Here is a 56,591-nt window from a genome sequence, read left to right as displayed (position 1 = left end):
CGCCATCCAGCGCACCCCCGGCACCCCGCCGGGCGCGATCGGCCGGGCCGCCCCCGACGACGACCTCGCCGTCGTCGACCCGGACAGCGGTGAGGAACGGGCCCCGGCCCGCTTCGGCCCGGGCGGGCGGCTGCTCAACGGGGACGATGCCATCGGCGAGCTGGTCAACCGGGGCCCGACGCCCTTCGAGGGCTACTGGCGCAACCCGGAGGCCGACGCCGAGCGGGCCCGCCGCGGCTGGTACTGGACCGGGGACCTCTTCTACCGGGACGCCGACGGCTTCCTCTACTTCGCCGGCCGCACCCACGACCGGCTCCGCGTCGACAGCGAGAACCTGGCCGCCGCGATGATCGAGCACATCCTGGCCCGCTGGGAGGAGGCGGCCGCCACCGCCGTCTACGCGCTCCCGGACCCGGTCACCGGCGACCAGGTGATGGCCGCCCTTGCACTCCGGGCGGGCGCGGTCTTCGACCCGGCGGCCTTCGCCGCTTTCCTGCGTGCCCAGCCGGACCTGGGGACGAAGATGGCTCCCCGGTTCGTCCGCATCCTCGACCGGATGCCGGTCACCGCGACGAACAAGATCCACCGGGTGGCGCTCCGCCGGGAGGGCTTCCGCTGCCCCGACCCGGTCTGGTGGGACCCGGCCGGCGACGGCTCGTACGCGCCGCTCGACGCCGAGCGCCTGGGGGCCCTGCTCGCCCGCTACGCCGAGCACGGCAGACCGCTCTGACCAGGGAGAAAGCACAGTGGGCGGCCTCCGTGAAGGAGACCGCCCACTGCGTGTCGTGCGCCGTCAGGGACTCGAACCCCGGACCCGCTGATTAAGAGTCAGCTGCTCTAACCAACTGAGCTAACGGCGCCTGCTGACTCGAAAATAATACCTGGTCCGGATGAGTGCTGATGACACCCCTCGTCGCCCCGCCTTCCGAGGCCCCGGGAGAGGCCGCCGCCCCGCGCCCCCTACGCCGTCCCGCGGCCAGCTACCGCGTCCGGGACCAGCGGACCGATCCAGGCGGCGAAGGCGTCCCCCAGCTCGGCCCCGGCCGCACGGACGATCTCGTTCGGGTCCTCGGCGGCCTCCAGGCCGAAGCGCTCGCGCAGCCAGGCCCGGAACGCGGGGTTCCGCGGGCAGGGGTCGTACCCGTCCTCCTCGCCCCCGCCCTCCTCCTCGCGCTCGTCGTAGTAGTCCACGTCGTCCCAGCCGTACATCGGGGACCAGCCGGAGGCGGTGACGCTACCGCCCGTGAGTCCCGGCCCCCGGCCGCTACGAGCACCGGTCCGGCCGCTACAGCGCGAGCGACAGCAGAACGGGCGCCGCCCGGCGGCTGAGGGTGTCGGCCGCCGCCCGCAGCCGGTGCGCGTCCTCGATCGGCAGCGACAGGGCGAGGCAGCCCGCGGCGGAGCCGGCCGTCAGCGGCACGGCCGCGCAGACGGTGCCCACCGCGTACTCCTGGAGATCCAGCATGGGGACCGTGGCGGCCTGGGCGTCCAGCTGGGAGAAGAGGATCTTCTCGTTGGTGATCGTCCGGGAGGTGAGCCGGGCCGTCCGGTGCCGGGAGATGTGGTCGCGCCGCCCGTCGTGGTCGAGCTGGGCCAGCAGGCACTTGCCGACCGCGCTGGCGTGCGCGGAGGAGCGGAAGTCCACCCACTCGTTGACCGCCGGTGTCAGCGGCCCGTCCGCGACCTGCTCCACGCTGATCTCGCCGTCGACATAGCGGCTGAGATAGACCGCCGCGCCGACGGAGTCGCGCAGCTCGGCCAGGGCGTGCTGGAGGCGGTCCTCCAGTGCCTGGCGGCGGGCCGCCCCGGAGCCGAGCAGCAGCAGCGAGGCGCCGATGACGTACGCGCCGTCGCTGATCTGCTCCACGTACCCCTCGCGGCGCAGGGTGAGGAGCAGGGAGGCGAGGTGGCCGGTCGGCAGCCCCGTCTCGCGGGAGATCTGGGCATCGGTCACGCCGTTGCCGTGCTGGGAAACCGTTTCGAGCACGCGCAGGGCGTACTGCACCGAGTGGAATGGCGCGGTCGGCTCGGGCTTCAACGCCACGGTGTCCCCCTACCAGGTTGTGACCGCAAGCTTTCGCCCCACGATAGCCGCCGAAACCCCCGCACGGGGCGGCAGTTGACGAGCCAGTGGGCGCGCCCCGGAGCTGTCAACTGGGGCGCACCCGTCTGGCATATGCCAACGTCATGGGCGGAACCGCAACTGCGAGGTCACAGCACCGCGTTGAGGAACTCGCGCGTACGTTCGTGTGACGGATCGGAGAAGATTTTTTCCGGGGATCCGGCCTCCACGACCCGCCCCGCGTCGAACATCAGCACCTTCTCCGAGACATCCCGGGCGAAGTTCATCTCGTGGGTCACGCAGAGCATGGTGATGTCGGTGTTCCGGGCGATGTCCCCCAGCAGCTCCAGCACGCCCGCCACCAGCTCCGGGTCGAGCGCCGACGTCACCTCGTCCAGGAGCAGGATCTCCGGCTCCATGGCCAGGGCTCGGGCGATGGCGACCCGCTGCTGCTGGCCGCCGGAGAGCTGCGAGGGATGGGCGTCGACCTTGGCGGAGAGGCCGACCAGGTCCAGCAGTTCCCGGGCCCGCACCTCGGCCTCCTCGCGGCTCTTGCCGAGCACGCTGACCGGGGCCTCGGTGATGTTCTCGATCACCTTCATGTTCGGGAAGAGGTTGAACTGCTGGAAGACCATCCCGATCTTCTTCCGGGACTCGCGCAGCTGCTTCTCGCCCGCGGGCTTCAGCGAACCGTCCGGGGCCCGTACGTGGGTCAGCGGTGAGCCGTTGACCCAGATCACCCCGTCGCTGACCTTCTCCAGCGTCATCAGCAGCCGCAGGATCGTGGTCTTGCCCGAGCCGCTGGGCCCGATCAGGGTGACGTGCTCGCCGCGGTCCACGGTGAAGTCCAGCTCGTCCAGGACCACATGGTCGCCGTAGCGCTTCACCACCTTGTCGAACCGCACCAGCGGCTCGCCCGTGCGCGCGGCGGCCGGGGCGGCGTCCTCGGGAGCTGCGGCCGGCCCCGGCGACTCCGTCTTCTTCAGGGGGAGGGGTTCAGTGGCCAAGGCGCTTCTCCAGCTTTCTCATCAACAGCGACGTGGGGTAGCTCGCGACCAGGAAGATCAGGCCGGCGAGGGTGAACACCTCGGTGTACGCGAACTGCTCGGCCCCGTACTTCCGGGCCTCGAAGACCATCTCCTGCACCGTGATCACGGCGAGGAACGGCGTCTCCTTGAACATCGAGATCGCGTAGTTCCCGAGCGCGGGCAGCACGTTGCGCACCGCCTGCGGCAGGATCACGGCCTGCCAGGTGCGCCGGGGCGACAGCGACAGCGCGCGGCACGCCTCCCACTGGCCCTTCGGCACCCCGTCGATCCCGGCCCGGTAGACCTCGGAGGTGTACGCGGCGTAGTGGACGCCCAGCACGGTGATGCCGATGTACAGCGGCTCCACCGTGTTGAACAGGGCGGCTGCTCCCACCAGTTGGACCAGCAGCGGGGTGGAGCGGACGAACTCCGTGACGAGCCGCACCGGGACCGTCACGAACCTGCTGGGCGCGCGCCCGGCCATCGCGACGACCAGTCCCAGCACGGCCGCCACGAGGGTGCCGAGCACCGTGGCGAGCAGGGTGACCTTGAACCCCTCCAGGAGGAGCGGCAGGGACTCCCCGACGGCGTTCCAGTCGAAGCCGTTCACCGGGTACCTCCCACGGCGGTCGTGGCCGCGCTGCGGCTCCTGAACAGGCTCTTCGCGCCGGTGTCCAGGCCGAGCCGCCGCTTGGCGCTCCGCTCCAGCAGATTCATCAGCATCGTCAGCGCGTACGCCAGGACGAAGTAGGCGGCCAGCAGGGTCAGATAGGCGGTGAGGGTCTCACCGGTACGGTCGCGCAGCTGCTGGATCACCGTCATCAGATCGGCGGCGGAGATCAGCCACAGCAGCGGGGTCGCCTTCAGCAGCTGGATCAGCAGATTGGTGAAGCTCGGGATCATCTGCACCCAGGCCTGCGGCAGGATCACCTTCCACAGCCGCCTGGACGGGCTCAGGTTGAGCGCGATCGCCGCCTCGTACTGCCCGCGCGGTACGGAGTTGATCGCGCCCCGCACCACTTCTGCCCCGTAGGCACCGAAGTTGAGGCCGAACGCGACCACGCCGCAGACGACCGGGGTCAGTTCGTAGCCGGTCAGCAGCGGCATCGCGTAGTAGAGCCAGAACAGCTGGATGTAGAGGGAGGTGCCCCGGAAGAACTCCACGACCACCCGGGAGACCCCGCGGGCCAGGAGCAGCCGGCTGCCCGCCATCAGCCCGAGTGCGAAGGCCAGCACCCCTGCCAGCAGCGCGCCCAGGACCGTGGCCTGGAGCGTCACCCACAGGCCCGAGCGGACCCGGGGGAACTCCTCGACGAGGAGGGAGAAGAAGTCAGTCATGCGTGCGCGTCCGCCCCGTCAGCCCTTGCACAGATCCGCGGTCTTCAGGTCGGCGGGCGGGATCTCCGTCTCCCCGAACCCGTACGGCTCCAGCAGCTGCACATAGCGGGAGCGGTCCGACACGATCTTCTTCAGTTCGCGGTTGAAGGAGTCCCGCAGGTCCTCGTTGCCCTTGCGGAAGACCGCCCCGCCGGGGGAGAACTGCTCCTTGCCGTCCAGCTGCGGCACGAACGCCTCGGTGACCTCGGTGTCCGGGTTGGTCTTCGCCAGCCAGCGGAGCGAGATGCCGGTGAGCAGGAAGGCGTCGACCCGGCCGCCCTTGACGGCGTCGGCCCCGTCCTGCGGCTTCTGCAGCGTCTTGATCTTGTCCTCGGCTATGCCGGCGCCCTTGGCGTAACTGCCCTCGACCGCACCCGACATCACGCCGACGGTGATCCCCGCCTCCTTCGCGGAGGCCAGATCGGTGATCTTCTTCGGGTTGCCCTTCTTCACCATCAGCGCGGTCGGCGAGATGAACTCCGGCTCGGAGAAGATGGCGTTGCCGCAGCGCTCCGGGGTGATGGCCATGCCCGCGCTGACCACGTCGTACTTCCCGGCCTGGAGTCCGGGGATCAGCCCGTCCCACTCGGAGAGCGTCGGCTTCAGCTCGTCCACCCCGAGCGCCTTGAAGATCTCCCGGTGCAGTGTCGGGGCCTCGCCCTTGAGCTCCTTGCCCTCCAGATACCCGTACGGGGCCTCGTTCGCGTAGGCCACCCGTACGAAGCCCTGCTTGCGGAGCTTGTCCAGGGCGCCCTCGCCGGTCGCGGATCCGGAGTCGGTCTTGCTGCATGCGGTGAGGAGGCCGGGAACGACGAGGAGGCCGCCCACGGCCGCCGATCCGTTGAGGAAACCCCGGCGGGACAGGTTCGGGAATTCAGCCATGGTTCGCAATCTCCTGGAGGTCGAACAGTCCGGACAGAGTGACCCCCTGCCCGATCCCGTACGTCTATGCGGGAAGCCGGAGGCATGTAACCCAACAGTGGCCGGAAGGTGACCTTCCCGTGCCCGAAGGAGGCGGAGTGCGACCGGGAGTGTGCGGGGCGTGTTCCCCGGTGGCGAAGGCTTCATGACAGTGAGTCAGTGAGAAGCCGGTCACTCCGTGCGGCGCGTCAGTGTGCGGGGCCGTCCTCGGGGAGGTCGGTCGACGGAACGTAACCGAGGGCCTTGTCGACCGTGTTCGGCAACGGCAGGCCGCGCGACCACTGTTCGTACATCGCCACGAAACGCTCGCCCAACCGGTCGCGCCAGCCCGCGGTGTTCCCGCCCAGGGCCGGTGTCAGGACGAGCCCCGGGACGTCCCACAACGGGCTCCCGGGGGCCGGTGTCTCCTCCTGGAAGGTGCTGAGCGCCGCCCCCGCGAGCCAGCGGCGGTTCAGCGCGTCCACCAGATCGGCCTCGACCACCGTCGCCGCGCGCCCCGCGCCGATGAACCGTGCCGACGGCTGGAGCAGCCCGAAGAACCGGCTGTCGAACATCCCGCGCGTCGACTCCGTGAGCGGGACGGCCGCGATCACCCAGTCCGCCCGCGCGGCCAGCCGGTCCAGAGCCGCCACCCCGTGGATCGTGCGCCGGGCCGTCCGCCCCACCAGCGCCACGGTGAGCCCCAGGCCGTGCAGCAGCCGGGTGATCTCCCGGCCGATCGGTCCCGCGCCCACGACCAGCGCCCGCGAACCGGCGACCCGCTGCCCCTCCCGGTCGTGCGGACGCCGCTGCCGCCGGCACTCCAGGACGCCGGGGAGATCCGTGGCGAAGGCCAGCACCAGACCCGCCGCGCACTCCGCGACCGACCGCTCGAAAACGCCCCGCGCGTTGGTGAGGACGGTGTCGGACGCGACCAGCTCCGGGCAGAGCAGCCGGTCCACGCCCGCGCTCGCCGTGTGCACCCAGCGAGGCCGGGCCCCCGGTCCGGGCCAGGCGTTCCGTACCGCGTCGGACGCGAGGTCCCACACGAGCAGGACGTCGGCGGCCGGGAGCAGCCCGGCGAGCGAGGAGGCGTCCGCGTACCGCACGTCCACCCGGCCGGTCAGCCGGCCGAGCCGCGGGGAGGGCGCGGCGTCGAGGACGAGCAGGACGGGACCCGGCATCGCTGGTCAGCCCTCCGTGACGGAACGGACGTACGGATCCGCCCACGCTCGCAGCAGGCTCCCCCTCCGTCAACGAGGCCCGGCCGCGCGCCCCGGTGCCCGCTCGGGGGAATACTGGGAACAAGTCGGGGCAAGAGTGACCGGTCGCGCGGTCACGGCCGCCGGAGCGTCCGGACGGCCCGCAGCGACCCGTAGCGGGGTCGCCCACCGTGCGGCGAGCCGTCGACGCACAGGAAGGGTGGACATGACGACCGTAGGACTTCTCTACCCGGGCCACGCCGCCGAGGACGACTTCCCACGGACCGAGATCCTGCTCGACACCGACATCCGGCTGCCCCTGTTCTCGACCGAGACGGGAGAGGACGCCTACCGCGCCGACGCGCTGCGCGAGCAGGGCGCCCCCGCCCGGATCGCCGAGGGCGTCGAGGAACTGCGTCTCGCCGGGGCCGAGGCGCTGCTGTGGGCCTCCAGCGGCGGCAGCTTCGGGCAGGGCTGGAAGGGCGCCCACGAGCAGGTCGCCACGCTCGCCCGGAGCGCGGGCCTGCCCGCCTCCAGCACCTCGATCGGCTTCGTCCACGCGCTGGGGGAGCTGGGCGCCGGCCGGGTCGCCGTCGCCGCCCCCTACCCCGAGGGCGTCACCGGACTCTTCGTGGAGTTCCTGGCGTCGGCGGGCGTCGAGGTGGTGGCCGCCGCGTCCGGCGGGGCCGCCTCCTCGGCCGAGGCCGGGTCCTGGGTCCCGGAGCGGGTGAAGGGGCTGGCGCGGGAGGCCGACCACCCGGACGCCGAGGTGGTGCTGATCCCGGACACCTCCCTGCACACCGCCGCGTACGTCCCCGAGCTGGAGGAACTGCTCGGCAAGCCCGTCCTCACGGCGAACCAGGTCACGGTGTGGGAGGGGCTGCGCCTCGCCGACCGCCGGACGTGGGCGCCCCTGCTGGGCACCTTGTTCGCCACCCGTGAGCCGGTCCTGAGGTCGCTGGAGCCGAAAGGCATCGAGGTACGGGAGTAGCCTCGGCATCCGGCCTTGGGGACTCGGCGCCCGGGTGATGTGCGGGAATAAGCGGAGCCATCCTCCTGTTGCACCCTTCCGATACGCAGCCGTACGACAGCAGCACCGGGAGAGGCCGACACGTGGACGAGATCCGAGGCGACGAGACCCGCAGCGACACGAGGGGTGACGTGACCGGGGGCGCGAGCGGCGGCCCGGCCGACGCCGACGGAATCCGGGGCGTCGCAGCCGGAACGGCCGCCGTTCCGCTGTCCGTCCTCGATCTGGTCACCGTCGGGCAGGGCCGCACCGCGACCCAGGCCCTGCGCACCAGCGTGGACATCGCGAAGCTCACCGAGAGCCGAGGCTTCCACCGCTTCTGGGTCGCCGAACACCACTCCATGCCCGGGGTCGCCTCGTCCTCCCCGGCCGTGATCCTGGCGCACATCGCCGCCCACACCGAGCGCATCCGGCTCGGCTCCGGCGGGGTCATGCTGCCCAACCACGCGCCGCTGGTGATCGCCGAGCAGTTCGGCACCCTGGAGGCGATGGCCCCGGGCCGGGTCGACCTGGGCCTGGGCCGGGCCCCGGGCACCGACGGCGCGACGGCGGCGGCTCTGCGCCGCAGCGACCGGCTCAACGAAGGGGCCGAAGACTTCCCGCAGCAGCTCATGGAGCTGATCCGGTTCCTGGACGACGACTTCCCCGACGGGCACCCGTACGCCCGGATCCACGCCGTGCCGGGCCCGGTCCAGGCGACCGCCCCCGGCGGCGTGCAGTCCGCGCACCGGCCGCCCGTCTGGCTGCTGGGCTCCTCCGGCTTCAGCGCGCGGCTGGCCGGCACGCTGGGGCTGCCGTTCGCCTTCGCGCACCACTTCTCCGCGCAGAACACCATCCCCGCGCTCGACCTGTACCGCGAGTCCTTCCGGCCCTCCGCCGTGCTGGACGCCCCGTACGCCGTGATCGGGGTCTCGGCGCTGGCCGCCGACGACGAGCGCGAGGCCCGCCGCCAGGTGCTGACCGGCGCCCTGTCCATGGTCCGGCTGCGCACCGGCCGACCGGGGCTGATTCCCAGCCCCGAGGAGGCGGCGGCGTACGACTTCTCCCCGATGGAGCGGGAGTTCGTCGACGGCTGGCTCGCCAACGTGATCCACGGCACCGCCGACGAGGTCCGCGGCGGCCTCGACGACCTGGCCAAGCGGACCGGCGCCGACGAGCTGATGATCACCGCCAACGCGCACGGCGGCGAGGCCCGGCTGCGCAGCTACGACCTGATCGCGGACGCGTACGGCCTGCCCGCGGCCCCGTAGCGGCGCCCGGGGTCCCGGCCGGGGGCGTCCGCCCTCCAGTGGCCGGGATCCGACCGGTCACGCTCAGCCCTCCAGCGGCCGGGACCCGATCAGCCCGGCGATCTGCTCCGGCGCCACGGCCCGCGAGTACAGCCACCCCTGCCCGGTGTCGCAGCCGATCCGCCGCAGCCGCTCCGCCTGTCCGGCCGTCTCCACGCACTCCGCGGTGACGGTCAGGCCCAGGCGGTGCGCCAGCTGCACCATGGCCTCCACGATCGTCTCGTCGGCCGGGCTCGGATGCGTACCGTCCTCGTACCGGAAGCCCTTCACGAAGGCCCCGTCCAGCTTCAGCACGGAGACGGGCAGCCTGCTGAGGTAGGCGAGGTTCGAATAGCCGGTCCCGAAGTCGTCGATGGCGATCCGTACGCCCATGTCGCTCAGCGCCTGGAGCGCCCGCAGCGGGCGGCCGCCCGAACCCATCACCGCCGACTCGGTCAGCTCCAGCTGGAGCAGCCCCGGGGCCAGCCCGGTCTCGGCCAGGATCCGGTCCACGTCGGCGACCAGGTCGGAGTCCCAGACCTGCCGTACGGCGACGTTGACGCTGATGAACAGCGGCGGCTCGTCCGGGTGGTCCAGCTGCCAGCGCCGCGCCTGCCGGCACGCGGTGCGCAGCACCCACCGGCCGAGCTGGACGATCGAACCGTCCTCCTCGGCGATCTGGACGAACCGATTCGGCGGCAGCACGCCGAACTGCGGATGGTTCCAGCGCACCAGCGCCTCGACGCCGCGCAGCACCCCGTCCGCCATCCCGACCAGCGGCTGGTACTCCAGCGTGAACTCGCCCCGCTCCACGGCGGGCCGGAGCGTGGAGGAGAGGGACTGCCGGGTCATGCGGTGGGCGTTGCGCTCGGGGTCGAACAGGGTCCAGCGGGCCTTGCCGTCCGCCTTCGCCCAGTACAGCGTGGTGTCGGCGGCCTGCATCAGACCGGTGGGCGAGGTGCCGGCCGCCGCCCTTTCGACCACCCCGATCGACGCGGAGACCGAAAGTCGCTGTCCGGCGAGGTCGAACGGCTGCTGGAGCGCGGCGAGGACCGAGCGGGCCAGCTCGGCGAGTTCCTCCGTGCCCGCCGAGTCCTCGACCAGGATCGCGAACTCGTCGCCGCCCAGGCGCGCCACCAGCCGGCTGCCGCCGGGGTTGCGGGAGGCGTCGTTCTCGGCGCAGTCGGTGAGCCGCGCGGCGACGGCGGCCAGCAGCCGGTCCCCGGTCCGGTGCCCCAGGGTGTCGTTGATCGCCTTGAAGCCGTCCAGATCCAGGTAGCAGAGCCCGATCCGGGCGTGCTGCCGCGGCGGCATGGAGTCGTCCTGGTACGGCGGGGTCTCCAGGGCCGAGGCGAGGCGCTCGAAGAACAGCGTCCGGTTGGGCAGCCGGGTCACCGGGTCGTGCATCTGGAGGTGGCGCAGCCGCTCCTGGAGCTCCCGCCGGTCGCTGACGTCCGCGACCGTCAGCAGGACCCGGGCCGGCTCCGCCGCCGACGCTCCGGTCATCGGCACGACGGTGATCTCGGCCCACAGGGAGCGCCCGTCGGGGTGCTTGAGGCGGCGGGTGCAGCGGAACCGGGAGCGGCGGCCCAGCAGGACCTCGCGATAGGCGTGCCAGGTGCGGTCGTCGGACGCGAGGTCGAGCAGCTCGCTCGCCTGCCGCCCGGCGAGGACCGCCGCCGCGGTGCCCAGGAGCCCGCCGAGCGCCTCGTTGGCCCGTACGACGTGGCCCCGGCCGTCGACGACGCCCATGGGGAGCGTGGCGGCGTTGAAGGCGGCCCGGTAGTCGCGCAGTTCGGAGGCGGTGGGACCGCCGTCGGCGGGGGGCGGGGCCGCGGAGCCCGGGTCCCCGGGCGCCGGGCCCGTGACCGCTGGGTTCGTGGTCGGTGGGCCCGTGACCGTTGGTTCCGTGACCGTTGGTTCCGGGACCGCCGGGCCCGTGACCGCCGGGCCCGTGACCGGTGGTTCCGTGACCGTTGGGTTCGTGGTCGGTGGGTCCAGGACCGTTGGGTCCATGACCGTGGGGTCCATCGCCGTCGTATGACGCTCCGTGACCGGCGCGGGGGGCACGCCGGAGGCCGTGCCTGCCGGGGCGCTCGGCCCTTCGGAGGTTCCGCTCACCGCTCGCTCCCGCTGTGAAGGTCGTCGTGAACTGGTGGGGTCGGACTGGCCACCGGGTGGCGGTCCCGTGAACGGGCCCATTCCACGCGGGAAAGCGTGGTGAAGCATAGAGGGTGCCGCGTCGGCCGTTCCAGCTCACCGTCCGGTCCGGGCCATCGCGCGGGTCCGCGAGGTGACGGGAGTAGTCGTTCCGCTTTGCCCGATCCTGATCATTTCTGTGCGGATCTGTTTCATCGGATGGCCTAGATGGTCGACGGTGACGTTCCGTGAAGGTGTGGGCGGCGCTTTTGGTCGCTGACCCGTGTGGGGCAGCACAACAGGGCGTGGCGTGGTGAAGCGGCACAGGGTGGACGGGATGGACCGTGTTTCCCCACCCGGAGGTCGATGTGCCGTGCCGTCGCGGACCCGGGGGAGCGGAACGGCCGCCGCTGCGCAGTCTGGCCGCCGCCGCCACCTCCCTCCTGGCGCTCGCCGCCACGTCCCTCGTCGCGGGCCCCGCCGCGGCCGCCATGGAGGACGCCACCCCCTGCGCCCTGCCCCGGACGGCGGCGCACCACTCGCTCGGCCTGAACACCTGGAACGCGGCGTACCCGCGCCCCGACCGGGGGCTCGACGCGGTCATGATCTTCCTGTCCTTCCCGGACTCCCGGCCCGCGCTCACCCCCGAGGCGCTCACCGCCGACCACTTCCCCGCCACGACCCGCTTCTTCGAGCGCGCCAGTTATGGCCGGTTCACCCTGCGCCCCCATCCGCAGCGGACCTGGACGCAGATGCCGCGCGACTCCACCTGGTACGGCATAGAGCGTGACTGGAACGCCGAGCGGCGGACCGCCTACCTGCGCGACGCCATCGACGCCGCCGACCCGGACGTGGACTTCTCCCGGTACGACGTCGTCTATCTGGTTGCCGACCCGGACGCCCCCGGCGTCGACTCCGACGCCACCAAGGTCGTCAACTTCGACCGGCCGCTGCGCGCCGACGACAGCGACATCCGGCGCGTCGTCACCGTCTTCGAACAGCACCCGCCCGACCGCAACGTCCTCGCCCACGAGACCGGACACGTCTTCGACCTCGCGGACCTCTACCACCGGCCCACCGACGGCAAGGGCGACTGGGACACGCATGTCGGCGACTGGGACGTCATGGGCAGCCAGTTCGGCCTCGCCCCGGACCTGTTCGGCTGGCACAAGTGGAAGCTCGGCTGGCTCGGCGGACGCCAGGTCGTCTGTGTCCAGGGCTCGGCCGACCTCACCCTCGAACCGGTCGCCGCCGCCCCGGTCCCCGGCGGGTCGATCGGGACCCGGCTCGCCGTCGTCCGCACCGGTGCCGGCAGTGTCCTGGCCATCGAGGCCCGCAGCGCCACCGGGAACGACCGGGACACCTGCGCCGAGGGCATCCTGATCTACCGCGTCCGCAGCGAGACGGCCTCGGGCGGCGGGCCCGTCGAGGTGGTCGACACCCACCCGGACACCGGGGCCTGCTGGGACCGCTCGGTCTACCCGCCGCTGGCCGACGCCCCGCTCGCCGTCGGGGAGACCTTCACCGTGCCGGGCGACGACACCCGCGTCGAGGTCGCCGACCGCACCCCGTCCGGTTCCTGGACCGTCCGGATCACCACCGGCGTCCGGAACAGCCCCGCGGAGAGCCCCGGGGAGGAGCTCGCCGCACACGGGTGAACGAAGAAGCCCCCCGCTTCCGCGGGGGGCTTCTTCCGTCTGTGCGCCGTCAGGGACTCGAACCCCGGACCCGCTGATTAAGAGTCAGCTGCTCTAACCAACTGAGCTAACGGCGCCTGGTGACGTCGTAGACATTAGCACCCTGATCCGCCCGAGGAAAAATCGAATGTGCGGCACCCGGGGACGCCGCGGACCGGCTCACCCGCACACACGCCCAGAGCAGCACATCGGGGCCCGGGAGCCAGGGATTACGGGTGTCGGGGGCGACCACCCAACGCGGCCCACTCTCGGACGACGCGCAGGTCAGCGGCGGTACGGTCACGGCGTCTCCGGTGCCGTGACAGAGCAGGGGCGGCACCGTGCCGCGCTGCTTCCCGGAGTCTCCGGCGCCTCCGGAACCGCTGGTTCCCCACTCCTCCCAGGCGAGCAGCGAGGGCAGCCGCTGGGCCGTTCCGGGGGCGGCGAACAGCAGCATCCGGCCCCGGTGCGTGGCGACCGGGCCGGAGCCGGGCCCCTCGGCCCAGAGCTGCTCCAGCATCCGCCGCCCGAACAGCGCCGGCACGTTCACGACGTCGAAAGCGGAACCGCAGGGGAGTACTCCGGGGGCCTTGGGGCGCTCCTCCCAGTGGGCGAGCGTGCTGCGCGGATAGGGGGCGGCCCCCGCCAGCCAGGCGGCGCCGGCCGCCGTGACCTGTGCGGCCTGGGGGCCGGACTGGTCCCGCAGCAGGGCGAAGATGTCGACGCCGTGGTGCGGGGCGGCACCGGCTTGCAGGGTCGTTTCGTCTTTCAGCCATGCGCTCATGCAGCAAGGTCTACCGGGAGTGACGGAAAGGATTCCGAGAGTTGCCGGAAACCGGGACAGGCCGGGAGGGGGAGGGGTATCTTGCCCGCCGGAATATGCCACGGGACCTGACCCCCGGCCTGGCGCACCGGCATCCGCCCCATCCGTCCCACCAGCCCCGCCCGCCTCACCGGCCCTGTCCGCCCCACAGGTCACATCGGCACCACAGGTCCCACCGCCACCAGCGGCCTTGTGGGCCCCATGGGGCACGGGGTATGAGTGATGAGCCTCGGGCCACGGGCGCACGGGTAACGGGCCTCCGGCCATGGGCCACGTGGGTCAGGCTCTGGGCGCGTCCAGCAGGGAGCGGCCGAACTCGATCATCTTCTTCGCGTAGTCCTCGGTCCACTCCGCGCGCTCCGCGACGTCCGCCGCGGTCAGCCGGTCGAACCGGCGCGGGTCGGCGAGCTGGGCCGCCGCCATCGCCTGGAACTCCACCGACCGGTCCGTCGCCGCCCGGAAGGCCTGCGTCAGCTCGGTCGCACGGGCCAGCAGCTCACGGGGGTCCTCCACCGACTCCAGGTCGAAGAAGTGCTCCGGATCCGCCGTGGCCTGAGACGGCTCGAAAAGCAGCGGCGCGGGGCGCAGCCGCTGCCGTTCGTTCCGCTCGGACTGTGTCATGTGGTGTTCCTCCCTCGGACGACCTGATGACCGGAAGATCCGGACGGCCACCCTCCATTGTCCAACCCCGCGCAAGGGTGCCGGGGCGTGCGGCGGGGGCGCGGGGGTGCGCCTCCCACGCGGAGCGGCACGCGTCCCCGGCTCAGGGCCGCCACCGGACCCGGCGTTCCGAGAGGTGGGCCAGCACCGCGTGGTTCGCCTCCCAGCCGTCGGGGAACTTCACCGTGACGCCCAGCTGGACCGGCTCCGTGGACGGGTGCTCGTCCAACAGGTCCGCCACCCCCTCCCGGCACACCACGATGCAGGCGTGCCGGTGCCGCGAGGCCAGCACGCACAGGCGGCCCGTCTCCAGGTGGAACGCGGTCGCGTCGGGCCGCCCCGACAGCGGGTGCAGCACCACCGTGACGTCGAATTCGCGGCCCTGGAGGCGGTTGGCCGTGTCCACCGCCACCCCCGTGACGCCCAGCTCCGTGAGGGCCGCCCGCACCGCCGCCGCCTGGTCCCGGTGGGCCGTGCCGACCGCCACCCGGTCCGCCGTCACCGGCACCGGCTCCTCGGCCCGCTCGCTCGTCGCGACCCCGCCCCGGTCCAGCAGCCGCCGGACCACCAGTGCCACCGCCCGTACTGCCTCGGGATCGGTGCGCGGGGTGTGCCGGGCGGGCAGCTCCAGCAGGCCCCACCCGGACTCCGCCGCCTCGTCCAGCACCCGGTCGGGCCCCGAACCGTCCGACGCCACCCCGAAGGAGAGCTTCCGGTCCCCGTGGTCCGTACCGCTGCGGAAGGGCGTGTACGGGTAGAACGCGTCCGACACCAGCGGGGCCGCCGACGCCGGGAGCCGCCACGACACCGGCAGCCGGTGCTGCGGCAGCTCCGGATTGTGCGCGAGCAGCGTGGACACCGCGCTCGCGGACGGGTCGTAGCTCAGTCCCGCCCACTGGTCGGCGCCGACGATCGAGAACGGGTCCAGCTGGCCCGGGTCCCCGACGAACAACGCCCGCTCGAACAGCCCGGCCACGGCCAGCAGCGCGTCCGAGCGCATCTGGTACGCCTCGTCGACGATCGCGTGCCCCCACGGCTCCACGTTCTTCACGTGCGCCCACTTGGCGGCCGTCGAGATCACCACGTCGAGCCCGGCCAGATCCGCGGCCTTCGCCGACTTCGTGACGTTGGCGAGCCCGTCCAGGACCTTGTCGTACGGGTCGGAGTCGCTGCTGTGGAGCCGGCCGACCGGCAGCTCCGGGTCCTTCTCCGCGAGCCGCACCACCAGGTCGTCGACCTGGGCGTTGGTCTGCGCGATCACCATCAGCGGATGCCCGGCGGCGGCCAGCTCCAGGGCCGCCCGGACCACCAGCGTCGACTTCCCGGCGCCGGGGGGCGAGTCCACGACGATGCCCCGGGCGCTGCCGCGGAGGGTGTCGTCGAGGATCGCGCCGGTCGCGCGCGCCGCCTCCGCGCCCGGGTCGAAGACGGTCCTCACAGCAGGTCCTCCGGGGTCACGGGGTCGGGATGCTCCGCGCGGGTCGCGGCGTCCGCGCCCGGCGGGCCGCCGTGGGTCCACGGCGTCTCCTCCGGGTCCGGAAGCTTCGGGCCGCCCCGCTGGTCGTGCTCGAACAGGGTCCAGGCGATCCGCTCCCCGGGCTCCGGCACCGAACCGGGCGCGGGCTCCTTGCCCCGGCCCATCCGGTCCAGGACCCGCAGCACCAGCGGAACCTCACCGTCGTCGGCCGGGGGCCCGTCCGCGTACCGCACGAACTCCGCCGTCTGCGGCTTGCCCTCCAGCGAGCGGTAGACCTTCGTCCGCTCGCCCAGGTGCGGACGCTCGTCCGTGCGGACGGTGACCAGCGGGCGCGGGGAGGGCAGCTTGGACTCGGTGTACGCCATCTCCACCTCGGACACCGTGGCGAGGAACGCCTCGCCCGCCAGCCGCCGCCCCGCCAGCACCAGCGGATCGTCCAGCGCCTCCTGCGCCTCCAGCTGGGCCTGGGCGGTCTCCCGGGAGGCCAGCTTCTGGGCCGCCGTCACCGCGTCGTCGCGGCGCGGCTGCGGCGGCTCGCCCGAGCGCACCCGGTCCCGGTGCGCGGTGAACGACCACCGGTCCCGGGTCCAGCGGTCCTCGGCCCGGGACCCCTCGGGCAGCTCCCGCAGCAGGTCGAGACCCCGCCAGACCGCGTCCCAGGTCGGCAGCATGACCCGCGCCAGCAGCGAGCGGATCTCCCGCTCGGCGGCGCTCAGCTCACCGAGGCGGGCATCGGCGGCGAGCCCGTCCTCGGCAGACGCGAGCGCCGTGCGCGCCCGGTCGTACCGCTCGATCGCCGGGGCGAGGAGGCGGTTGTCGAAGTCCGGGTCGGTGGCCGGACCCGCCGGCGGACACAGCAACTGGCCGTCCCCGTCCCGGGCCAGCTCGGCCCGGAGCGCGGCCTCGGCCCCCGAGGAGCCGGCCGGCGGGTCGATCCAGGCCAGCAGCGCGCCCAGGTGCTGGTCCTCCAGACTGCTCTGCCCGGTCGCCCAGTGCCGGTTCAGCAGATCCGTGACGGCGGGCAGCAGCGAGGAGCCGGGCACCCGGGCCCGCTCCCCGTAGTGCGTCAGCCAGCGGCCGAGCAGCGGTACCCGCGCCGGGGCCGGATACGGGGTGTCCGGATCGTCCTCGGCGGTGCGCCGGAACCGCATGGACCGGCCCAGCAGCCGGACGAACTCGACGCCCGCCCGGCTCGGCACGATCAGCTGCGCGGCGTCCGTGCACAGCTCGACCTCGACCTTGGTCTTCTTGCCGGTCGCCGGGTCCGTCTCCTTGCGCTCGGCGGGCTCGACGACGTCCGCGTACGCCTCGATGTGCGGGAGGACCGCCTCCGCCAGCTCGGCCAGGAACGTGAACCGCAGGTCCCGGTCGCGGGGCTGGGCGACGGCCAGCAGCCTGGGCGCCTCCCGGTCCGTGCCCACCAGCGCCCCGAGCGGGGCCCCGGCCTCACCGGCGGTGGTCAGCGGCACCAGCACGAGCGGCCGGTCGGTGAGATGACGGTGCCGGACGGTCGCCAGCGGCTGGGCGCGGCCGGTGTCGACGGCCTCCAGCCGGGCCAGGGTGGTGATCAGCGACATGCGGCCGCACCCTCCGGCGCGACGGCCCCGGCGCGTGCGGCGGAGGCGCTCTCCAGCGCCTCGGCGCGCAGGGCGGCGGCCCGGCGCAGCGCGGCGACCGTCGGATCGGCGGGATCGCCCTCCTTGCCCGCGGCGGCGGCCAGCACCCCGGCCACCGTGGTCAGCCCGCCCAGCTCACCGCGCACACTGCGGCCCAGCGTCTCCACGGCCCCCTCGGCCCGGGACCTGGCCCGGCAGTGGAAGGCCAGCTCGCAGGCGGCCAGGCACTCCGGGGCGTAGGCCGGGGGCACCGCCGCCACGGCGGCGTCCAGCTCCTCGGGCGGGCACGCCGGATCGAACGTCGTCCCCTCCGGCAGCCCCGCCGCGATGTCCTCGACACGCGTCAGCCGGGTCAGCTGGCGGCGGGTCACGGCGCGCTGCTTGCGTACGTCCACGACGGAGGCGGTCGGCAGGTTCGAGAAGTCCTTGGGGCAGACCAGCAGCACCCGGTGCCCGACCTCCGCGCCCTCGGTGACCGCCGCGACCCGCTCCAGCGCCAGCACGTACACCGCGGCCTGCCGGGCGGCGGCGCCGACCTTCGACGGGTCGGCCGACGCGTCGATCATGGGAAACGACTTGATCTCGACCACCGTCCACCGGCCGTCGGGGTGCACCACGACCGCGTCGGGCTCCAGATAGGCGGGGGAGCCCGCCACCTCCAGGGCCAGCATCGGGTGGTCCAGCAGCGCCCAGCCGCCCGCCGCCGTGGCCTCGCGCAGCGCGAGTGCGGTGCGCGCGGCACGGCCCTCGGGACCGGCGGCGCTCAGATCGGGCGTGGCGGCGTCCCCGGCCGGTGGCCGCGCGCCGCCGCCGAGCCGCTCGTACAGCAGGCGCAGCAGCTCCGCCCCGCCGTCGGCCTTGACCTTCGCCTCGAACGCGTTGCCCCGCATGAAGGCGAACTGGGACTGCCCGAAGGGGGCGGGGGAGCCGAGCGCGGTGGCCAGCACGCCCTTGTCCACCCCGGCGCCGTCGAGCAGGGCCCGCCGCTTGCAGCCGGGATTGGCGGCGAGGGCGGCCAGGGCTCTCGCGTCGAGCGGGTGCGGTTGGACGGACGGGCCGCGCAGCTCAGCGAGCCGCTGCCGGAGCGTCGTCGCTCGCGGCCGCGTCGGCGTCGTCGCCGGCTGTTGTGCCGCTGACTGCCGTGCCGGGGGGATCTGCGGAGGTGGTCCGCTGGCCGGGGATTCGCTCACCCGGGGAAGTCTTGCATCCGGTACTGACATTCGGGGGCCCGCCCGCGGATACGGATCCGGCGACGGTGCTCCGGCCGCCCTCGCCGCGGCCTGCGAACACGACGGCGGCCGGCCCGGTGAACCGCGCCGCGCCCCACGCCTTGAACCGGTCGGCGACCCGTATGACGGGCCTGACCAGCAGGGCTCCGACGCCCATCACCGCGGCGCCCGCGACGGCGTCCAGGAAGTAGTGGTTGGCGGTGCCCATCACGATGATCGTGGTGATCAGCGGATAGGCGATGCCCGCCGCCCGTACGAGGGGGTGCCGGCCGTGCCGCCACAGCAGGATCCCGCACCAGAGGGACCACCCGACGTGCAGGCTGGGCATCGCCGCGTACTGGTTGGTCATCCCGCTCAGCCCGCGCGGGGCGCTCGCCCCCTCGCCCCACCAGCCGTACGCGCTGTACTGCGCCATCGTGTCGACGAAGCCGTGGCTCGCGTCCAGCAACCGGGGCGGACAGGTCGGCATCAGCGTGAAGCCGACCAGCCCCAGCAGCGTGGAGTTCATCAGCCAGACCCGGGCCGCCCGGTACGCGGCCGACCTGCGCCGGAACATCCATATGAGGACGGCCGGGGTGACCATGTAGTGCAGGGACGCGTAAGCGAAGTCGGCGGGTATCCCGAGCGCCGGGGTGCTGGTGAAGAGACGGTTCAGCGGGTGCTCGGCGTTGAGGTACAGCGCCTGTTCCAGCCGCAGGATCGCCAGGCCGTGGTCGACCGCCGTCGACACGTCGCCCCGCACCAGGAGCCGGCCCACCGAATACAGCGCGTACACCACCGCGATCAGTGGCAGCTCCGTCCACCAGCGGGGCCGATGACCGGTCGCGGGCGGCGCGGTGGCGTGCGGCATCCGGTAGCTCTCCCCATGTTCATGCGGCCGACGACGAACGTTCAACCGTACGGCGGCACCATGCCGCCGTCTCCCCCGGGGGTCCCCTGCCGGACATCCCGTACGCAGCGGTCCCCGCCCTGGTCCGAACTCTCGGCCGGGGCGCTGCTCAGGGTGGGACGCCCGCACGGCCCGGGAGGTTGCCTGCCGGGCCGGTACGGGATGATGGAAGGGCCCAACAGCACCAACGTTCCAGGGAGAGCCTTCATGGCATCGCGCATCCTGCTCGCCCGGCACGGCCAGACCCAGTGGTCGGTCCGGGGCAACCACACCGGCAGGACGGACATCCCGCTCCTGGACGACGGGCGCGAGGGCGCGAAGCTCCTCGGCGAGCGGCTGCACCGGGCGCCGTGGGCGGGGCTGCCCGGCGTCGAGGTCCGCACCAGTCCGCTCGTCCGGGCCGCCGAGACCTGCCGGCTCTCCGGGTTCGGGGAGCGGGCCGAGCCGTGGGACGCGCTGATGGAATGGGACTACGGGGCGTACGAGGGCCTGACCCCGGCCCAGATCAAGGCGGACCGACCCGACTGGCTGATCTGGCGGGACGGGGTCCCGGACGGGGAGTCCGTCGCCGACGTCACCGCCCGCGCGGACGAGATCGTCGCCTGGGCCCGCTCGGCGGACCGGGACGTCCTGGTCTTCGCCCACGGCCACATCCTGCGGGCGCTGGGCGCGCGATGGCTGGGCGAGGACCTGTCCTTCGGCGCCCGAGTCCGCCTGGACCCGACGTCGCTGTCGGTCCTGGGCTGGGCGTACGGACTGCCGGCCGTGGAACGCTGGAACGACACGGGCCACCTGGACCGCTAGCGCCCCACCCGAGCCCACTCAAGCCTGCCCGGCACTCGCTGCCGAAGCCCGGGCCCACTCGGCCCTGTCCAGGGCTTGGGGCCGAAGCAGTGCCCACCCAGCCCGTCCGGCGATTGAGGACGGAGCCTCTGCTCGGGTTGGGCGGGCTCTTTGCGGGACCCGGCCCACCCCCAAGCCCGTCCGGCGTTTGAGGACGGAACCCTGCGTCCGGTGGGCGGGCTCTTCACGGATCCCGTGGCGAGGGAGGCCCTGATCAGCCCCCCGGGACCGGCTGATCGGTTCCGTCCTCAAGCGCCGGACGGGCTGGGTTTCTGCCCCCCGGAACGTGCTTGCCGGTTCCGTCCTCAAGCGCCGGACGGGCTGGGTTTTCGCCCCCCGGGACCTGCTTGCCGGTTCCGTCCTCAAGCGCCGGACGGGCTGGGTTTTCGGTTTTCGCCCCCGGGACCTGCTGATCGGTTCCGTCCTCAAATGCCGGACGGGCTGGGTTTTCGGTTTTCGCCCCCCGGGACCTGCTTGCCGGTTCCGTCCTCAAGCGCCGGACGGGCTGGGGTGCCCCCCGACGGGCCAAGCGTCGCCCTACCGGCCGCCCGGGCCGGGCAGGACGGCGGGCGGGGCCGGGGGTGACTCCTGGTGGCGGGTCAGGAAGGCGGCCACCGGGCCCGCCCCGGCCCGCGGCTCCAGCACCCGCGCCGCCCCCGCCAACATCCCCCGGATCCGCGAGGACTGGACCCGGGTCAGCAGGTCCAGCACCTGGTGCCCCGTCGCCGCCGCCTCCTCCACCCGCCCCGCCCGGGCCAGGTCACCCGTGAGCTGGGCCCGGTACAGCGCCAGGTTCCGGGTGAAGTGCGCGTCCTGGAGCGCCGCCGCCCGCCGCCCGTGCCGCGCGGCACGGGACCAGTCGCCCAGCGCCGACCAGCACTGCGCCTCCAGCAGCTCCAGCTCCGCCTCCCGGAAGAAGCTCATCCACTCCGGATCACCCGCCGCCGTGCCCCGGTCGAACGCCGCACGGGCCCGCCCGATCGCCCGGTCGCACCCCGTCCGGTCCCCGAGCCCCGCCCTGCCCCCCGCCTCCCGCAGCGCGAGCAGCGCCAGCAGCCGGGGCGACCCCAGCGTGCGGGCGGCCCGCTGGCCGGCCTCCGCCGCCCGTACCGCCTCCCGGGGCCGCCCCGCGTCCCGGGCCAGGAACGACGTGTTGCAGAACGCGTGCGCCTCAAGCCCCGTGTCCCCGGCCAGCCGCGCCGTGGCCAGCGCCTCCGCGTAGTGGGAGCGGGCGTCGTCGAAGCGGCCGGAGTCGTGGGCCAGCCAGCCCACCGAGATGGCCAGCTCGCCCGCGCCCGCGTGCAGCCGGTCCGAGGTGGCGCCCCGTGCGGTGGTTCCGGCGTCCAGCAGTTCGTACGCCGCGCGCAGCGGCTGCGCGGCCCGCCGGTAGAGCCCATCCGCGCCGTGCCGGTCGTCCAGCAGCCGGATCTGCCGTACGGCCTTCTCGACGGCGTTCACCTCCGCCTCGCCGACCCGGCGCTGCGCGGGCAGAGAGACCCGGGCGGCGGAGGCGGGCGCCCCGCCGAGACCCAGGGAAGCGGCCGCCACCGTGGTGGTGCCGCTCGTCATGAACACGCGACGCAGCACGTCGCTCTCCTCGGGGATGTCGTCGGTTTCGGTGTCGCGGTGGAGAAGGGGGCCCCGGCCGGGGCGGGAGTCGTGGTGAGGACGGGAGTCGTGGCGGAGACCGGTGCCGTGGTGGAGACCGGGAGCGCGGAGGGTCGAGGACGATGCGGCGGCGGCCGGGACCGAAGCCGCCGCCCCCGTCGCGGGCGGCGGTTCGGACACGACCCGGGCGCCCCGCCCCCGTACGCTCTCGCGGGCCGAGAACCCCAGGTCGGCCAGGGACGCCCCCGGGAACATGTGCAGGAACACGCGTTCGTAGGCGTAGTTGGGGCAGCGGATCTCCCCGGACTCCACGCGCCCGATGTAGCGGGCGTCGCACGCGACCTGCTCCCCGATCTCCCGCGCCGCTCTGCGGACGGCCGCCGCGAACTCCCCGGCGGAACGCTGTCCGCGCAGCTGACGGAAGGCGAGGTTGGGAACTGCCGCTGTCGCCACCATGGCCGGCCCCTCTCTGGTGCGGCCGGGGCCCGTGGATCCCGGTGCCCCGGCGGAGCAAGAACGTACCTGCTGTGACGGGGCGCACACACAGCGTTTCGTTGCGAAAGGGGCATACCGCCCTCGATCTGCCATGAACTGCCACCCTTTGCGGCGGTGTGGGCCCGTAGCCCTTGACGCGCCAGGGGCGTTGGTCCATGTGGAGACGGAGCGTGGCTCCGTTCGGCGATGAGAGGAGGGGTTCCCTTGTTGCATCTCGGCAGGGAGACCGGCTCACGGACGACCGCGACGAATCCGATGGCCCCGGCGCAGGGGGACCAGTCCTGCGACCTCGTCACGGTCCCCGCCCGGCAGGGGTTGGAGGCCGTCGACATCCTCCGCCGCGGACGGGACCAGGAGCCCGTCGGCCCGGTCCTGCACGACGGCGCCTGCGACACCCTCGGATTCCTCGTGCCGCCGGGCACCGCCGACGCCTGGGACGTACCGGGCAGCGCCTGTACGCGGACCGACGGCCGGGGGCTGCGCATCCCCGCCGAGTCGCCCGGCTCCGGCTGGCTGCTCCCGCCCGCCGAGCACGCCCCGGTCACCGATCCGGCCGTGCTCCGCGCCGCCCTCGACCAGGCCGCCCGGCTGATCGAGGCGGCCGACAACTGCTGCTGAGCCCATAATGGCCGGGCGGGCGGAACACCTCCGTGCGGCCGGCGACCCGGGCCCCCACCAGCAAGGACCAGCGAACGTGGCACGTCGAGGAGCACCGGCCCAAGGCAAGGACAAAGCCGCGGGCAAGGGCAAGGCAGACGGCCGGAACAAGGCCGCGGGCAAGGGCGCAGCCGACGGCGCGAAGGGGCGTCCACGCGGCGGCCGGGGATCCGGCCGGGCCGAGCGGGAGCCGGTCTCCCAGCAGGTCGGCGGCGGACTCGCCGAGCTCATACCCGACCGGGAACGCCCGGGCGGCTGGACGCTCCTGATCGACGGCGCTCCGCAGTCCCACGTGGACCTCGACGACCCCGGGCACCTCTCGTTCGCCTACCAGCGCCGCCTCGGCCACGTCATCGACCTCGCCGCTCCCCCGCTCCAGCCGCTGCACGTCCTGCATCTGGGCGGCGGCGCCTTCACCCTCGCCCGCTACACCGCCGCGACCCGCCCCCGCTCCACCCAGCAGATCGTCGAGCTCGACGCGCCCCTCGTCCAGCTCGTCCGCGACCGCCTCCCGCTCGACCCCCAGGCCCGGGTCCGGGTCCGGGCCGCCGACGCCCGCGAGGGGCTCGGCAGGTTCCCGGACGGCTGGGCCGACCTGATCATCGCGGACGTGTTCAGCGGCGCCCGTACCCCCGCCCACCTGACCTCCGCCGAATTCCTCGCTGAGGTGCGCCGGGTCCTGAAGCCCGAAGGGCGGTACGCCGCCAACCTCGCCGACGGCCCCCCGCTCGCCCACCTGCGCGGCCAGGTCGCCACCGCCGCCGCCGTCTTCCCCGAACTGGCACTGGCCGCCGACCCGGTGGTGTGGCGGGGCCGCCGCTTCGGCAACGCGGTCCTGCTCGCCTCGGCCCTGCCCCTCCCGGTCGCGGAGTTCACCCGGCGGGTGGCGAGCGACCCGCACCCAGGCCGCGTCGAACACGGCCGCGCGCTCACCGACTTCACCGGCGGCGCGGCCGTCGTCACCGACGCGGCGGCCAAACCGTCGCCCGCACCGCCGCCGTCCGTCTTCGAGAACCCGTGACGCCCCCCGGTGTGCCCCTGATCACGGTTCGACGACCTGCACCGTCGGCGGCGTCCCGTTCCAGGTGCAGAACACCGAGTACGTCTTCCCGCGCTCCCCGCCCCCGTCGCTGAAGTCCACCCGGATCCAGGCGTCGTTCGTCCACACCTGCATCGACCAGCCCGGCTCCGGCGTCGCCGAGACGAGCTTCGCCGAGCGCCTGCCGAGCTCGAACACCACCCGGCCGCCGTCGGTGCGATAGCTCTTCACCTCGCCCGAGGTCGCGGGCGCGGGCGGTTTCGCCGGGGTGGCCGATGGCGTACGGGAGGGGCGCGGGGCCGACGGCGATGGGCTCGCCCCGCGGGTGCGCGACGAGGGGGAGGCGGAGGGGGAGGGGGAGGTCCGGTGCGTCGAGGAGACGAGCGGCTCCCCGGTGCTCTGCCCGATGCGCTGAGGAGGCCCGGAACCCACCGAGACCGGCACGGCCCGGGGCGGATCGTAGGCCGTCCCCGTCATGACCGTGTGCACACCCCACCACGAGAGCGTGACCGCCGCGCCGGTGGCGAGCGTCCACGCCAGCGCGTGTACGAGTCCTCGTTGCATCGGCACATCCTGCACCACCCGGCCCGCCCCGCTCCCCCCGCCGGCCCCCGGAGGTCGTGAACAAGCGCCCTTCTCCGGCCTTTACGGAGGTTTCCGACGGGACCGGGACCCGGCCCACCGGCATGGCGTACGGTGCCGCCCATGGCAAGTGTGCTCGTGGTCGAGGACGACCAGTTCGTACGTTCCGCCCTCATCCGGCACCTCAGTGAGGCCTCCCACACGGTACGGAGCGTGGGCACCGCGCTCGAAGCGCTGCGCGAGGTCGCGCACTTCCGCTTCGACGTGGTCATCCTCGACCTCGGGCTGCCCGACCTGGACGGCGCCGAGGCGCTGAAGATGCTGCGGTCCATCACCGATGTGCCCGTGATCATCGCCACCGCCCGGGACGACGAGAGCGAGATCGTCCGGCTGCTCAACGACGGCGCCGACGACTACCTGACGAAGCCGTTCTCCGTCGAGCACCTCTCCGCCCGGATGGCCGCCGTGCTGCGCCGCTCGCGCGCCGCCGGCGGTGAGGCGCCGCCGCCCAGGGTCATCCGCGTCGGCGGGCTCTCCATCGACCCACTGCGCCGCACCGCCGAGCTGGACGGGGCCGAACTCGACCTGACGCGCCGCGAATTCGACCTGCTCACCTTCCTGGCCGGACGGCCCGGTGTGGTCGTCGCCCGCAAGGAGCTGCTGGCCGAGGTCTGGCAGCAGTCCTACGGCGACGACCAGACCATCGACGTCCATCTGTCCTGGCTGCGCCGCAAGCTCGGCGAGACCGCCGCCCGTCCGCGCTATCTGCACACGCTGCGCGGCGTCGGCGTGAAGCTCCAGCCGCCGGCCGATGTACCGAGGGATGCCAGGGCCGACGCCCCGGCCGGCACTCCGGTCGGTACGCCGCTCACGGAGCCGCCCGCATGAGATGGGCCCTGGTCAAGGTCTGCCTTGCGGTCACCGCCATGGTCGTCATCGCCTTCGCCGTGCCGCTCGGACTCGTCATCCGGGAGATGGCCAGCGACCGGGCGTTCTCCGACGCCGAACGCCAGGCCGCGATGATCGCCCCGACGCTCTCCATCACCACCGACCGCGAGGAGCTGACCCGGGCCGTCCTGTCCACCGAACCGGGCGACCGGGGACGCCTCGCCGTCCATGTCCCCGCCGAGGGAGGGCCCCTGGACATCGGCACCCGGCGCGCCGCCCCCAAGGACGTGGCGACCGTGCGCAAGGCCGGGCGCGCCTCCATCACCGAGGTCACCGGTGGCTTCGCGCTCCTCCAGCCGACCGCGCTGGGCACCGGGGACATCGCCGTCGTCGAGGTGTTCGTCCCCGAGGGCGAGGTCTCCCACGGGGTCGCCACCGCCTGGCTGACGCTGGCGGGCGTCGGCGTCGCGCTGATCGTCGGCTCGGTCGCGGTCGCCGACCGGCTCGGCGTACGGATGGTGCAGCCCGCCCAGCGCCTCGCGGGCGCCGCCCAGGACCTGGGGGAGGGGTGCCTCGGCACCCGGGTCCCCGAGGACGGCCCCACCGAACTGCGGTCCGCCGCCGTCGCGTTCAACTCCATGGCCGACCAGGTCGTCCAGCTCCTGGCCAACGAGCGCGAGCTGGCCGCCGACCTCTCGCACCGGCTGCGCACCCCGCTCACCGTGCTCCGGCTCAACGCCGCGTCCCTCGGCGAGGGCCCGGCGGCCGAACAGACCCGGGCGGCGGTCCAGCAGTTGGAGCACGAGGTCGACACGATCATCCGCACCGCCCGCGAGCAGCGCCCGCAGCCCCAGGCCGGGCAGACGGGGGCGGGCTGCGACGCCTCCGAGGTGATCCGCGAACGCATGGGCTTCTGGTCGGCGCTCGCGGAGGACGAGGGCCGCGAGGTGCGTCTCGCGGGAGTCGACCGTACGGTGCGCATCCCCGTGGCCCGCCCCGAACTGGCCGCCGCCCTGGACGCGTTGCTCGGCAACGTCTTCCGCCACACCCCCGAGGGCACCGCCTTCTCCGTCGACGTCCACCACAGCGGCGACGCGGTCATCGTGCTCGTCTCCGACGCCGGCCCGGGGATCTTGGACCCGGAGGCCGCCCTCGCCCGGGGCGCCAGCGGGCGCGACGCGGCCAGCGGGTCCGTCGGCTCCACCGGCCTCGGCCTCGACATCGTGCGCCGGGTCGCCGAGTCCACCGGCGGCGACCTGCGCATCGGCCGGTCCGTCCTCGGCGGCACGGAGGTCCGGATCTGGATCGGCCTGTACGGCAGCCGCCCCGAGCGCGGCCGGCGCGGACACGGCCGCCGGGTCGGCCGTCGGACCGGGTGGCAGCGGCGCAGGGAACCCCGGACCACGACCGTCCCCGGGCCCCAGCATTAACCCGCGCCGATGGGTTCCTTAAGCCCGCCCTAAGAACATCAACTGCGGCCCGTAAAACCCTCTTTGTCCATTCCGTTGCCGCTAGCGTGCTCGTTGTACCTCCTCGTCGGCGGTACAGACCCCCACGCCGGCCCCCGCTGTCACCGGTCGCCCCGGTGGCGGTGGGGAAACCGGCACCCAGTAGCCCGAACGCCCCCTCGGGCCCCGAACCGCACGTATGCCCCCCACCGCGCGCTCCGGCCGGACCCCACCCCACCTCCGGCCGGGGCGCGCACCTCACACCCCCTGGGCCCGCCACTCCTGTGCGTACGCGTCGAAGATCGCCCGCAGATGGTGGCCGATCTTCAGGTAGTCCAGGTCGTCCAGGTTGGCCAGCGACACCCGCACCGACCACTCCGGGCCGTCGAAACCACCGCCGTTGAGCAGCACCACCGACGTCTGCTCGGCCAGCCGGAACAGCGGGTCGACCGGCTCGTAGTTCTTCTCCAGGAAGTCGGCGAACGGCTTTCCGTGCACCCGCTCCGCCTCGGCCAGCAGATCCAGCTCGATGTAGTACGCCGCCCGCTTCGGGTCCTCCGAGACCTTCATGTGCACGCCCTCCAGGAGGAGTTCGAGCCGCTGCTGGACGATCGCCCGGATCCGGTGCTTGTAGGCCTGGCCCTCGTCCAACATGTCGAACAGCGAGAACAGCACCATCATCGTCTGCTGCGGCAGCGACAGACCCGCCGTGTGGTTCAGCGCCACCTGCCGGGAGTCGGCCACCAGCCGGTCGATGAACCGGATCTTCTCCGGCTCCAACGACAGCGTCCCGTAACGCCGGTTGAGCCGGTCCTTCTGCTCCCGGTCCTGCTCCGCCAGCATCGCGTCGATCACGTTGTCGTCGTGCAGCGCGATCACCCCGAGCCGCCACCCCGTCGCCCCGTAGTGCTTGGAGTAGGAGTAGACGAGGATCGTGTTGCGCGGCAGGTCGGCCGCGAGCGAGCGGAAGCCCTCCACGAAGGTCCCGTACACGTCGTCGGTCACGATGATCAGGTTCGGGTTCTGCTCCCCGACGATGGACACGATTCTCTCGGCGACCCGGGTGGAGAGGGCCAGCGAGGGCGGGTTGCTCGGGTTCACACAGCAGACCAGCTTCACCGACGGGTCCGCCAGCTTGGCGATCTCCTCCTCCGGATAGCGCCACTGCCGCACCCCGGTCTCCGTGAACAGGCTCGCCTCCACCCGCACCACGTCGAAGTCGTACGTGTCCAGCTCCGGGATCTCCAGGTACGGGGTGAACACCGGCACCATCAGGGCGATCCGGTCCCCCTTCCTCAGGATCCCGTTCTTCATCAGCGAGTCGAAGACGTAACACATCGCCGCCGTGCCGCCCTCGGTCGCGAACAGGCTCAACGTCTGCCCCTCCGGCGGCCGGTGGTCGAACATCTCGTCCGCGATGTAGCCACGCACGATCTGCTCGGTGTGGTGCAGGATCCGGTCCGGGACGGGATAGTTGTCGCCGATCGAGGAGTCCGCCAGCTCGTGCACGAACGCGTCCCGGTCGAAGCCGAACCGCTTCACCGCCAGGTCCACGCTCGCCTTCAGCAGCTCGATGCCCGGCAGCTCCGGGTGCGTACGGACGAAGTGCTCGAAGCGCTCCGCACACCCCGACTCCTCCGGCATGCCGCCCAGGTTGTCGGCCGTCCACACCCGCCGGGACTCCGACAGCGCGAAGTAGCCGAGCGCGTGGTACGCCTCACGCGGGCCTGTGGCCACCCAGTTCGGGTTGCCGCGGCCCGCGTTCAGCATCGTCCGGGTCGACTTCCCCTTCTGGCCCGGCTGATCGCTCTGCGCGGCCGTCGCGATCTGGATGAACTTGTCCTTCAGCTCGAAGGGGGAGAGCTGGGCGAACGACCGGATCTCTTCGCGGCTGATGCTGGTCCTGTGCATGGTGGTGTCCACTCCGTAGCGGGTCAGTGGTTGAGCAGGACGATCACGGCGCCCCACACCGTCAGCAGGACGTTGCCGACGGCGTACGGGATGGTGTAGCCGAGGGTGGGGATCTGGGACTTCGAGGTCTCGTTGACGGCGCCGATCGCCGCCGTGGTGGTCTGGCCGCCCGCCAGGACGCCCATCAGGATCGGGAAGCGGATCTTCTGCGCGTAGTGCCCGACCAGGAACCCGACGAGCAGCGGTACGACGGTGGCGACCGCGCCCAGGAGCAGCAGCCCCCAGCCGGCCGAGGACAGCCCGCTGGTGAAACCGGGCCCGGCGTTGATGCCGACGACGGCCACGAACAGGCAGAGCCCGAGGGTGTCCATGAACCACTGCGCGCCGGGCGGCACGTTCCCGTACGTCGGGTACTTGCCGCGGATCCAGCCGAAGACGAGCCCCATGATCAGGCCGCCGCCCGAGGTCGACAGGGAGATCGGCACCCCACCGGCCGTCAGCGCCGGGATACCGATGCAGCCGCCGAGGAAGATGCCGAGGCCGACCCAGACCATGTCCGTCGCGAAGCTCGTCGGGACGGGCTTGCCCAGCGCCTTCCCCGCCGGTCCGACCAGGCGTTCCGGGCCGGTGAGGACGAGCGTGTCGCCGCGCTCCAGCTTCGTGGACAGCCGGTAGGGGAAGACCGCCCCCGCCCGGTACAGCTTGTCGATGTAGACGCCGACCATGAACGGCTCCCGCCGCACCTCCTCCACGGTCCGGCCCAGCTGCGCCTTCTCCGAGACGACGACGTGCAGCGTCTCGGTGCGGTAGCCCAGCAGCGTCACGTCGTCGGCCTCGGACCCGATGTGCGTCACCGCGTCGAACTCCACCAGGTCGCCCCGGATCGCGCTGACCGCGACGGTGTCGCCGAAGCGCAGGACGCGGGACTGGTCGTGCTCCAGGACCGTCCCGTCGCGGCGGATCCCGGTGAGGTAGACCCGGCGGCCCAGCGCCTTCTGCTGCTCCTCGAAGTCCGCCACCGAGCGGCCCACCAGATCGGGCCGCTGAACGCTGTACGCGCGCAGCACCACCTCGTAGTAGCCCTCGCCCTCGTCCGGGCTCTCGTCCGGGGCGTCCAGCTCCGCCGCCAGCTCCGCGCTCTCCTTCGCCAGGTCACGGCGGTAGAGCCTCGGCACCACGTTGGCCAGGAGCATCGCGCACAGGATGGTGCCGAGCGGATACGTCACCGCGTACCCGACGGCGACCAGATTCTCCTCGGTCCTCACCTCGGCGGGGGAGAGGCCGGGCAGGGTGCCGATCGCGTCCTGGGCGACGCCGATCGCGGCCGACTGGGTCAGCGCCCCGCTCATCAGGCCGGCGCCGAGCCCGGGACCGTAACCGAGCAGGTGCGCGAAGAGCCACGACACCAGCAGCCCGGTCACACAGACGACCACCGCGTTGACGACCTGCGGCAGCCCGTCCTTCCGCAGCCCTCGGAAGAACTGCGGGCCGACGCGGTAGCCCAGGGCGAACAGGAACATGATGAAGAACAGGTTCTTCACCGTGTCGTCGATCCGGACCTCGAACCGGGCCCCGAGCAGCAGACCGGCGACCAGACAGCCCGTCACCGCGCCCAGCGCGATCGTGCGGTAGCGGACCTTCCCGAGCAGGAAGCCGAACGCGACCACGAGGAAGACGAGCAGCTCGGGGTGGGGCTGGAAGATGTTCCGGTTCAGGAAGTCGATCACGTCACGCCCCCAGGACGCCGACGAGGATGGGCCCGGTCAGCGGTAGCAGGAAGTTGGAGAGCGTGTACGTGATCGTGTAGCCGAGAAGCGGTACGGAGCTCTGGGCCACCTGGGTGATGGAGGTGATCGCCGGGGTCGAGCACTGCTGTCCGGCGATCGCGCCGATCAGCAGCGGCTTCTCGATCTTCAGCAGCTTGCGCCCGACGATCAGGGAGATCGTCGCCGGGACCAGCACCATGGCGATGCCGGCGAACGGCAGCAGCGCCCCGTACTCCTTCAGCAGCGGCCAGGCCTGGGGTCCCGCCGCCAGTCCCGTACAGGCGATGAAGACGGCCAGGCCCATGTCCTTGAGCGTGCTCGCGGCCTGCGGCGGAAACGCCCCGAACGTCTGGCTGCGGGAGCGGAACCAGCCGAAGACCAGGCCGGAGATCAGACAGCCGCCGCCGGTGCCGAGCGACATCGGGATGTCCCCGAGCTTCACGACGATCTGGCCGAGCAGGGAGCCCGCCACGATGCCGAAACCGAGGTAGATGAAGTCGGTGGCGTCGTTCTTCACCACCGCGCCGAGCTTCGCGACGAGCCTGTTCAGCCCGCCCCGGGCGCCGACCAGGGTGAGCACGTCGCCCCGGGCGAGGACCGTCTCCCCGCTGGCGGGCAGGTGCTGGTCGTTGCGCAGCACGTCGGTGACGTAGACGCCGTCCTTGCGGAACTCCGGGTGCCGCTTCTCCAGCCGGTCGATCGTGGCGCCGATCGTCTCCTTCTCGGTGACCGCGACCTGACTGGTGGCCAGCGGGGCGTCGAGCCCCGGCACGGCCGGGGTCTCCGGGCCGATCTCCCGGCCCGCCTCGATGATGGCCGCCCGCTCCCCGACCACCTGGATCAGGTCGCTGAGCGTCAGCTCCAGACCGGGGGAGGGCGTCAGCAGCTTGCTGCCGCGCTTGACGCCCTCGACGGTGATCCGGCCGCCCAGGGCGCTCTCCAGACCACCGACGGTCCGCCCGTCCGCCCGCGTCACCAGATAGGTGCGGCCGACCATGCCGGGCAGCGCCTCGCGCTCGTCGGACTCCAGCCCGCCCTGGCCGCCGCGCATCTTCTCCCACAGCTCGCGCGAGGCGTCCGCCAGGTTGATGCGCATCAGCATCGGCATGATCTGGCTGGTGTAGAGCACGATGGTGATCAGGCCGAACAGGTAGCAGACGGTGTACGCGGTGGCCACGTGCCCCTGGTACTGGCTGATCTGCTCGGAGGTCAGGTCCTCCAGCTTGCCGATGGCCTCGGTCGCCGTCCCCACGACGGCGGACTCGGTGGCCGCTCCGGCGAGGATTCCGGATGCCGTGCCCACGTCCAGGTCGAAGGCCTTGGCGAGCCCGTAGGCGATGCCCAGGACGCAGACCAGCTCGATCAGACAGAGCGCGAAGAAGCGCAGGCTCTTGCGGTTGAGGTTGGCGAAGAACTGCGGTCCGGCCATGTAGCCGAGCGAGAAGATGAACAGCGCGAAGAAGACGGTCTTGACGTCGTCATCGACGCTGATGTGCCGGGTGCCGAGCAGCAGCGACACGATCAGGGTGCCGCAGATGCCGCCGAGCGTGATCGGGCCGACGCGGAGCTTGCCGACGAGGTAGCCGGCCGCGAGGCAGAAGAAGAGGGCCAGTTCGGGATGGTCGCGCAGTACGCCCATCCCGCCTCACTCACCGGGGCTGGTGTCGGCGACCAGGGTGATCAAAAGGTGCATAAGGGAGAAATTAACAGGGGCGGGGTCCCCCGGCAGCTCGCCCGGCCCGACCTGCCCCCGTTCACCTTCCGACGGGAGTGCGGCCCAACGCCCCCTCGGTGACGCGCCGGACATCCCTCGGCAACGGAATCGTCTTCAACTCTTGACACCCACCCCCTTCAGGCAGCAACCTTCCGGCAACGGCGCATGGGAGCGCTCCCACTCTGGGGGAAGGTCTCGCGCGCTTCCTCTTCCCGCACCAGATCCGACGCCCTCCGCCCTGCCTCGCGGAACAGCGCCGGTACCACCCCGGAACAAGGAGCAGTGGAATGCGCATCACCCGCAGCGTTGCCGGTCGACGCAGGAGAACCGCCTTCGTGGCCACCACGGGCCTCACGGTCACCGCCCTCCTCCTCACCGGATGCGGCGGCTCGTCCGACTCGGACAAGGGAGCCGACGCGGACGGGAACATCACCCTGACCCTCGCCGACTTCGGGCAGTTCGGGTACAAGGAGGCCGGGCTCTTCGAGAAGTACCACGAGCTGAACCCGAAGATCACGGTCAAGGAGGACACCACCGCCGAGGAGAAGAACTACTACCCCAAGCTCCTCCAGCAGCTGAACTCCGGCAGCGGCCTCGCCGACGTCCAGGGCATCGAGGTCGGCCGGATCAAGGAGATCGTCGACACCAAGGCCGACTCCTTCGCCGACCTCTCCAAGACGATCGGCGTGGACGAGTGGGTCTCGTGGAAGGCGAAGCAGGCCACCGCCCCCAGCGGCGCGGTCATCGGCGCGGGCACCGACATCGGCCCCATGTCCCTCTGCTACAACCGTGAGCTGTTCGAGAAGGCCGGACTGCCCACCGACCGCGCCGAGGTCGCGAAGCTGACCGAGGGCGGCTGGGAGGACTTCCTCGCGCTGGGTGAGCAGTACAAGAAGAAGGCGCCCGAGGGCACGTACTTCATGGACTCCGCGAGCGCCATGTTCAACGCCGTGGTCAGCTCCAGCCCCGAGCAGTACTACGACGCGAGCGGCAAGCCGATCTACGAGAAGAGCGCCAGCGTCGAGAAGGGCTGGAAGCTCGCTGCCGAGGCCGCGTCCAAGAAGCTGACGCAGGGCCTCGCCCAGTTCGAGGACCCGTGGCAGGCGGCCCTGCGCAAGAGCACCATCGCCACCGTCGTCTGCCCCGCCTGGATGGCCGGCCAGATCTCCACCTACGCCGGTGACGCCAACAAGGGCAAGTGGGACATCACCAGCGCCCCCGGCAACACCTCCGCCAACTGGGGCGGCTCCTTCCTCGCCGTCCCGAAGTCCGGCAAGAACGTCGCCGAGGCCACCAAGCTCGTCAAGTGGCTGACCGCCCCCGAGCAGCAGGCCGCCGTCTTCAAGGCGATCGGCGTCTTCCCGTCCAACCAGGGCGCCTACGACCTGCCCGACGTGAAGAACGCGACCCTGCCGTACTTCAACAACGCCCCCATCGGCCAGATCTACGCCGACGGCGCGAAGTCCATCCCCGAGGCGGTCCTCGGCCCGAAGGACGGCGTGATCAAGGACTCCATCTCCACCCAGATCAACAACATGGAGCAGCGCGGCACCAGCCCCGACGACGCCTGGGACGCGGCCGTGCGGACGATCGACAAGGCCATCGGCTGACCTCCGGCACCTGACACCGGACCGGCCCGAGCCGGTCCCGCGCCGGGGCGGTCGGGCGACACCCGCCCGCCCCGCCGCCCGCCCGCCCCCTCAGCCGCCCCGCCCCTCCAGCCGCCCCGGCCGTCCGTCGGCGCACCCAGGGAAGGACTCCCCGCCCGTGGCAACCTCGACCCCCACCCGGGATGCGTACGCGACCCCGCCCCGTGAACCGAAGAAGGAACCACCCAGCGAACGGCGGCAGTTGTGGCGCAGCCGACTGTGGCGGTTCGACGACAAGGCGTCCCCGTACGCGTACATCGCGCCGTTCTTCCTCGTCTTCGGGGCCTTCGGGCTCTACCCCCTCCTCTACACCGGCTGGATCGCCCTGCACCGGGTGGAGATGACCGGCCTGGACTCGATGGAGTGGGTGGGCTGGGAGAACTTCGACAAGATCCTGAACGACCCCGAGTTCTGGACCTCGGTCAGCAACACCTTCCTGATCGGCGTCATCTCCACCGTCCCGCAGCTCCTGGTCGCCCTCGGCCTGGCCCACCTCCTCAACTACAAGCTGCGGGCCAGCACGTTCTGGCGCACGATCATCCTCACCCCGTACGCGACCTCGGTCGCCTCGGCCGCCCTCGTCTTCGCCCTGGTGTTCCGGGCCGACGGCGGACTGCTGAACTGGACGCTCGGCCTCGTCGGCTTCGACCCGGTCAACTGGGCCAACGGGCACTGGACATCGAAGCTCGCCATCTCCATCATCGTGATCTGGCGCTGGACCGGCTACAACGCGCTGATCTACCTCGCCGCGATGCAGGCCGTCCCCAACGACCTCTACGAAGCCGCCTCGTTGGACGGCGCCTCGCGCTGGCAGCAGTTCCGCAAGGTCACCATCCCCTCGCTGCGGCCGACGATCCTGTTCACCATCGTCATCTCCACCATCGGCTCCATGCAGCTCTTCGGCGAGCCGCTGCTGCTGGAGGGCGGCGCGCTGGGCGCCACCGGCGGCAACGAGAACCAGTACGAGACGCTCAGCATCTACCTCTACAACTACGGCTGGAACCTCGGACATCTCGGTCCGGCCGCCGCCGTCGCCTGGGCGATGCTCGCCCTCCTGCTGATCATCGCCGCGGCCAACTGGTTCATCGGCCGATTCGTCCGCAAGTCCGCGGTCTGACCGGGAGCGCATCCATGACCCTGACCAGCCCCACGCACACCGCCCCCGTGAAGGTCGCGCCGGCCCCGGAGGGCAGTGCCCCGCGGCGCCCGGGCCGCTTCCGGATGGGCGCCGGACAGCAGATGAAGGGCGGCCCGTTCGCGTACGTCGCGCTCGCCGTCGTCGGCTTCGGCTCGCTGCTGCCGCTCTACTGGACCCTCGTCGCGGCCTCCCGCACCCAGGACGAGGTCCTCGCCTCCACCCCGCCGTTCCTCCCCGGCGGGAAACTGCTGGAGAACGTCCAGACGGCCTGGGAACAGGCCAACCTGGGCAAGGCGATCCTCAACAGCTTCATCGTCTCGTCCTCGATCACCCTCGCGACGCTCTTCTTCTGCACGCTCGCCGGCTACGCGTTCGCCAAGATGCGCTTCCGGGGCCGCGGCTGGCTGATGACCGCGGTCATCGCCACCCTCACCATCCCGCCGCAGCTCAGCGTCGTCCCGCTGTTCATGATGATGTCCGGCCTCGGCTGGGGCGGGCAGCTCGAATCGGTGATCTTCCCGACGCTGGTGAGCGCGTTCGGCGTGTTCTTCATGCGCCAGTACCTGATCGAGGCGCTGCCGTACGAGCTGATCGAGGCGGCCAAGATCGACGGCGCGAACAACCTCCGCATCGTGGTGAGCGTGGTGCTGCCGGTGGCCCGCCCCGCGATGATGGTGCTCGGGATGCTCACCTTCGTCCAGGCGTGGAACGACTTCTTCTGGCCCTACCTCGCCCTCAACCAGCAGAACCCGACCCTTCAGGTGGCCCTCGGCCAGCTCAGCGCCTCGTACACCCCCGACCAGTCCATCGTGATGGCGGGCGCGCTGATCAGCACGCTGCCGCTGCTGGTGGTGTTCGTGGTCTTCGGCAAGAAGATCGTCGGCGGAATCATGTCCGGCGCGGTGAAGGGCTGATCCCCCTCCCACTTCCCCCTCCCACTCCCCCTTTCTCCTCACCTCTCATCCCTCACTTTCCCCAGGGAGCGCTCCCGTATGACAGCCGTCCGACCTGACACGGTCCCGCAGCAGGCCCCCGCCGCCACGGCCCCCTTCCCGACCGGTTTCCTCTGGGGCGCGGCCACCGCCGCGTACCAGGTGGAGGGCGCGGCCACCGAGATGGGCCGTACGCCCTCCATCTGGGACACCTTCAGCCACACGCCCGGCCGGACCCTCGGCGGGGACACCGGGGACGTGGCGGCCGACCACTTCCACCGCTACCGCGACGACGTCGCCCTGATGAAGCGCCTCGGACTCCAGGCGTACCGCTTCTCCGTCTCCTGGTCCCGCGTCCAGCCCACCGGCCGGGGACCCGCCGTGGAACGCGGTCTCGACTTCTACCGGTCGCTCGTCGACGAGCTGCTTCTCGCCGGCATCAAGCCCGTCGCCACGCTCTACCACTGGGACCTGCCGCAGGAGTTGGAGGACGCGGGCGGCTGGCCCGAGCGTGCGACGGCCGAACGGTTCGCGGACTACGCGGCCATCATGGCCCGGGCCCTGGGCGACCGTGTGGGCATGTGGACCACGCTGAACGAGCCCTGGTGCTCGGCCTTCCTCGGTTACGGCTCCGGGGTCCACGCCCCCGGCCGCACCGAGCCGGCCGCCGCGCTGCGGGCCGCCCACCATCTCAACCTCGCCCACGGCCGGGCGGTCGAGGCGCTGCGCGCGAACCTCCCCGCTGCCGCGCAGACCTCGGTCACCCTCAACCTCCACCAGGTGCGCCCGCTGACCGGCGGCGAGGCGGACGCGGACGCGGCCCGCCGGATCGACGCGGTGGGCAACCGCGTCTTCACCGGTCCGATGCTGAAGGGTGCGTACCCACAGGACCTGCTGGCCGACACCGAACGCATCGTGAACTGGAGCGAACTGATCCGTCCGGGCGACCTCGCCGCCATCGCCGCCCCGATCGACGTGCTCGGCGTCAACTACTACACGCCCACCATCGTGAGCGCGTCGCCCTCCGGCGCCGGGGACACCCGCAACGACGGCCACGGCAGCAGCGAGCACTCCCCGTGGCCCGGCTCGGAGCACGTCGCCTTCCACCTGGCCGAGGGCCGGCCGGTCACCGCGATGAACTGGTCGGTCAAGCCGGAGGGGCTGTACGACCTCCTCATGGACGTCTCGCGCGAGCACCCGGACCTGCCGTTGATGGTCACCGAGAACGGCGCGGCCTTCGACGACGCCCCGGACGCGGACGGCCGGGTCCACGACCCGGAGCGGATCGCCTATCTGCGGGGCCACCTGGAGGCGGTACGCCGGGCGGCGGCCGACGGGGCCGACGTACGGGGCTACTTCCTCTGGTCCCTGATGGACAACTTCGAGTGGGGCTACGGCTATGCGAAGCGGTTCGGCGCGGTGTACGTCGACTACGCGACCCAGCGCCGTACGCCCAAGTCCAGCGCCCACTGGTACGGCGACGTGATCGCCCGCCACGCGCTGCCCCCGGCCGCTGGCCCGGACGCCTGACCCGGTGAGAGCGGTGGGCCCGGTCGACCCCGACCGGGCCCACCGCTTTTTCGTCCCCTGCTTGGGAGCGCTCCCAATACACTGTCCGTACGCTCGTCGGGGTGATCGGTCCAGGACTTGGATTGACTGTACGGCTGTGAGAAATTGACCGGGAACGGGGAGGCGGCCATGGCGGCAGCGCGAGTACGGAGCGGCGGGCGGCCCACGCTCGAAGAGGTTGCGGCACGGGCCGGGGTCGGCCGGGGCACCGCCTCACGGGTCATCAACGGCTCGCCCCGGGTCAGCGACGCGACCCGGCAGGCGGTCGAGGCGGCCGTGGCCGACCTGGGGTACGTCCCCAACCGGGCCGCCCGCGCCCTGGCGGGCAACCGCACCGACGCCATCGCGCTGGTGGTGCCCGAGCCGGAGACCCGCTTCTTCGCCGAGCCGTACTTCTCCGCGATAGTGCGCGGCGTCGGCGCGGCCTTGGCGGACACCGAGATGCAGCTGCTCCTCACCCTCGTCGGCAACGACCGCGAGCGCCGCCGACTCGCCCAGTACCTCACCGCCCACCGCGTCGACGGGGTCCTCCTGGTCGCCGTGCACGCCGACGACCCGCTGCCAGAGCTCCTGGAGCAGCTGGGCATGCCCTGCGTGATCAGCGGCGCCCGGCACGCGGCCGAGACGCTGCCCTCGGTCGACTCCGACAACTTCGAAGGCGCGCGGGCCGCCGTCGAGCACCTGGTCTCCCGGGGCCGCCGCCAGGTGGCCACGATCACCGGCCGTCTGGAGGTCTACGGCGCCCAGCGCCGCCTGGACGGCTACCGCGCGGCGGTCTCCGCCGCCGGCCTGGCCCCCGACGAGCGCCTCATCGCCCCCGCCGACTTCACCGAGGAGGGCGGCGCGCGGGCCATGCGCGACCTCCTGGCCCGCCGCCCCGGCCTCGACGCGGTGTTCGTCGCCTCCGACGTGATGGCCGCCGGCGCCCGCCAGGTCCTGCGCGAGGCGGACCACCGCATCCCCGAGGACGTGGCCCTGATCGGCTTCGACGACTCGGTGGTCGCCCGCCACATGCACCCGGCCCTCACCAGCGTCCGCCAGCCCATCGAGGAGATGGGCCGCCGGATGACCCAGCTCCTCCTGGACGAGATCGCGGGCCGGGCCCCGGGCGACGAGCGTCCTTCGGTGGTACTGCCCACGGAGCTGGTGGTCCGCGACTCGTCGTGACGGCCGGCGGGGGCCGACCGTTCGGGTGCCTTCCAGTGGTATGGACATGACCAAAAGACAGGACTAGCCTCCGTCTTGGTCTAGACCAAGCGGGCGAGCCGCCGCCGGTCCATCTGTCCGCACGCTCCACCCCTCACCCCAGGAGCACCACATGCGCAGAAAGATCACCTCCTTACTCCTCGGCCTCGGCATCGCCGGGGTCTCCCTGCTGGCCACCTCCGGCAGCGCGCAGGGCCACGGGTACACCGACTCGCCCATCAGCCGGCAGCAGCTCTGCGGCAACGGCACCGTCCGCGACTGCGGGCAGATCCAGTGGGAGCCGCCGAGCGTCGAGGGCCCCAAGGGCTTCCCGGCGCGCGGCCCCCGCGACGGTCTGATCTGCGCCGGGGGCAACCAGCGGTTCGCCGAGCTGGACGACCCGCGCGGCGGAGCCTGGCCCGCCTCCGACGTGAGCGCCGGGGCGAGCCACACGTTCCGCTGGCGGATCACCGCCCGGCACGCCACCACCGACTTCCGGTACTACGTCACCAAGGACGGCTACGACCCGTCGAAGCCCCTGACCCGGGCCGACCTGGACCCGCAGCCGTTCCTCACCGTGCCGTTCGGCGGGCGGCAGCCCGGGGCGACGGTCACGCACGCGGGTAACCTGCCGCAGAAGTCGGGCAAGCACCTGATCCTCGGCGTCTGGACCATCGCGGACACCGGCAACGCCTTCTACGCCTGCTCCGACGTCACCTTCTGAGCGGCGGGCGACCGGGCGGCACACCGCCCGCACCACATGGCATCACATGAAGAAGGGCCCCGGTCCGAAGACCGGGGCCCTTCCCTCAGGGTGAGTAACGGGACTTGAACCCGCGACATCCTGGACCACAACCAGGTGCTCTGCCAGCTGAGCTATACCCACCATGTCGCCCGGTCGTTTCCGACCGGCCGAGAAAAAGTGTACAGGGTCCGGGAGGGTGCTCGCGCCCCCGTTTCCCGGGGCCGGTCCACGGGCGCTTCCGCGCCCGTGACCAGCGGGTTCCTACGGTGCGGCCGGAGCCGGCAAGCGCGCCGCGATCTCCTTGGCGCGCTCGGAGTCCGGGCCGGGCTGCGGCACGAAGACCGCCTCCCGGTAGTAGCGGAGCTCCGTGATGGAGTCACGGATGTCCGCCAGCGCCCGGTGGTTGCCGTTCTTGGCCGGGCTGTTGAAGTACGCCCGGGGATACCAGCGCCGGGCCAGCTCCTTGACCGAGGACACGTCCACGATCCGGTAGTGGAGATAGCTCTCCAGCTCCCGCATGTCCCGCGCCAGGAACCCCCGGTCGGTACCGACCGAGTTTCCGCAGAGCGGGGCCTTGCCGGGCTCCTTCACATGCTCACGGACGTAGGCCAGGACCTGCTCCTCGGCGTCCGCCAGGGTGGTACCCCCGGCCAGCTCGTCGAGGAGGCCCGAGGCGGTGTGCATCTGCCGCACCACCTCGGGCATGGTCTCCAGGGCCGCGTCCGGCGGGCGGATCACGATGTCCACCCCTTCGCCGAGCACGTTCAGCTCCGAGTCGGTGACCAGGGCGGCCACCTCGATGAGTGCGTCGTCCGTCAACGAGAGCCCGGTCATCTCGCAGTCGATCCACACCATGCGGTCGTTCATGCGCCCCACCCTACGGGGCACTCCGCTGTCCCGGCAGGGCCGGGCGTCCGGGAACGTACGCGTCAGGGCCCGGCAGGGACAGCTCCCCGGACCCCACCGACGCCGCCACGGCGACGGCCGCGGAGGACAGGGGCGAGCCCCGGCGTCCGGACGGCGGCCCCTGGCTGGGCACCATCGTCTCGACCACCGTCGCGGCGCTCTCCGCCACCCCCTGCGGACGACGGGCCCGGTAGGCGGCCCGGTACGCGGCGGGGGAGGAGCCGAGCTGGCGGCGGAAGTGCCCGCGCAGCGCGACCGGGGAGCGGAAGCCGCAGCGGCCGGCGACCTCGTCGACCGAGTAGTCGGAGGTCTCCAGCAGCCGCTGCGCCTGCAGCACCCGCTGGGTGATCAGCCACTGCAGCGGTGCGCTGCCGGTGAGCGAACGGAACCTCCGGTCGAAGGTCCGTCTGCTCATGTAGGCGCGCGCGGCGAGCGTCTCCACGTCGAACTGCTCGTGCAGATGCTCCAGGGCCCAGGCCACGACCTCGGCGAGCGGGTCGGAGCCGATCTCCTCCGGTAAAGACCTGTCCAGGTAGCGCTCCTGCCCACCACTGCGCCGTGGCGGCACGACGAGCCGGCGGGCGAGTGCCCCCGCGGCTTCCGTGCCGTGGTCGGTGCGGACTATATGGAGGCAGAGATCGATCCCGGCGGCGGTGCCGGCGGAGGTGAGCACATCCCCGTCGTCCACGAACAGTTCGCGCGGATCGACGTGCACCGACGGATAGCGCTTGGCCAGCGTCGGCGCGTACATCCAGTGTGTGGTGGCCGGCCGTCCGTCCAGCAGGCCGGCGGCCGCGAGCACGAAGGCTCCCGTGCACAGACCGACGATGCGGGCGCCCTCCTCGTGGGCGCGCCGCAGCGCGTCCAGTGCCTCGGCGGGCGGCGGCGAGGTGATCGACCGCCAGGCGGGCACCACCACGGTGCCGGCTCTGCTGATCGCCTCCAGGCCGTACGGCGCGGTGAGTTCGAGCCCACCGGTGGTGCGCAGCGGTCCTTCCTCGCCGCCGCAGACCAGCAGGCGGTAGCGGGGAACTCCCGCGTCCTGCCGGTCGATTCCGAAAACGGAGAGCGGGATGGAGCTCTCGAAGATAGGGCCGCCGCTGAACAGCAGCACGGCAACGACTTCCCGGCGTCGCCGCCCGGTCAGCTTGCGTGCGGCCTCCGTCGCGGCGGCGGAGTCCTGGCTCATGACGCTAAGCCCCCCTCGGTGTTCGCGTCTCCCTGGTCCTTACGGGCCTGTCGCTCCTGCACGTTTCCCCTCGGTGTCGCACGTGTCCCCAGTCTCCGATTTCCAAGATCGAATCTACTGCGTGGCGTGGTCCCGCCGTGACACCTTCCCCCACCAGCTCAATGTCGATAAGGAAACGTGGCGTGAAGCGTTCGATCACGAAGCGTTTCACTCGCGAAGCGCACAGGGAAGTGCCCTTCGACAACGTGGCCCGTCCGCGTCGGGTGAAAGCGTACCGCGCGGTCCGTTCCTGCCTGGTGGGCGGTGGGGTGTCCGGCCATCCCGCGAAGGGTTCGGCACCCAGGTGAAGTTGGCTCAAAACCATCGGTTGTGTGTGCTGTATCCGGTCACGCCGGGCGCACAACCGCCGCCCGACGGCCGCGCCGGTGCGCTCCCTCGCCGCCGTGAACCATGGCGTGTTCGGACCCCCGCGGAGAGGCTGGGCGGGCCGTTGTGACGTGGACGGGGCCGAGGTTCCGCAGGGCCGGATTACCGACCGATGGGCCGTGGGGCACGAGAACCGCGGGTGTCGGGCGTCGGTCGGGGGCGGTCCGCCGGGCCCGGTCGACCGCGGTTCCGGGCCCCGTCGTCCGCCGGTCCGGGCGTCGTCGCCGGGTTCGGCTCGAACGGCGATCGTGTCGGGCTCGCCGCGGCGTCATGTCCCGGGGTGACGGCCCGGTGACGGCGTGGCCAACAGGGACCGGGTGAGGGCCTCGCCGCCGGGTCCGCCGGGCGACCGCCGACCGTCGCGAAAAACAGGACGGCCGACGGTGTTCGCCCCCTCCGAGGCCCGTGTACGACACAACCGGCATTGCCATCCCGGACAGGCTCGGGCATGCTCCCTCCAGCGTCGCGCACGCTTTTGCGGGGGTCTGGGCGGTGGAGGAGTGACGCCGTACCCTTGGGGGTATGGGGTTGGGAAGATGATTCCCGGACAGAGCTTCACCACCAGCTGATGCACCTCTCGAAACCGTTCCCTCCTCACGAGGACTCTCTTCGCCGAGACACCGATGGCCGGTCACGAAATCCCTGAACCCAAAGACCGCAAGCCGGTAGCCGACCCAGGGTCGGAGCCGCGGACGGTCGAAGAAGCACGCCATGCGTGCGATCCCGCCTTCCGGCACGGAGTCGTGGTCGGTTTCGACGGCTCCACGTCGAGCGAGCGGGCTCTCGCCTACGCCATCGGCATGGCCGGCCGATCGGGCTCCGGCCTGATCATCGTCCACGTCGCCAACCGATTGCCGACCACGGTCTGGGCGGGCTGCGAGCCCCCCGTCTTCGTCGATGTCCCCGATCACCGCACCGAGGTCCTCGGCCTGGAGCTGGCCTGCGCGGACTATCTCTCCGAGGTGCCCTGGGTGCTCGTCGAGCGCGGGGGCGACATCTGCCACGAACTGGAGGAGGTCGGCCGGGAGTACGCCGCCGACGCCATCGTCGTGGGCTCCACGCACGGCATCGTCGGCCGGATCTTCGGGTCCGTGGCCGGCCGCCTCGCCCGCCGGGCGCAACGCCCCGTCATCGTCATTCCCTGAGGCCCCCGACATCCCCCGAACGCCCCCCGCGCTTCCTGAGGGGGCGCCAGGAGGCCCTGTAACGGCACGCGTTGGGCCCCGTACCGTCTTCGCGACGGTACGGGGCCCAAGGTCTGTGTACCGCCGTCTACTCGACCGTCACGGACTTCGCCAGGTTGCGCGGCTTGTCGATGTCGCGGCCCATCGCGAGGGCCGTGTGGTACGCGAACAGCTGGAGCGGGATGCCCATGAGGATCGGGTCCAGCTCGTTCTCGTTCTTCGGCACGACGATGGTGTGGTCGGCCTTCTCCTGCACCTGGTGGGCCACGGCGAGGATGCGCCCGCTGCGGGCCTTGATCTCCTCCATCGCGGCGCGGTTCTTCTCCAGCAGGTCGTCGTCCGGCACGATCGCCACGGTCGGCATCGCGGGCTCGATCAGCGCGAGCGGCCCGTGCTTCAGCTCGGAGGCCGGGTAGGCCTCGGCGTGGATGTACGAGACCTCCTTCAGCTTCAGGGAGGCCTCACGGGCGACCGGGTAGCCGCGCACCCGGCCGATGAACATCATCGACTTCGCGTCCGCGTACTCCGCCGCGAGCCGCTTGATCTCGTCCTCGTTGGCCAGGATCTCGCTGATCTGCTCCGGCAGCCTGCGCAGCCCGTCGATGATCCGCTTGCCGTCCGCGACCGACAGGTCACGGATCCGGCCCAGGTGCAGGGCGAGCAGCGCGAAGGCGACCACGGTGTTGGTGAAGCACTTGGTGGAGACCACGCAGACCTCCGGGCCCGCGTGGACGTACGTACCGCCGTCGGCCTCACGGGCGATGGCGGAGCCGACCACGTTGACCACGCCGAGGACTCGGGCGCCCTTGCGCTTCAGCTCCTGGACGGCCGCCAGGACGTCGTACGTCTCGCCCGACTGGGAGACCGCGACGTACAGGGTGTCGGGGTCCACGACCGGGTTGCGGTAGCGGAACTCGGAGGCCGGCTCGGCGTCCGCGGGGATCCGGGCCAGCTCCTCGATCAGCTGGGCGCCGATCTGCCCCGCGTGGTACGAGGTGCCGCAGCCGAGGATCTTGATCCGGCGCACCCCGCGCGCCTCGCGGGCGTCCAGGTTGAGCCCGCCCAGGTGCACGGTGGAGAACCGGTCGTCGATCCGGCCGCGCAGGACGCGGTCCACAGCGTCGGCCTGCTCGGAGATCTCCTTGTGCATGTACGTGTCGTGGCCGCCCATGTCGTACGACTCGGCCTCCCACTCCACGGTGGTCGGCGTGGCCGTCGTGGTCGAGCCCTCCGTGGTGTACGTACGGAAGTCGTCGGCCTTCAGGGTGGCCATCTCGCCGTCGTCCAGCGTGACGACCTGGCGGGTGTGGGCGACCAGGGCGGCGACGTCGGAGGCGACGAACATCTCCTTCTCGCCGATGCCGAGGACGACCGGGGAGCCGTTGCGGGCGACCACGATGCGGTCGTTGAAGTCGGCGTGCAGAACGGCGATGCCGTAGGTGCCCTCGACGTGGCGCAGCGCCTCGCGGACCTTCTCCTCCAGGGTCTCGGCCTGGGCGCGGGCGATCAGGTGGACCAGCACCTCGGTGTCGGTCTCGGAGAGGAAGACGATGCCGTCGGCGGTGAGCTTGGCGCGCAGCTCGGAGGCGTTGTCGATGATCCCGTTGTGGACGACGGCGACCTTGTTCTCCGCGTCCATGTGCGGGTGGGCGTTCTCGTCGCTCGGCGCGCCGTGGGTGGCCCAGCGGGTGTGGGCGATGCCGGTGGTGCCGGCGAAGCGCTTGGGGACCTTGGCCTCCAGCTCGCGGACCCGGCCCTTGGCCTTGACCATCTTCAGCGCGCCCGGCTTGCCCGCCGCCGCCTTGCCGGTGATGACGATGCCCGCGGAGTCGTACCCCCGGTACTCCAGCCGCTGCAGGCCTTCCAGCAGCAGCGGAGCGACGTCACGCCTACCGATGTATCCGACGATCCCGCACATGTTTCTCTGCCCCTCCATCGACGTACACGCATTCCTGTTCGGCGCCCCGCACGGGCGCCCGGCCGACCTCGGGGTCAGCCGTAGACGATGCGGCGCAGCTGGCGGAGCGAGAGCTCCGGCGGCGCCACGGCGCGGTGCGGCAGCTCGGCCGCGATCCGCTCGAAGATCTCCGTGTTGACCAGGCCGCCGGACTGCAGTTCGCGGTGGCGGCGCCGGACGAAGTCGTCGGTGCTCTCGTCGAAGTACGCCAGCACGTCGAGGATCACCCGGGCCGCCTCGCCGCGCTGGAGCGCGGTGGAGCGTACGAGGTGATCGATGAGGTCGTCGTGAGACGAGCGGCGTTCAAGCACCCGTCGATATTGCTTGCCGGGGCGTGCTTATGCAAGAAATCTGCCCGATATCGGGCAGGAGGGGCCGGAAATGCTGTCCGATCGCGTCACATGCTGCGCAGAACGGCCTGCTTCGCGGTGCTGAACTCCTCGTCGGTGAGCACTCCGGCCCGGTGCAGCTCGCCCAGCTCCCGCAGCCGTCGCAGCAGTGTGTCGTGGTCGCCCGCGGGCGGGGCGGCGGGGGTCGGCTCGGCGGCCTTGACCAGGGCCGGGGCCGCTTCAGGGGCGGCCGGCAGCGCACGGGCCCCGGGCAGCCGCATCAGCACCGCCGCGGCGACCAGGACCGCCGTGTGCTCCTTCTTGGACATCCCCCACAGGTCCAGGGCGTACGTGTCGTACTTCGGCGGGGCCGAGACGGGACCCTCGACCGGCTCGAAGCGCAGATAGCCGTTCTCCAGGCCGATCGACGGCATCCACCGCACGCCCGCGATCCGCGACAGCGGGAAGGTGGTCGGACCCCCGGCGGTCTTGGACTCCTCGGCCTTCCAGTTCCAGGTCAGCCGGACGCTCTCGCCGTCGAAGGACGCCGTCCCGTCGCCGCCCCCGCCGGAGACGGGCAGCGCCGGGCCCGGCAGCAGGAAGCGGTCCACGGGGCCGTCCGGCACCTGCTCGATCAGCAGGGCGTTGCGGAGCTCGTCGACGAAGTACTCCGCGACCCCCGTGCGGTCCTTCTCCACGGTCAGTACGTAGGGGTCGGCGCCGTCCTTGAGGCGGCCGTCGGCGGCCCGCAGCACCGGGCAGGCGCCGCCGCGCAGCCGCAGCCGCAGCCGCCCGCCCTTGCGGTCCGGTTCGAACGAGACGCCCGCCACCGCCTGCACGGGTACGGCTATCTCACCCAGCTCCTGCCGGACCGGATGCGCCTTGCCCCCCGGCACGATGCGCACGGTGTCCCCGTCGAACGTCCACGTTCCGTCCCGCTGGATGATCTCTGCCATGCCCACGATTCTGCCAGCCCGCCTCCGGGCCGCGCCGAAGAAGGCGAGCGCCCGGGGGGACCGTCCCCGGGCGCTCACCGGTCGGGAGGCCGCCGTGAACCGGCGGCCGGGCTCAGAACCCGGCGATCGGGTTCCTCAGGCGGCCCACCAACTGGAGTGCTCCGGCGGGGTCGTTGAGGTCGACCATCTGCTGGTTGTCGCGCAGCTGGAGGCGGTTGAGGCAGGAGAGTGCGAACTCCGCCTCGAACAGGTCGTAACGCTGGAACTTCTCCGCGAGATACGGCACCGATCCCTGGTAGTCGCGCACACAGGCGGCGACCGTCCGCCAGAAGGTGTCCTCGTCCAGGACGCCCTCGGTGTCCAGGCCCGCGCCCAGGAAGCGGAAGAAGCAGTCGAAGACGTCGGTGAGGACCGACAGCGCCTTCATGTCCTCGGGGACCTCGACCCGGATCCGCTCGACCTGCGGCGGCAGCACCGCGTCCGGGTCCATCACCGCGATCTCCTCGGCGATGTCCTTGAAGATCGTGCGGGTGACGACACCGTCCTCCACGACCAGGATCACGTTCTCGCCGTGCGGCATGTAGACGAGGTCGTAGGCGTAGAAGCTGTGCAGCACCGGCACCAGATAGGCGTCCAGGTAGCGCCGCAGCCACACCCGAGGGTCCAGGCCCGACTCGGCGATCAGCGCCCCGGCCACCGAGCCGCCCTCGTGGTCGGTGTGGAGCAGCGAGGCCATCGTCGCGACCCGCTCGCCGGACCGGAGGGCCGGCAGGGGGCTCTCGCGCCACAGGGCGGCCAGCATCTTCCGGTACGGGGAGCCCTTGACGGTGGCCGCCTCGTAGGACCGGTGGTGGTAGCCGATCGCGGCCCGCTCACGGATGATCGAGAACCCGACGCCGCGCAGCAGTTCGTCGCGCTCGATCAGACCGGCCAGCCAGTCGTTGATCGCGGGAGTGGCCTCCATGTACGCGGCGGAAAGGCCGCGCATGAAGCCCATGTTCAGGACCGACAGCGCCGTCTTGACGTAGTGCTTCTCCGGGTGGTCGGTGTTGAAGAACGTGCGGATCGACTGCTGGGCGAGATATCCGTCCTCGCCCTCGCCGAGCACCACCAGATGCCGCGCCGCCAGCTCTCCGGCGAAGCTGACCGCGAGCTTGTTCCACCACTGCCAGGGGTGGACGGGCAGCAGGAAGTAGTCGCCCGGGTCGAGGCCGAGCCCACGCAGCGCGCCGTCGAACCGCTCCCGGGTCGCCTCGCTCAGCTCATCCTTGACCAGGGCGTCGTAGTCGAGACCGGCGCCCGCGGTGAAGGTGGCCCGGTCCCGGTGGGCGGCCAGCCAGACGAGCCGGATCTCCGAGGCCGCCTCGGGGGCGTACGACCGGTACTCGTCCACGCCGAAGCCGAGCCGCCCGTTGTTGGCGACGAAGCACGGGTGGCCCTCGGTCATCCCGGTCTCGATGGCCTGGAAGCCGGCGGCGACGAGCTGGCCGGAGGTCGCCGGTTCTTTGGTGAGTTTGTAGGCGGTTCCGGCCAGGGTGGAGGAGACCTCCTCCAGATAGACCGGCAGGACCTCCGCGGAGATCCCGAGGGTGTGCCGCAGCTCTATGAAGAACTCCAGGGTGTCCAGCGGGAGTTCGGAGCCGTGCCGGTGCCGGGTGATGGTCCCGGCGTCGATCTGCCAGTGGTCCAGGGCGAAGAGGCGCGCGGTGAAACGGTACTCGGTGGAGGCGTCGTCGCTACGGACGGTGTGGCGGCCGTCGCCGAGCGGCGTGGGGGCCAGCAACCGTTCATGGCTGAATTCCGCCAGTGCTTTGCGCACCAGCAGTCGGTTTGCGGTGGCCCAGCGCTCCGGGGAGAGGTGGGCGACGCTGTCGGTGAGGGCGGTCGTCATCGGTCGTTACCTCCGGTTGCTGCTTCGAACTGCGCACGGGTGCAGGCGCTGAGCAGGGCGTCCTTCTCCGGCTTGGCGATCTCCCGGAGCACCTCGAAGCCGACGGCCTTGTTGAGGGTCTGCACGGCGCTGTTGGTGACGTCGGGCTCGACGACGACCCGGCGCACCGACGGGTCGGCGAACAGGAAATCCATCACGGTGGTGATCACGGCCCGGGTGAAGCCGTGCACCGGGGTGTCGGTGGGGGCGACCAGGAAGTGCATCCCGACATCGCCGGGCTCCGCCTCGTACAGCCCCTTCAGCTCGACCTCGGTGGGGTCGTAGCGCTCGATCAGGAAGGCGGGTTCGCCGTTGTGCAGCCCGATGAACGCTTCGTGGTGCGGGTGGGCGGCGATGGACCGGTACTCCCGTTCCACGTCCGCGAGTCCGGCGTCGCCCATCAGCCAGAACGCGGCTTTTGGGTGGGTCACCCAGCCATGCACCAGTCCGGCGTCGGCGGCGGGGTCCAGCGGGCGGACGGCGAAGGCGCCGAGTGTGTCGGGGCGTCGGTTGCCGGGGCGGCTCATACGGCAAACTCCTGGAAGGCGATGGACTTCTCGACCGGGTAGACCTCGCGGCCGAGCAGCTCGCCGATGATGTACGCGTTGCGGTAGGCGCCCATGCCGAGGTCGGGCGAGGTGATCGAGTGGGTGTGCACCGAGGCGTTCTGGAGGAAGACCCCGCGCCCGGTGGTGTCGATGCTGTAGTTGCGGGCCACGTCGAAGCGGCCCCGGCTGTCGTGGCGCAGCCGTGCGGTGACGGGCGCGAGGAAGGCGGGCGCCTCGTACCGGTAACCGGTGGCGAGGATCAGGCCCTCGGTGGTCAGGGAGTAGTCCTTGCCCTGCTCCTCCTGGCGCAGCCCCAGGCTGTACGCGCCGCCCTCCGCGTCGTAACGCGCGCTGATGAGGGCCGAGTTGGTCAGCAGCCTGGTCGGCGCGGGCCCGGCGATGTTCTTCTGGTAGAGCAGGTCGAAGATCGCGTCGATCAGCTCCCCGTCGATGCCCTTGAACAGCCCCTTCTGGCCGGTCTCCAGCCGGTAGCGGGTCTCCTCGGGCAGCGCGTGGAAGTAGTCGATGTACTCCGGGGAGGTCATCTCCAGCGTCAGCTTGGTGTACTCCAGCGGGAAGAACCGCGGGGAGCGGGTGACCCAGTTGAGCCGGTAGCCGTAGGTGTCGATCTCGGAGAGCAGGTCGTAGTAGATCTCCGCCGCGCTCTGCCCGCTGCCGACCAGGGTGATCGACTTCTTCTTCTGGAGGTCGGCTTTCCCCGCCAGGTAGCGGGAGTTGTGCAGGAAGTCCCCGCCGAGCCCCTGGCAGGCGTCCGGGAGGTGCGGCGGGGTGCCGGTGCCGAGGACCAGGTGCCGGGAGCGGAACAGCTCGCCGGAGGCGGTGCGCACGGTGTAGAGCCCGGAGCCCTCGTCGTACGTCACCGTCTCGACGGTCTCGTCGAACCGGATGCTGCTCAGTTTCGCGGCGGCCCAGCGGCAGTAGTCGTTGTACTCGGTCCGCAGCGGGTAGAAGTTCTCCCGGATGTAGAAGGAGTAGAGCCGGCCGCGCTCCTTGAGGTAGTTCAGGAACGAGTACGGCGAGGTCGGGTCGGCCATCGTGACCAGGTCCGACATGAACGGCGTCTGGAGATGAGCCCCTTCGAGGAACATCCCGGCGTGCCACTCGAAGTCCGGCTTGGACTCCAGGAAGACGCCGTTCAGCTCGTCGATCGGCTCGGTCAGGCAGGCCAGGCCGAGGTTGAACGGGCCGAGCCCGATCCCGATGAAGTCGTGGGGTTCAGGAAGCGCGGTCAAGGGAGTCTCCCAGGTACTTCTCGGCGTGGCCGGAGATCAGATCGAGGACCGCTGCGATGTCGTGCACGGTCGTCTCGGGGTTGAGCAGGGTGAACTTCAGATACTGGCGCTCGCCCACCTTGGTGCCCGCGACGATGGCCTCGCCGGAGGCGAAGAGCGCCTTGCGGGCGTGGAGGTTGGCGCGGTCGATCTCGTCCGGGGAGGTGACACCGGACGGGATGTAGCGGAAGACGAGCGTGGAGAGCCGCGGCTCGACGACCACGTCGAAGCGCGGGTCGGCGGCGAGCAGCTGCCACCCCTCGGCGGCCAGGTCGCAGACCTCGTCGAACAGCTCCCCGATCCCGTCCGCGCCCATGACGCGCAGCGTCATCCAGAGCTTGAGCGCGTCGAACCGGCGGGTCGTCTGGAGGGACTTGTCGACCTGGTTGGGTATCCGTTCCTCGGCCATCCGGCGCGGGTTCAGATACTCCGCGTGGTACGTCGCGTGCCGCAGGGTCGCCCGGTCGCGGACCAGGACCGCCGACGAACTCACGGGCTGGAAGAAGGACTTGTGGTAGTCCACGGTGACCGAGTCGGCGCGGGCGATGCCTTCGAGCAGCCCGCCCCGCTCACGGGAGGCGAGCAGTCCGCAGCCGTACGCGGCGTCCACATGCATCCAGACGGCGAACTGCTCGCAGAGCGCGGCGATCTCGGGCAGCGGGTCGATGGACCCGAAGTCCGTGGTCCCGGCGGTGGCGACGACGGCCATCGGTACGGCCCCCTCGGCGACGCAACGCTCCAGGGCGCGGGCGAGGGCCACGGTCCGCATCCGCTTGTCGCGGTCGACGGGGACGGAGACGACGGCGTCCGGTCCGAGGCCGAGGAGCTTGGCGGACTTCTGCACGCTGAAGTGGCTGCACTCGGAGGTGAGGATCCGCAGCCGGGTGAAGTGCTCCGGCCGGACCTTCGCCTCCTCCCGCGCCAGCAGCAGGGCCTGGAGGTTGGACTGCGTACCGCCGCTGGTGAAGATGCCGTCGGCGGCCGGGCCGAGCCCGATCCGCTCGGTGGTCCAGTCGATCAGCCGGCGCTCGATGAGGGTGCCGCCCGCGCTCTGGTCCCAGGTGTCCAGGGAGGAGTTGATCGCGGAGAGCACGGCCTCGCCAAGCACGGCGGGTATGACGACCGGGCAGTTGAGGTGGCCCAGGTAGCGGGGGTGGTGGAAGTAGACGGCGTCGCGGAGGTAGATCTCTCCGAGCTCGTCGAGGGCGGCGGCGGCGTCGCCCAGTGGCCGGTCGAGGTCGATCGCGTCGACGACGGGGGAGAGCTCGTCGACACCGACCCCGCTGAAGGGGCGCTCGGTGGCGGCCAGCGTGGCCGCGACCCGTTCCACTCCTGCGGAGACGGTGTGCCGATAGTGCTCCGCGGTCGTGTTGTTGAGCAGGTGCGAACGCATGGAGGGGTCCTCCCGGGTGAGGGGAACTTCATCGCGGCCCTCCGGGCAGGAAGGGGGGACGAGGGCGCGATGCCGAAGTAAGGCGAGCCTAACCTAACTCGGAATCGATCGTTCCCCTACCCCCCTCACCCCCCTCGGCGGCCCTGAGGCCGCCGCCCGCAGCCACCCGCGCAAACGGCCGCCGCCGCCCCCGTCGGAACGGGAGCGGCGGCGGCCGAGGAGCGTGGACGGCGTTCAGGTCCGGGGCGTGGACCGTGTCCCGGCCGGCCGGGACGGAACCGGGTCAGTGCTTCGGAGGATTCGTCACCACCCAGTCGGAGTTCCGGAAGTGAGTGGAGACCCCGTTCCCCTCCTGGGACTTGTCGGGAGGACCGGAGCTGGGGAACAGCGACGGTGCGATGGGCCGGCCCAGCCGCTCCTCCCATACGGTCGACCACTTTTCGAGGTCCGGGAAGGCCTCCTGGACCGCCGTCCGATTGACGAAGCTGTATTTCTGATGGATGAATCCCTTGCGGAGGTCCTCATCGCTGAGCTTTCCCGCGCTCTTCAGCTCATTCCACTTCGCGCGGGCCTCAGCCACCATGACGTCGGACGAGATCTGGAAGTCCCCGTCGCTGGGTCCGAGCGGCTTCCCGTTCTCGTCGAGCATCCCCAGCTTGTGCAACGCGTCGAACGGGCGGCGCGCCGGGCGCTCGGCGAGGGGTGTGGAGCCCATCCACTCCTGGAACCTCGCCTGCGCCACCGGCTGCCCCGCCAGGTCCCGTTCGGTCGGGAAGTCCTTGTGGCGGCCCGAGAAGAAGAACGCCCATGAGCCCTGGAGCCGTACGTCATAGTCCTGGGGGCGCTCGCAGGCGGAGCACAGGACCCTGAACAGGGAAGCCGACATGCGCTTGAACTGGTGGGGAGTCGTACCCAACGGTGCCTGATAGTGCCGCCACCACCTGACCTGCTGCTGCGTCAGCCCGAGGAATTCCAGGTCCCGGGGCTGGATGCGGTATCCCGTGTCATCGTGTGGCCATGCGCGGCCCCCCTCGCTCTGACTTCCCGGGACTCTGCCGTCGGCATCGATGAGCCCCTCGGCCTGGGCCTTCTGACGCCTTTTGAGATAGCCCGGGTCCTCGTCGGCCGACGGACCCGCCAGGGCGGCCTGCCCGTGAATGCTCGTGGTGACCGGCCAGGAGGTTACCGCCGCTGTCGGGGCAACCGCGGGGCCTGACAGAACCAGTGCCGCAAGGGCCAGTACTCCCAGCCTCAGACGCTGACGTGACACTCTTTCGCCTCCAGTGGAAAGCACTTCGCATGGCTCGCGCTTCTCGCGTTCCATGACTCAGAGTTACGCATATCGCTGCGTGTCACCGTCACAGCCACGCCGACCTTGACGGCCCGAGCCACACGGTGCCCGGAGGTGGGGCGTGTGCGGTGGGTGATCACCGGGCCGATCATGGGTGACCTGTCGTCGTCGGGCGGCGTTTGCAGGGGGCGACCACCGGAACGGGTGAACCTCGGACGGGCTACCCCCGGTGGTGGCCGTCACCTCACGGCCATCGTGGTTCCGCTTCCGCTTCCGCCCTCCGCAGCTGCTCCTCGGGGAGTCCACGCCGCCAGTACGCGGCGGACATCACCCGCTCACGGTCGAAGCCCCGCTCATGGACGAGGTGATGGCGCAGCGCCCGCACCCCGGACGCCTCGCCCGCGATCCACGCGTACGGCGTACCCCCGGGCAACTCGGCGGCACGCACGGTCTCCACGCCGCAGGCGGCCCCCTCGTTCCGGACGAGCCAGCTGATCCGGGCCTTCGCCGCGGTGTTCAACGCCTGCCGGTCCTCGGTGCACGGGACCTCCAGCCAGACCCGGGCCGGCAGCCCCGCGGGCAGCCACTCCAGGGCGGCGGCCGCGGCGGGCAGGGCGGTCTCGTCGGCCCGGATCAGCACCCAGTCGGTGTCGGCCGGCGGCCGGAAGTGTACGGCGGTGTTGTCCGCCTCGGTGGGGCCCAGTACCGCGAGCCGGTCGCCGGGGGCGGCCGCCAGCGCCCAGCGGCAGCCGGGGCCGCCGGCGTCGTGCAGCACGAAGTCGAGGTCGACCTCGGTGGAACCGTCCGCCCGCAGCCGCTGGGCCCGTACGGCATACGAACGCGTCACCGCCCGTTCGTCCTCGGGCAGCGCCCGCCCTTCCTCGTGCCAGGCCCCGCTTCCGCCCGCCGGGAGCACCGCCTCGCGCTGGCCCGGGCGGGGCAGCAGGACCGACAGGCTCTGGTCGCGGCCCCCGCCGCTGAAGCCCTCGGCTCCCGGCCCGCCGAGCGTGACCCGGAGGATGGACGGGCCCAGCCGCCTCGTCCGCAGGACGGTCAGCTCGAAGAGCCGGAACGGGGCGACTTCGGGGGCGGTGGCGGTCGTCGGCGTCAACGGGGGCTCCTCCGGGACGAGCCGGAGCGGCGGACGGACGGGCCCGGCTTCCGACTGAGGCGATCCGAAGGAAGGTTAGCCTACCCTTGCTTCCGGAGGGGCGGTGTGACGCCCGCGTCTACTCCGGCAGATCCGCCCCGGTCTCCCGCAGCACGACCGAACCGGCGCCCGTCACCCCGCCTTTTGCCCCGGGGAGGATCCGCACCGTGTTCTCGCCCGGCACCGCGACCGCCAGATCGGCGCGCCCGTTCCGGTCGAGATCCCGCAGCCGCAGGTCGTAACCGAAGTAGTCCTGGGCCGCCGTGCCCCCGGCCACCCCCGGCAGCGTCTTGTCGAACACGGCGGAACGCGACCCCTTGAGCCCGCCCGAACCGCCTCGGAACAGATACGCTGCGCCGGACGCGCTCTTCTTCCCGACCTTCTCGCCCGGTACGCCGACCGCGAGGTCCCCGTACCCGTCCCCGTCGGCGTCCCCCGCCGCCAGCGACGTGCCGAACGCGTCGTCCGCCTCCGAGGCTCCCGTGATCCCGGCCGTCGACTGGCTGAAGGAGAGGCTCCGCGATCCCGGCCCGGCCGAAGCCCCGTACCAGAGCGTGACCGAGCCCCGGCCGCCGCTCGCGTACGGATTGCCGACGGCGATGTCCCCGTAACCGTTCCGGTCGAAATCGCCGATGACCGCGTCGAGCCGTTCGTGCTGCTTGCTGTCGATGACCTTGGCCGGGCCGGAGGCGAGACCGGCAGCGGCGCCCTTCAGGAACCACGCCTCGGTCCGGAACGTGCTGCCGACACCCCGGACCCCGACGGCGACCAGGTCGGTCTTCCCGTCACCGGTGACCTTTCCGGCCGCCAGGCTGTCGGCGTACCAGCCCTGCCCCGCCCGGTCGTACGCGCTGACCTTCCCGAGGCCGCCGGACTTGGTGAACCCGCCCCGGTACAGCAGGACGTCACCGGCGTTGACGGTCGCGATGTCGGGCCGGCCGTCCCCGTTGAAGTCACCGGTCGCGATGTCCCTGCCGAACGCGCCGAACGCCCCACCGCCCTTGCGGGGCAGGGCTGTTCCGCCCTTGAGCCCCTTGGCCGAACCCCACACGACGGTGACCGAGCCGACGGGCGTCTTCCCGGACTCCTCGCTCGGATTGCCCACGACGAGGTCCGCGTACCCGTCCCGGTCCAGGTCCGCACCGGCCAGCGCCCCGCCGAACTGGTCGTTCTCCTCCCCGGCCCCGGGGACCCCCGGCGAGTCCTGGTGGACGAGCTGCGTCTTCGTGGTCAGCCCCTTCGGGCCGCCGAAGGTGACGAGCACCGCGCCGCCCGAGAAGGAGACCGTGCCGTCATCGATGCCGCTGTACGCGTACGGCACGGCCAGGTCGCGGTAGCCGTCCCCGTTGAAGTCGTCGTAGTGCTTGGCGGCGGCGGCCGACGCCGGAGCGGCCAGCAGAAGCGGGGCCGGGCAGGCGGCGAGCACGACGCCCGCGGCGACCGACGCCGCGCGGAGGCGGGGGAGGCGTCCACGGGAGGTGCGGGCGCGGGGGAGGAGAGAGGACTGGATCATGAAGGGCTGCTGCTCCTGCGGTTCAGGGCCGTGTCCGTGACCGGGGTACGGCTGCCGACGACACAGCGAAGACCCGTACCGGGGGCGAAGGGTTGTACGACCGGAACCGGGAAGGACCGCCTCAGACCCCGAACTCCGCCCGGCAGGCGTCGAGTCCCTCCACGGTCACGTCCACGCTCCGGTGCGCCTCCCACCGGGCCCGGTCCAGGCGCAGCCGCCGCAGGGTGACGGGAGCCCCGCGCACGACATCCGTCTCCAGGCCGTCGTCCAGGTATCCGAGCCGCCGCGAGACCCCCAGCGAACGGGGGTTGTCGGTCATGGCGGCGGAGACGGCGTACCGCGCGCCGAGCCCGGCGAACGCGAGGTGGAGGGCGGCGGCGCGCATCTCCGTACCGAAGCCCTGCCCCTGGTACGGGAGCCCGAGCCACGATCCGGTCTCCGCCTGCCGTCGCACCCCGAACCCCCGCCCCATCAGGTCCTGCCGCCCGATGACCTTCCCCTCGTGGAGGACGGCCAGGCTGAGCGTCCAGTCCTGTACGGACCAGCCGGCCACGGTCCCCAGCACATGCTGGAGCACCGCCCGCCCCACCTCGTCGGGGGTCCCGTCGGTCCACGGCACGTTGAACGGCATACGGTCCGGGTCGTGCACCCCGTGGGCCGCCACCGAGGCCAGCTCGTCCGCGAGTCCGAGACCGGGCAGCCGCAGTTCGAGGCGCGGCGTACGGAGGCGAAGCCCGTAGAGGGGCCAGTGCCGGAGGTTCATGTGATCCATAAGATCCATGGGGGGACTCTGCCGGACACCCGCGAGAGGTGTCGACCGCAATACGGAGGGGGCGGCGTACGGCCGTGGGGGGGGGGGGGGGCCCCCCCCCCCCCCCCCCCCCCCCCCCCCCCGCGCCCGCCCCCCCCCGGGGGGGGGGGGGGGGCGCCCCCCCCCCCCCGGGGGGGGGCCCCCCCCCCCGCCGCCGCCGGGGGGGGTTCC

At 72.0% G+C, this 56,591-nt stretch carries 48 protein-coding genes and 3 tRNA genes (1 of these 51 running past the window's edge); 16 read left to right on the top strand and 35 right to left on the bottom strand.

The window, feature by feature from the left end; genetic code table 11:
- Positions 1-730, top strand: partial view of an AMP-binding protein gene (locus tag ACIQRW_RS17445; protein ID WP_403760691.1) — the final stretch only. 1,100 nt of this gene lie to the left of the window's left edge; the window shows 730 of its 1,830 coding nt (coding positions 1,101-1,830); the start codon falls outside the window, past its left edge; it ends in the stop codon at positions 728-730.
- Positions 731-786: 56 nt separating this feature from the next.
- Here ACIQRW_RS17445 and ACIQRW_RS17440 read toward each other — a convergent pair.
- The 8 genes from ACIQRW_RS17440 to ACIQRW_RS17405 form a co-directional block, all read right to left on the bottom strand.
- Positions 787-860: transfer RNA gene (locus ACIQRW_RS17440), tRNA-Lys, on the bottom strand.
- A 100-nt stretch (positions 861-960) separates the two neighbouring features.
- The gene (locus ACIQRW_RS17435; protein WP_403760688.1) at positions 961-1,209 is read right to left on the bottom strand and encodes a hypothetical protein; all 249 of its coding nucleotides are present in this window, start codon (positions 1,207-1,209) and stop codon (positions 961-963) included.
- 76 nt (positions 1,210-1,285) lie between these two features.
- A complete protein-coding gene (locus ACIQRW_RS17430) occupies positions 1,286-2,044 on the bottom strand; it encodes an IclR family transcriptional regulator (RefSeq protein ID WP_403760685.1) in 759 nt (252 codons plus the stop codon).
- A 167-nt stretch (positions 2,045-2,211) separates the two neighbouring features.
- A complete protein-coding gene (gene ehuA / locus ACIQRW_RS17425) occupies positions 2,212-3,069 on the bottom strand; it encodes an ectoine/hydroxyectoine ABC transporter ATP-binding protein EhuA (RefSeq protein WP_403760682.1) in 858 nt (285 codons plus the stop codon).
- Positions 3,059-3,700, bottom strand: coding sequence for an ectoine/hydroxyectoine ABC transporter permease subunit EhuD (gene ehuD / locus ACIQRW_RS17420; protein WP_403760679.1), 642 nt, complete (start codon positions 3,698-3,700; stop codon positions 3,059-3,061). The genes ehuA and ehuD overlap by 11 nt, the downstream gene beginning before the upstream one ends.
- On the bottom strand, positions 3,697-4,428 hold the full coding sequence (gene ehuC / locus ACIQRW_RS17415) for an ectoine/hydroxyectoine ABC transporter permease subunit EhuC (RefSeq protein ID WP_403760676.1): 732 nt from the start codon (positions 4,426-4,428) through the stop codon (positions 3,697-3,699). The genes ehuD and ehuC overlap by 4 nt, the downstream gene beginning before the upstream one ends.
- Before the next feature lie 18 nt (positions 4,429-4,446).
- Positions 4,447-5,349 (bottom strand): ectoine/hydroxyectoine ABC transporter substrate-binding protein EhuB, encoded by a 903-nt coding sequence (gene ehuB / locus ACIQRW_RS17410; protein ID WP_361876010.1) that lies wholly within the window; start codon positions 5,347-5,349, stop codon positions 4,447-4,449.
- A 227-nt stretch (positions 5,350-5,576) separates the two neighbouring features.
- Positions 5,577-6,551 carry an NAD(P)-dependent oxidoreductase gene (locus ACIQRW_RS17405; RefSeq protein WP_403760672.1) on the bottom strand — a complete coding sequence of 325 codons (975 nt, stop codon included), beginning with the start codon at positions 6,549-6,551 and terminating at the stop codon, positions 5,577-5,579.
- 244 nt (positions 6,552-6,795) lie between these two features.
- Here ACIQRW_RS17405 and ACIQRW_RS17400 point away from each other — a divergent pair, with 244 nt between their 5' ends.
- The gene (locus tag ACIQRW_RS17400) at positions 6,796-7,560 is read left to right on the top strand and encodes a decarboxylase (RefSeq protein ID WP_403760670.1); all 765 of its coding nucleotides are present in this window, start codon (positions 6,796-6,798) and stop codon (positions 7,558-7,560) included.
- Positions 7,561-7,682: 122 nt separating this feature from the next.
- On the top strand, positions 7,683-8,849 hold the full coding sequence (locus ACIQRW_RS17395) for an LLM class flavin-dependent oxidoreductase (RefSeq protein ID WP_403760667.1): 1,167 nt from the start codon (positions 7,683-7,685) through the stop codon (positions 8,847-8,849).
- A 63-nt stretch (positions 8,850-8,912) separates the two neighbouring features.
- Here ACIQRW_RS17395 and ACIQRW_RS17390 read toward each other — a convergent pair whose 3' ends face one another.
- Complete coding sequence (locus tag ACIQRW_RS17390; RefSeq protein WP_403760665.1) at positions 8,913-10,988, bottom strand: EAL domain-containing protein; 2,076 nt, start codon at positions 10,986-10,988, stop codon at positions 8,913-8,915.
- A 386-nt stretch (positions 10,989-11,374) separates the two neighbouring features.
- On the opposite strand from ACIQRW_RS17390, the gene ACIQRW_RS17385 reads away from it, so the two are divergent.
- Positions 11,375-12,664, top strand: a complete 1,290-nt coding sequence (locus tag ACIQRW_RS17385) for a M6 family metalloprotease domain-containing protein (protein WP_403761054.1) — start codon at positions 11,375-11,377, stop codon at positions 12,662-12,664.
- Between the two features lie 42 nt (positions 12,665-12,706).
- On the opposite strand, the gene ACIQRW_RS17380 is transcribed toward ACIQRW_RS17385, so the two are convergent.
- The 7 genes from ACIQRW_RS17380 to ACIQRW_RS17350 all read right to left on the bottom strand — a co-directional run bounded on the left by ACIQRW_RS17380 (position 12,707) and on the right by ACIQRW_RS17350 (position 19,337).
- Positions 12,707-12,780, bottom strand: a tRNA-Lys gene (locus ACIQRW_RS17380).
- A complete protein-coding gene (locus ACIQRW_RS17375) occupies positions 12,771-13,466 on the bottom strand; it encodes a bifunctional DNA primase/polymerase (RefSeq protein WP_403760662.1) in 696 nt (231 codons plus the stop codon). The genes ACIQRW_RS17380 and ACIQRW_RS17375 overlap by 10 nt, the downstream gene beginning before the upstream one ends.
- Before the next feature lie 318 nt (positions 13,467-13,784).
- Positions 13,785-14,126 carry a hypothetical protein gene (locus tag ACIQRW_RS17370; RefSeq protein ID WP_097867676.1) on the bottom strand — a complete coding sequence of 114 codons (342 nt, stop codon included), beginning with the start codon at positions 14,124-14,126 and terminating at the stop codon, positions 13,785-13,787.
- 142 nt (positions 14,127-14,268) lie between these two features.
- A complete protein-coding gene (locus ACIQRW_RS17365) occupies positions 14,269-15,603 on the bottom strand; it encodes an AAA domain-containing protein (RefSeq protein ID WP_403760659.1) in 1,335 nt (444 codons plus the stop codon).
- Positions 15,600-17,219: a hypothetical protein gene (locus ACIQRW_RS17360; protein WP_403760656.1), complete on the bottom strand. Its 1,620-nt coding sequence runs from the start codon at positions 17,217-17,219 to the stop codon at positions 15,600-15,602. Before ACIQRW_RS17360 ends, ACIQRW_RS17365 begins: the two co-directional genes overlap by 4 nt.
- Positions 17,210-18,217, bottom strand: coding sequence for a hypothetical protein (locus ACIQRW_RS17355; protein WP_403761051.1), 1,008 nt, complete (start codon positions 18,215-18,217; stop codon positions 17,210-17,212). The genes ACIQRW_RS17360 and ACIQRW_RS17355 overlap by 10 nt, the downstream gene beginning before the upstream one ends.
- A 106-nt stretch (positions 18,218-18,323) precedes the next feature.
- Positions 18,324-19,337, bottom strand: coding sequence for a phosphatase PAP2 family protein (locus tag ACIQRW_RS17350; protein ID WP_403760653.1), 1,014 nt, complete (start codon positions 19,335-19,337; stop codon positions 18,324-18,326).
- 246 nt (positions 19,338-19,583) lie between these two features.
- Here ACIQRW_RS17350 and ACIQRW_RS17345 point away from each other — a divergent pair, with 246 nt between their 5' ends.
- The gene (locus tag ACIQRW_RS17345; RefSeq protein WP_403760650.1) at positions 19,584-20,180 is read left to right on the top strand and encodes a histidine phosphatase family protein; all 597 of its coding nucleotides are present in this window, start codon (positions 19,584-19,586) and stop codon (positions 20,178-20,180) included.
- Between the two features lie 576 nt (positions 20,181-20,756).
- On the opposite strand, the gene ACIQRW_RS17340 is transcribed toward ACIQRW_RS17345, so the two are convergent.
- Complete coding sequence (locus ACIQRW_RS17340; protein WP_403760647.1) at positions 20,757-22,283, bottom strand: tetratricopeptide repeat protein; 1,527 nt, start codon at positions 22,281-22,283, stop codon at positions 20,757-20,759.
- Positions 22,284-22,577: 294 nt separating this feature from the next.
- On the opposite strand from ACIQRW_RS17340, the gene ACIQRW_RS17335 reads away from it, so the two are divergent.
- Positions 22,578-22,940: a hypothetical protein gene (locus ACIQRW_RS17335; protein WP_403761048.1), complete on the top strand. Its 363-nt coding sequence runs from the start codon at positions 22,578-22,580 to the stop codon at positions 22,938-22,940.
- A gap of 76 nt (positions 22,941-23,016) precedes the next feature.
- The gene (locus ACIQRW_RS17330; RefSeq protein ID WP_403760644.1) at positions 23,017-24,000 is read left to right on the top strand and encodes a spermidine synthase; all 984 of its coding nucleotides are present in this window, start codon (positions 23,017-23,019) and stop codon (positions 23,998-24,000) included.
- Between the two features lie 21 nt (positions 24,001-24,021).
- On the opposite strand, the gene ACIQRW_RS17325 is transcribed toward ACIQRW_RS17330, so the two are convergent.
- Complete coding sequence (locus ACIQRW_RS17325; protein WP_403760642.1) at positions 24,022-24,582, bottom strand: hypothetical protein; 561 nt, start codon at positions 24,580-24,582, stop codon at positions 24,022-24,024.
- A 141-nt stretch (positions 24,583-24,723) separates the two neighbouring features.
- Here ACIQRW_RS17325 and ACIQRW_RS17320 point away from each other — a divergent pair, with 141 nt between their 5' ends.
- On the top strand, positions 24,724-25,488 hold the full coding sequence (locus ACIQRW_RS17320; RefSeq protein ID WP_403760639.1) for a response regulator transcription factor: 765 nt from the start codon (positions 24,724-24,726) through the stop codon (positions 25,486-25,488).
- Positions 25,485-26,918, top strand: a complete 1,434-nt coding sequence (locus ACIQRW_RS17315; protein ID WP_403760636.1) for an ATP-binding protein — start codon at positions 25,485-25,487, stop codon at positions 26,916-26,918. The genes ACIQRW_RS17320 and ACIQRW_RS17315 overlap by 4 nt, the downstream gene beginning before the upstream one ends.
- A gap of 276 nt (positions 26,919-27,194) precedes the next feature.
- On the opposite strand, the gene ACIQRW_RS17310 is transcribed toward ACIQRW_RS17315, so the two are convergent.
- The 3 genes from ACIQRW_RS17310 to aspT (ACIQRW_RS17300) are packed head-to-tail and all read right to left on the bottom strand — an operon-like array spanning position 27,195 to position 32,252.
- Entirely contained in the window at positions 27,195-28,847 is a 1,653-nt protein-coding gene (locus tag ACIQRW_RS17310; RefSeq protein WP_403760633.1) for a bifunctional aspartate transaminase/aspartate 4-decarboxylase, read from the bottom strand.
- Between the two features lie 23 nt (positions 28,848-28,870).
- The gene (aspT, locus tag ACIQRW_RS17305) at positions 28,871-30,574 is read right to left on the bottom strand and encodes an aspartate-alanine antiporter (protein WP_403760630.1); all 1,704 of its coding nucleotides are present in this window, start codon (positions 30,572-30,574) and stop codon (positions 28,871-28,873) included.
- 1 nt (position 30,575) lies between these two features.
- A complete protein-coding gene (aspT, locus tag ACIQRW_RS17300) occupies positions 30,576-32,252 on the bottom strand; it encodes an aspartate-alanine antiporter (protein ID WP_403760627.1) in 1,677 nt (558 codons plus the stop codon).
- Positions 32,253-32,614: 362 nt separating this feature from the next.
- Between aspT (ACIQRW_RS17300) and ACIQRW_RS17295 the strand changes: the two genes are divergently transcribed.
- The 6 genes from ACIQRW_RS17295 to ACIQRW_RS17270 all read left to right on the top strand — a co-directional run bounded on the left by ACIQRW_RS17295 (position 32,615) and on the right by ACIQRW_RS17270 (position 39,524).
- Positions 32,615-33,937: an extracellular solute-binding protein gene (locus ACIQRW_RS17295; protein ID WP_403760624.1), complete on the top strand. Its 1,323-nt coding sequence runs from the start codon at positions 32,615-32,617 to the stop codon at positions 33,935-33,937.
- A gap of 157 nt (positions 33,938-34,094) precedes the next feature.
- Positions 34,095-35,093 carry a carbohydrate ABC transporter permease gene (locus ACIQRW_RS17290; RefSeq protein WP_403760621.1) on the top strand — a complete coding sequence of 333 codons (999 nt, stop codon included), beginning with the start codon at positions 34,095-34,097 and terminating at the stop codon, positions 35,091-35,093.
- Between the two features lie 14 nt (positions 35,094-35,107).
- A complete protein-coding gene (locus ACIQRW_RS17285; RefSeq protein WP_403760618.1) occupies positions 35,108-36,028 on the top strand; it encodes a carbohydrate ABC transporter permease in 921 nt (306 codons plus the stop codon).
- 78 nt (positions 36,029-36,106) lie between these two features.
- Positions 36,107-37,576 carry a GH1 family beta-glucosidase gene (locus ACIQRW_RS17280; RefSeq protein WP_403760615.1) on the top strand — a complete coding sequence of 490 codons (1,470 nt, stop codon included), beginning with the start codon at positions 36,107-36,109 and terminating at the stop codon, positions 37,574-37,576.
- Positions 37,577-37,744: 168 nt separating this feature from the next.
- Complete coding sequence (locus ACIQRW_RS17275; protein WP_403760612.1) at positions 37,745-38,782, top strand: LacI family DNA-binding transcriptional regulator; 1,038 nt, start codon at positions 37,745-37,747, stop codon at positions 38,780-38,782.
- A gap of 151 nt (positions 38,783-38,933) precedes the next feature.
- Positions 38,934-39,524 (top strand): lytic polysaccharide monooxygenase, encoded by a 591-nt coding sequence (locus ACIQRW_RS17270; protein ID WP_403760609.1) that lies wholly within the window; start codon positions 38,934-38,936, stop codon positions 39,522-39,524.
- An 89-nt stretch (positions 39,525-39,613) separates the two neighbouring features.
- Here ACIQRW_RS17270 and ACIQRW_RS17265 read toward each other — a convergent pair.
- From ACIQRW_RS17265 to ACIQRW_RS17255, 3 genes are all read right to left on the bottom strand, one after another.
- Positions 39,614-39,686: transfer RNA gene (locus ACIQRW_RS17265), tRNA-His, on the bottom strand.
- Positions 39,687-39,806: 120 nt separating this feature from the next.
- Positions 39,807-40,412 (bottom strand): oligoribonuclease, encoded by a 606-nt coding sequence (orn, locus tag ACIQRW_RS17260; protein WP_403760607.1) that lies wholly within the window; start codon positions 40,410-40,412, stop codon positions 39,807-39,809.
- 10 nt (positions 40,413-40,422) lie between these two features.
- Complete coding sequence (locus tag ACIQRW_RS17255; protein ID WP_018959415.1) at positions 40,423-41,640, bottom strand: helix-turn-helix domain-containing protein; 1,218 nt, start codon at positions 41,638-41,640, stop codon at positions 40,423-40,425.
- Between the two features lie 1,049 nt (positions 41,641-42,689).
- Here ACIQRW_RS17255 and ACIQRW_RS17250 point away from each other — a divergent pair.
- Positions 42,690-43,211 (top strand): universal stress protein, encoded by a 522-nt coding sequence (locus ACIQRW_RS17250; RefSeq protein ID WP_026290787.1) that lies wholly within the window; start codon positions 42,690-42,692, stop codon positions 43,209-43,211.
- A gap of 127 nt (positions 43,212-43,338) precedes the next feature.
- Here the strand turns inward: ACIQRW_RS17250 and glmS are convergent, their stop codons facing one another.
- The 11 genes from glmS to ACIQRW_RS17195 form a co-directional block, all read right to left on the bottom strand.
- A complete protein-coding gene (gene glmS / locus ACIQRW_RS17245; protein WP_403761044.1) occupies positions 43,339-45,168 on the bottom strand; it encodes a glutamine--fructose-6-phosphate transaminase (isomerizing) in 1,830 nt (609 codons plus the stop codon).
- A 74-nt stretch (positions 45,169-45,242) separates the two neighbouring features.
- The gene (locus tag ACIQRW_RS17240) at positions 45,243-45,518 is read right to left on the bottom strand and encodes a hypothetical protein (protein WP_003968990.1); all 276 of its coding nucleotides are present in this window, start codon (positions 45,516-45,518) and stop codon (positions 45,243-45,245) included.
- 86 nt (positions 45,519-45,604) lie between these two features.
- Positions 45,605-46,492: a DUF4429 domain-containing protein gene (locus tag ACIQRW_RS17235; protein WP_403760604.1), complete on the bottom strand. Its 888-nt coding sequence runs from the start codon at positions 46,490-46,492 to the stop codon at positions 45,605-45,607.
- A gap of 112 nt (positions 46,493-46,604) precedes the next feature.
- Positions 46,605-48,383 (bottom strand): IucA/IucC family protein, encoded by a 1,779-nt coding sequence (locus ACIQRW_RS17230; RefSeq protein ID WP_403760601.1) that lies wholly within the window; start codon positions 48,381-48,383, stop codon positions 46,605-46,607.
- Entirely contained in the window at positions 48,380-48,949 is a 570-nt protein-coding gene (locus ACIQRW_RS17225) for a GNAT family N-acetyltransferase (RefSeq protein ID WP_403760599.1), read from the bottom strand. Before ACIQRW_RS17225 ends, ACIQRW_RS17230 begins: the two co-directional genes overlap by 4 nt.
- Positions 48,946-50,223: a lysine N(6)-hydroxylase/L-ornithine N(5)-oxygenase family protein gene (locus tag ACIQRW_RS17220; RefSeq protein ID WP_403760596.1), complete on the bottom strand. Its 1,278-nt coding sequence runs from the start codon at positions 50,221-50,223 to the stop codon at positions 48,946-48,948. Before ACIQRW_RS17220 ends, ACIQRW_RS17225 begins: the two co-directional genes overlap by 4 nt.
- Entirely contained in the window at positions 50,207-51,655 is a 1,449-nt protein-coding gene (locus ACIQRW_RS17215; protein ID WP_403760593.1) for a pyridoxal phosphate-dependent decarboxylase family protein, read from the bottom strand. The genes ACIQRW_RS17220 and ACIQRW_RS17215 overlap by 17 nt, the downstream gene beginning before the upstream one ends.
- Before the next feature lie 283 nt (positions 51,656-51,938).
- Positions 51,939-52,979, bottom strand: a complete 1,041-nt coding sequence (locus tag ACIQRW_RS17210) for a hypothetical protein (protein WP_403760590.1) — start codon at positions 52,977-52,979, stop codon at positions 51,939-51,941.
- 211 nt (positions 52,980-53,190) lie between these two features.
- Entirely contained in the window at positions 53,191-54,057 is an 867-nt protein-coding gene (locus ACIQRW_RS17205; RefSeq protein ID WP_403760587.1) for a siderophore-interacting protein, read from the bottom strand.
- Positions 54,058-54,175: 118 nt separating this feature from the next.
- Entirely contained in the window at positions 54,176-55,609 is a 1,434-nt protein-coding gene (locus ACIQRW_RS17200; protein WP_403760584.1) for an FG-GAP repeat domain-containing protein, read from the bottom strand.
- A gap of 121 nt (positions 55,610-55,730) precedes the next feature.
- Positions 55,731-56,372 (bottom strand): GNAT family N-acetyltransferase, encoded by a 642-nt coding sequence (locus ACIQRW_RS17195; RefSeq protein WP_403761041.1) that lies wholly within the window; start codon positions 56,370-56,372, stop codon positions 55,731-55,733.
- Positions 56,373-56,591: the final 219 nt, after the last annotated feature.

The sequence above is a fragment of the Streptomyces sp. NPDC091287 genome (genome assembly GCF_044768525.1).
Lineage (GTDB): Bacteria > Actinomycetota > Actinomycetes > Streptomycetales > Streptomycetaceae > Streptomyces.
Note: the sequence above shows the minus strand (reverse complement) of the source record. Positions and strands in the feature narration are given on the sequence as shown.

What these genes read in the sequence shown, in the direction of transcription:
- ACIQRW_RS17275 (WP_403760612.1), top strand. Translation starts at nt 37,745, where the DNA reads ATGGCGGCAGCGCGAGTACGGAGCGGCGGGCGGCCCACGCTCGAAGAG.
- ACIQRW_RS17235 (WP_403760604.1), bottom strand. Translation starts at nt 46,492, where the DNA reads ATGGCAGAGATCATCCAGCGGGACGGAACGTGGACGTTCGACGGGGAC.
- ehuB (WP_361876010.1), bottom strand. Translation starts at nt 5,349, where the DNA reads ATGGCTGAATTCCCGAACCTGTCCCGCCGGGGTTTCCTCAACGGATCG.
- ACIQRW_RS17255 (WP_018959415.1), bottom strand. Translation starts at nt 41,640, where the DNA reads ATGAGCCAGGACTCCGCCGCCGCGACGGAGGCCGCACGCAAGCTGACC.
- ACIQRW_RS17280 (WP_403760615.1), top strand. Translation starts at nt 36,107, where the DNA reads ATGACAGCCGTCCGACCTGACACGGTCCCGCAGCAGGCCCCCGCCGCC.
- ACIQRW_RS17360 (WP_403760656.1), bottom strand. Translation starts at nt 17,219, where the DNA reads ATGTCGCTGATCACCACCCTGGCCCGGCTGGAGGCCGTCGACACCGGC.
- ACIQRW_RS17340 (WP_403760647.1), bottom strand. Translation starts at nt 22,283, where the DNA reads ATGGTGGCGACAGCGGCAGTTCCCAACCTCGCCTTCCGTCAGCTGCGC.
- ACIQRW_RS17400 (WP_403760670.1), top strand. Translation starts at nt 6,796, where the DNA reads ATGACGACCGTAGGACTTCTCTACCCGGGCCACGCCGCCGAGGACGAC.
- ACIQRW_RS17335 (WP_403761048.1), top strand. Translation starts at nt 22,578, where the DNA reads ATGGCCCCGGCGCAGGGGGACCAGTCCTGCGACCTCGTCACGGTCCCC.
- ACIQRW_RS17315 (WP_403760636.1), top strand. Translation starts at nt 25,485, where the DNA reads ATGAGATGGGCCCTGGTCAAGGTCTGCCTTGCGGTCACCGCCATGGTC.
- orn (WP_403760607.1), bottom strand. Translation starts at nt 40,412, where the DNA reads ATGAACGACCGCATGGTGTGGATCGACTGCGAGATGACCGGGCTCTCG.
- ACIQRW_RS17295 (WP_403760624.1), top strand. Translation starts at nt 32,615, where the DNA reads ATGCGCATCACCCGCAGCGTTGCCGGTCGACGCAGGAGAACCGCCTTC.
- ACIQRW_RS17250 (WP_026290787.1), top strand. Translation starts at nt 42,690, where the DNA reads ATGGCCGGTCACGAAATCCCTGAACCCAAAGACCGCAAGCCGGTAGCC.
- ACIQRW_RS17210 (WP_403760590.1), bottom strand. Translation starts at nt 52,979, where the DNA reads ATGGAACGCGAGAAGCGCGAGCCATGCGAAGTGCTTTCCACTGGAGGC.
- ACIQRW_RS17285 (WP_403760618.1), top strand. Translation starts at nt 35,108, where the DNA reads ATGACCCTGACCAGCCCCACGCACACCGCCCCCGTGAAGGTCGCGCCG.
- ACIQRW_RS17370 (WP_097867676.1), bottom strand. Translation starts at nt 14,126, where the DNA reads ATGACACAGTCCGAGCGGAACGAACGGCAGCGGCTGCGCCCCGCGCCG.
- ACIQRW_RS17310 (WP_403760633.1), bottom strand. Translation starts at nt 28,847, where the DNA reads ATGCACAGGACCAGCATCAGCCGCGAAGAGATCCGGTCGTTCGCCCAG.
- ACIQRW_RS17325 (WP_403760642.1), bottom strand. Translation starts at nt 24,582, where the DNA reads ATGCAACGAGGACTCGTACACGCGCTGGCGTGGACGCTCGCCACCGGC.
- ACIQRW_RS17350 (WP_403760653.1), bottom strand. Translation starts at nt 19,337, where the DNA reads ATGCCGCACGCCACCGCGCCGCCCGCGACCGGTCATCGGCCCCGCTGG.
- ACIQRW_RS17225 (WP_403760599.1), bottom strand. Translation starts at nt 48,949, where the DNA reads ATGAGCCGCCCCGGCAACCGACGCCCCGACACACTCGGCGCCTTCGCC.
- ACIQRW_RS17320 (WP_403760639.1), top strand. Translation starts at nt 24,724, where the DNA reads ATGGCAAGTGTGCTCGTGGTCGAGGACGACCAGTTCGTACGTTCCGCC.
- ACIQRW_RS17230 (WP_403760601.1), bottom strand. Translation starts at nt 48,383, where the DNA reads ATGACGACCGCCCTCACCGACAGCGTCGCCCACCTCTCCCCGGAGCGC.
- ACIQRW_RS17345 (WP_403760650.1), top strand. Translation starts at nt 19,584, where the DNA reads ATGGCATCGCGCATCCTGCTCGCCCGGCACGGCCAGACCCAGTGGTCG.
- ehuC (WP_403760676.1), bottom strand. Translation starts at nt 4,428, where the DNA reads ATGACTGACTTCTTCTCCCTCCTCGTCGAGGAGTTCCCCCGGGTCCGC.
- ACIQRW_RS17195 (WP_403761041.1), bottom strand. Translation starts at nt 56,372, where the DNA reads ATGAACCTCCGGCACTGGCCCCTCTACGGGCTTCGCCTCCGTACGCCG.
- ACIQRW_RS17405 (WP_403760672.1), bottom strand. Translation starts at nt 6,551, where the DNA reads ATGCCGGGTCCCGTCCTGCTCGTCCTCGACGCCGCGCCCTCCCCGCGG.
- ACIQRW_RS17200 (WP_403760584.1), bottom strand. Translation starts at nt 55,609, where the DNA reads ATGATCCAGTCCTCTCTCCTCCCCCGCGCCCGCACCTCCCGTGGACGC.
- glmS (WP_403761044.1), bottom strand. Translation starts at nt 45,168, where the DNA reads ATGTGCGGGATCGTCGGATACATCGGTAGGCGTGACGTCGCTCCGCTG.
- ACIQRW_RS17375 (WP_403760662.1), bottom strand. Translation starts at nt 13,466, where the DNA reads ATGAGCGCATGGCTGAAAGACGAAACGACCCTGCAAGCCGGTGCCGCC.
- aspT (WP_403760627.1), bottom strand. Translation starts at nt 32,252, where the DNA reads ATGGGCGTACTGCGCGACCATCCCGAACTGGCCCTCTTCTTCTGCCTC.
- ACIQRW_RS17215 (WP_403760593.1), bottom strand. Translation starts at nt 51,655, where the DNA reads ATGCGTTCGCACCTGCTCAACAACACGACCGCGGAGCACTATCGGCAC.
- ACIQRW_RS17270 (WP_403760609.1), top strand. Translation starts at nt 38,934, where the DNA reads ATGCGCAGAAAGATCACCTCCTTACTCCTCGGCCTCGGCATCGCCGGG.
- ACIQRW_RS17435 (WP_403760688.1), bottom strand. Translation starts at nt 1,209, where the DNA reads ATGTACGGCTGGGACGACGTGGACTACTACGACGAGCGCGAGGAGGAG.